The 55604-nt window shown below is 62.9% G+C and carries 36 protein-coding genes and 1 riboswitch (1 of these 37 only partly in view); of the genes, 19 read left to right on the forward strand and 17 right to left on the reverse strand.

Annotation, left to right across the window (positions count from 1 at the left end; all coding sequences use genetic code 11):
* From GVV86_RS12865 to GVV86_RS12885, 5 genes are all read right to left on the reverse strand, one after another.
* Positions 1-19, reverse strand: partial view of a GNAT family N-acetyltransferase gene (locus tag GVV86_RS12865; protein ID WP_159803024.1) — the beginning only. The gene continues 356 nt to the left of window position 1, outside the view; 19 of the gene's 375 nt are visible here — the first part of the coding sequence; the start codon lies at positions 17-19; its stop codon lies off the left edge, out of view.
* Positions 20-106: 87 nt separating this feature from the next.
* On the reverse strand, positions 107-883 hold the full coding sequence (locus GVV86_RS12870) for an SDR family NAD(P)-dependent oxidoreductase (protein ID WP_159803025.1): 777 nt from the start codon (positions 881-883) through the stop codon (positions 107-109).
* Positions 884-888: 5 nt separating this feature from the next.
* A complete protein-coding gene (locus GVV86_RS12875) occupies positions 889-1605 on the reverse strand; it encodes a FadR/GntR family transcriptional regulator (RefSeq protein ID WP_159803026.1) in 717 nt (238 codons plus the stop codon).
* The gene (locus GVV86_RS12880; protein ID WP_159803027.1) at positions 1583-2548 is read right to left on the reverse strand and encodes an NAD(P)-dependent oxidoreductase; all 966 of its coding nucleotides are present in this window, start codon (positions 2546-2548) and stop codon (positions 1583-1585) included. Before GVV86_RS12880 ends, GVV86_RS12875 begins: the two co-directional genes overlap by 23 nt.
* Positions 2545-4086, reverse strand: a complete 1542-nt coding sequence (locus tag GVV86_RS12885; RefSeq protein ID WP_159803028.1) for a four-carbon acid sugar kinase family protein — start codon at positions 4084-4086, stop codon at positions 2545-2547. The genes GVV86_RS12880 and GVV86_RS12885 overlap by 4 nt, the downstream gene beginning before the upstream one ends.
* A 160-nt stretch (positions 4087-4246) precedes the next feature.
* Between GVV86_RS12885 and GVV86_RS12890 the strand changes: the two genes are divergently transcribed.
* Positions 4247-5836 (forward strand): GntP family permease, encoded by a 1590-nt coding sequence (locus GVV86_RS12890; RefSeq protein ID WP_159803029.1) that lies wholly within the window; start codon positions 4247-4249, stop codon positions 5834-5836.
* 134 nt (positions 5837-5970) lie between these two features.
* Here GVV86_RS12890 and GVV86_RS12895 read toward each other — a convergent pair whose 3' ends face one another.
* The 3 genes from GVV86_RS12895 to GVV86_RS18495 are packed head-to-tail and all read right to left on the reverse strand — an operon-like array spanning position 5971 to position 8161.
* Positions 5971-6996 (reverse strand): matrixin family metalloprotease, encoded by a 1026-nt coding sequence (locus tag GVV86_RS12895; protein ID WP_159803030.1) that lies wholly within the window; start codon positions 6994-6996, stop codon positions 5971-5973.
* 14 nt (positions 6997-7010) lie between these two features.
* A complete protein-coding gene (locus GVV86_RS12900) occupies positions 7011-7673 on the reverse strand; it encodes a class F sortase (RefSeq protein ID WP_159803031.1) in 663 nt (220 codons plus the stop codon).
* A gap of 38 nt (positions 7674-7711) precedes the next feature.
* Complete coding sequence (locus GVV86_RS18495) at positions 7712-8161, reverse strand: excalibur calcium-binding domain-containing protein (RefSeq protein WP_201291450.1); 450 nt, start codon at positions 8159-8161, stop codon at positions 7712-7714.
* 201 nt (positions 8162-8362) lie between these two features.
* Positions 8363-8482, forward strand: a riboswitch (SAM riboswitch).
* A gap of 38 nt (positions 8483-8520) precedes the next feature.
* Here GVV86_RS18495 and GVV86_RS12910 point away from each other — a divergent pair.
* The 13 genes from GVV86_RS12910 to GVV86_RS12970 all read left to right on the forward strand — a co-directional run bounded on the left by GVV86_RS12910 (position 8521) and on the right by GVV86_RS12970 (position 34395).
* Complete coding sequence (locus tag GVV86_RS12910; RefSeq protein ID WP_159803032.1) at positions 8521-9927, forward strand: LLM class flavin-dependent oxidoreductase; 1407 nt, start codon at positions 8521-8523, stop codon at positions 9925-9927.
* Positions 9928-9945: 18 nt separating this feature from the next.
* Positions 9946-10908 carry a methionine ABC transporter ATP-binding protein gene (locus GVV86_RS12915; RefSeq protein WP_246669983.1) on the forward strand — a complete coding sequence of 321 codons (963 nt, stop codon included), beginning with the start codon at positions 9946-9948 and terminating at the stop codon, positions 10906-10908.
* Positions 10909-11002: 94 nt separating this feature from the next.
* Positions 11003-11737 (forward strand): methionine ABC transporter permease, encoded by a 735-nt coding sequence (locus GVV86_RS12920; protein ID WP_246669984.1) that lies wholly within the window; start codon positions 11003-11005, stop codon positions 11735-11737.
* Positions 11738-11807: 70 nt separating this feature from the next.
* Positions 11808-12734, forward strand: a complete 927-nt coding sequence (locus GVV86_RS12925; protein WP_159803033.1) for a MetQ/NlpA family ABC transporter substrate-binding protein — start codon at positions 11808-11810, stop codon at positions 12732-12734.
* A gap of 419 nt (positions 12735-13153) precedes the next feature.
* Positions 13154-13474 carry a nucleotide pyrophosphohydrolase gene (locus GVV86_RS12930; protein ID WP_159803034.1) on the forward strand — a complete coding sequence of 107 codons (321 nt, stop codon included), beginning with the start codon at positions 13154-13156 and terminating at the stop codon, positions 13472-13474.
* Positions 13461-15257: a DUF2075 domain-containing protein gene (locus GVV86_RS12935; RefSeq protein ID WP_159803035.1), complete on the forward strand. Its 1797-nt coding sequence runs from the start codon at positions 13461-13463 to the stop codon at positions 15255-15257. The genes GVV86_RS12930 and GVV86_RS12935 overlap by 14 nt, the downstream gene beginning before the upstream one ends.
* Before the next feature lie 212 nt (positions 15258-15469).
* Entirely contained in the window at positions 15470-15901 is a 432-nt protein-coding gene (locus GVV86_RS12940; RefSeq protein WP_159803036.1) for a hypothetical protein, read from the forward strand.
* Between the two features lie 659 nt (positions 15902-16560).
* Positions 16561-20772, forward strand: a complete 4212-nt coding sequence (pglW, locus tag GVV86_RS12945) for a BREX system serine/threonine kinase PglW (protein ID WP_159803037.1) — start codon at positions 16561-16563, stop codon at positions 20770-20772.
* Positions 20769-24368: a BREX-2 system adenine-specific DNA-methyltransferase PglX gene (gene pglX, locus GVV86_RS12950; protein WP_159803038.1), complete on the forward strand. Its 3600-nt coding sequence runs from the start codon at positions 20769-20771 to the stop codon at positions 24366-24368. Before pglW ends, pglX begins: the two co-directional genes overlap by 4 nt.
* 60 nt (positions 24369-24428) lie before the next feature.
* Positions 24429-28259: a DUF6079 family protein gene (locus GVV86_RS12955; RefSeq protein ID WP_159803039.1), complete on the forward strand. Its 3831-nt coding sequence runs from the start codon at positions 24429-24431 to the stop codon at positions 28257-28259.
* Positions 28250-30937: a BREX-2 system phosphatase PglZ gene (gene pglZ / locus GVV86_RS12960; protein WP_281406959.1), complete on the forward strand. Its 2688-nt coding sequence runs from the start codon at positions 28250-28252 to the stop codon at positions 30935-30937. The genes GVV86_RS12955 and pglZ overlap by 10 nt, the downstream gene beginning before the upstream one ends.
* Entirely contained in the window at positions 30937-32274 is a 1338-nt protein-coding gene (gene brxD / locus GVV86_RS12965; RefSeq protein ID WP_159803041.1) for a BREX system ATP-binding protein BrxD, read from the forward strand. The genes pglZ and brxD overlap by 1 nt, the downstream gene beginning before the upstream one ends.
* Positions 32275-32277: 3 nt before the next feature.
* Positions 32278-34395 (forward strand): DEAD/DEAH box helicase, encoded by a 2118-nt coding sequence (locus GVV86_RS12970; protein WP_159803042.1) that lies wholly within the window; start codon positions 32278-32280, stop codon positions 34393-34395.
* A 5-nt stretch (positions 34396-34400) separates the two neighbouring features.
* Here GVV86_RS12970 and GVV86_RS12975 read toward each other — a convergent pair whose 3' ends face one another.
* The gene (locus tag GVV86_RS12975; protein WP_159803043.1) at positions 34401-35030 is read right to left on the reverse strand and encodes a DUF4230 domain-containing protein; all 630 of its coding nucleotides are present in this window, start codon (positions 35028-35030) and stop codon (positions 34401-34403) included.
* A gap of 301 nt (positions 35031-35331) precedes the next feature.
* On the reverse strand, positions 35332-35652 hold the full coding sequence (locus tag GVV86_RS12980; RefSeq protein ID WP_159803044.1) for a hypothetical protein: 321 nt from the start codon (positions 35650-35652) through the stop codon (positions 35332-35334).
* A 188-nt stretch (positions 35653-35840) separates the two neighbouring features.
* Between GVV86_RS12980 and GVV86_RS12985 the strand changes: the two genes are divergently transcribed.
* From GVV86_RS12985 to GVV86_RS12995, 3 genes are all read left to right on the forward strand, one after another.
* Entirely contained in the window at positions 35841-37562 is a 1722-nt protein-coding gene (locus tag GVV86_RS12985) for a DUF262 domain-containing protein (protein WP_159803045.1), read from the forward strand.
* 134 nt (positions 37563-37696) lie between these two features.
* Positions 37697-38848: a TRAFAC clade GTPase domain-containing protein gene (locus tag GVV86_RS12990; protein WP_159803046.1), complete on the forward strand. Its 1152-nt coding sequence runs from the start codon at positions 37697-37699 to the stop codon at positions 38846-38848.
* A gap of 760 nt (positions 38849-39608) precedes the next feature.
* Positions 39609-40442 carry a hypothetical protein gene (locus tag GVV86_RS12995; protein ID WP_159803047.1) on the forward strand — a complete coding sequence of 278 codons (834 nt, stop codon included), beginning with the start codon at positions 39609-39611 and terminating at the stop codon, positions 40440-40442.
* 67 nt (positions 40443-40509) lie between these two features.
* Here GVV86_RS12995 and GVV86_RS13000 read toward each other — a convergent pair whose 3' ends face one another.
* The 6 genes from GVV86_RS13000 to GVV86_RS13025 all read right to left on the reverse strand — a co-directional run bounded on the left by GVV86_RS13000 (position 40510) and on the right by GVV86_RS13025 (position 52045).
* On the reverse strand, positions 40510-43656 hold the full coding sequence (locus tag GVV86_RS13000; protein ID WP_159803048.1) for a UvrD-helicase domain-containing protein: 3147 nt from the start codon (positions 43654-43656) through the stop codon (positions 40510-40512).
* On the reverse strand, positions 43653-46307 hold the full coding sequence (locus GVV86_RS13005) for a PD-(D/E)XK nuclease family protein (RefSeq protein WP_159803049.1): 2655 nt from the start codon (positions 46305-46307) through the stop codon (positions 43653-43655). Before GVV86_RS13005 ends, GVV86_RS13000 begins: the two co-directional genes overlap by 4 nt.
* 553 nt (positions 46308-46860) lie before the next feature.
* Positions 46861-48270 carry a TY-Chap domain-containing protein gene (locus GVV86_RS13010; protein WP_159803050.1) on the reverse strand — a complete coding sequence of 470 codons (1410 nt, stop codon included), beginning with the start codon at positions 48268-48270 and terminating at the stop codon, positions 46861-46863.
* Positions 48271-48446: 176 nt separating this feature from the next.
* The gene (locus GVV86_RS13015) at positions 48447-49460 is read right to left on the reverse strand and encodes a sigma factor-like helix-turn-helix DNA-binding protein (protein ID WP_159803051.1); all 1014 of its coding nucleotides are present in this window, start codon (positions 49458-49460) and stop codon (positions 48447-48449) included.
* A 196-nt stretch (positions 49461-49656) separates the two neighbouring features.
* Positions 49657-51144: an ADP-ribosylglycohydrolase family protein gene (locus GVV86_RS13020; RefSeq protein ID WP_159803052.1), complete on the reverse strand. Its 1488-nt coding sequence runs from the start codon at positions 51142-51144 to the stop codon at positions 49657-49659.
* 46 nt (positions 51145-51190) lie between these two features.
* On the reverse strand, positions 51191-52045 hold the full coding sequence (locus tag GVV86_RS13025) for an ARPP-1 family domain-containing protein (protein WP_159803053.1): 855 nt from the start codon (positions 52043-52045) through the stop codon (positions 51191-51193).
* Between the two features lie 110 nt (positions 52046-52155).
* Between GVV86_RS13025 and GVV86_RS13030 the strand changes: the two genes are divergently transcribed.
* The gene (locus GVV86_RS13030) at positions 52156-52809 is read left to right on the forward strand and encodes an NUDIX hydrolase (protein WP_159803054.1); all 654 of its coding nucleotides are present in this window, start codon (positions 52156-52158) and stop codon (positions 52807-52809) included.
* Between the two features lie 6 nt (positions 52810-52815).
* Here GVV86_RS13030 and GVV86_RS13035 read toward each other — a convergent pair whose 3' ends face one another.
* Positions 52816-53958, reverse strand: coding sequence for an SIR2 family protein (locus tag GVV86_RS13035; protein WP_159803055.1), 1143 nt, complete (start codon positions 53956-53958; stop codon positions 52816-52818).
* A gap of 770 nt (positions 53959-54728) precedes the next feature.
* Here GVV86_RS13035 and GVV86_RS13040 point away from each other — a divergent pair.
* Positions 54729-55421, forward strand: a complete 693-nt coding sequence (locus GVV86_RS13040; RefSeq protein WP_159803056.1) for a DUF6308 family protein — start codon at positions 54729-54731, stop codon at positions 55419-55421.
* The last annotated feature ends 183 nt before the right edge of the window (positions 55422-55604 follow it).

A 55604-nucleotide genomic window follows, 5' to 3' on the forward strand; every position in this document is an offset into this window, starting at 1 on the left:
GCTCTGTGCCGCTGGTCATATCGTCCCCTTCTCGAGATACCGCAAGTTTTTCACTGCGCCGGAGGCTGGTCAACGCGGCACTGGGACACGGCACTGGGAGATCCCGTCAGGAGACCTGCAGGCCGCCGTTGATGTCGTAGGTCGCGGCGGTGATGTAACCGGCGTCCTCGCCGACGAGGAAGGCCATCAGCGCGGCGATCTCCTTCACCGTGCCGACCCTGCCCACGAGGATGTCCCGCGACATCTCCTGCTTGCGTTCCTCGCTGAGGGTGCCGCCCATGATGTCGGTGTCGACGGGGCCTGGGGAGACGCAGTTGACGGTGATGTTGTGTTCGCCCATCTCCCGGGCCAGTGCCCGGGTGAACCCGATGATGGCTCCCTTGGAGGCGCTGTAGGCGACCTTGGAGTAGGTGCCGCCACCGCGCTGGGCGGAGATCGAGGAGACGCTGACGACCCGCCCGAGCTTCCGGTCGATCATCCCGCCGAGCACCCTCTGGGTGACGAGGAACGTCCCGGCCATATTCACGGCGAAGACGCGGTCCCACGCCTCCTTGGTCTCTTTCATGAACTCCGTGGGCGAGCTGATGCCGGCGAGGTTGCCCAACGCCACCACGGGTGGAAGCTCCGCTTCGACGCGGCTGATGGCGGCGTCGACCGAGCCGCTGTCGGAGACGTCGGCACCCACGCCGAGGGCCTGGACGCCGTGCCGCCCGGCGATGTCGGCGGCGGCCTCCTCGGCGGCGCCGGCGTCGATGTCGAGGATGGCGATGGACCAGCCCTGGCCCGCCAGGGTGTCCGCGAGGGCGCGGCCGATGCCGCGCGGCGAGGCGGCTCCGGTGAGGACTGCCGTCTTCTCGGCGGGGAAGGCTTGGATGTCTGCCATGGTCATCAGCTCCTGAATCTGTCGGGATGGTGGATGAAGTGCTCGTAGTCGTCGTAGGTCTGGTTGATGTGCGCTTCCATGGCACGTCGCGCCGCCTCCGGTTCCCCGGAGCGGATGGCGTCCAGCACCAGGGTGTGGTGGCGGATCGCGTGCTTCTGAACTTCCCGAAACGCGGAGGTCTCGCGGCGCATCGCGTAGAGCAGTTGTCCCAGCGGCCCGACGATGACGGGCACGAACGGGTTCGCCGAGGCGCGCAGGACGGCGTCATGGAAGTCGAGGTCCGCGGTGACGACCGCGTCGAGGTCCTCCGCGTTGTGGGCGGTCGTGAGGGCGTCCACAGCGGCGGCCATGCGCTCGAGGTCCTCGCCGGTGGCGTGCCGGGCGGCGAGCTCGGCCGCGCCGGTCTCAACCATGCGGCGGACTTCGAGCAGGCGCAGCGCCACATCGCTCGAGCCGGCCTCATGGGAGGCTGCGCGGACGATTGCCTCCAGGTTCGTCCACAGTGCCGGCGGGTTCACGAAGGTCCCGAGGCCCCGCCGGACCTGGACGACGTTCTGTGCCTGCAGCGTCTTCAGCGCCTCGCGGACGGTGAGCCGGCTGACGTCCGCCGTCCGGGCCAGCTCCGCCTCGGCGGGCAGGGAGCTGTGCGGGGGATACACGCCCTCGATCACTTGCTGCAGCAGGTCCTGGAAGACGATTTCAGCCAGCGGTTTCCTGCCCATCGGCCGCGTCCCCCTTCCCTGGAGGGGATAGATCCAGCTGCCCTGCCCGGCGTTTGGCCGGAGCGAGCACCCGGATCACCGAAGAGTCGTCCACCGCACCCAGGTCCTGCGCCTGGCCGAGGAGGAACAGCTGCTCCGCGGCCGCGGCCACGGGGGCGGCTAGGCCGGCGGACCGGGCGGCGGTGCCGACGATACCGAGGTCCTTCACAAAGATGTCGAGCCGGCTCAGGACGTCGACGCGGCCGTCGTACCCCTCGATCATGCGCGGGCCGCGGTTGGAGAGCATGAAGGACGCACCCGCTCCGGACTCCAAGGCAGCCAGGGCGAGGTTCTGGTCGAGTCCGAGGGCATCGGCCAGGGCCAGCGCCTCGGCCGCCGCAGCGATATGCACCCCGCACAGCAGCTGGTTCACCGTCTTCATCGCCTGCCCATCCCCGGGCCGGGCGCCCACAACCGTCAGGGTCGAAGCGAGCCGCTCCAGGACCGGACCCGCCTTCTCGAGGGCCGCGGGTTCGGCACCCACGACGATGAGCAGGTCGCCCTCCCCGGCGCGGACGGGCCCGCCGGACAGGGGAGCGTCGATGAGGTCAACCTGCAGGGCGGCCAGACGCTCGGTCCAGGCGGGGACCGCATCGACGCCCACCGTGCTGGTCATCACGACGGCAGCACCCGGCTCAAGGGCTCCTGCGACGCCGGTTGTGCCGAAGAGCACCTCCTCGACCTGCGCGGCATTGCGGACGGCGAGCAGCACGATCCCGGCCCCGCCGACCGCCTCTGCGGCGGAGTCCGCGCAGAGGATGCCCGCCGCTTCGGCCGCGGCACGCAGCGCCTCCGCCGGGTCGAAGCCGCGCACGGGAAAGGCGCCCGCAAGCCGGCGGGCCATCGGCAGGCCCATCGCTCCGAGCCCAAGCACGGCGACGGGCGGGTGGAGCTGCTCGCTCATGGCTGGGTCCTTTCCTGCACGGCGCGGGGGGCCTCGGCGTGGAGCACTTCCGGGTGTGCGCTGAGGGTTTGAACGACGTCGGCCAGCGACTCGTCGTCGCCGACGTTGCCCGCGAAAACGACGAAGGGGATGCCGCGGGCGGGGCCGTCCACCGGCTCCCAGAGCGAGACGATCCCCGGGAGCATCGGGCCGCGCACCACCGCGTGGCGGATGCCCAGCCCGTGGGCGGCTACGTCGGAGGAGGTGATGCCTCCCTTGGCGATGACGAAGCGCACGGGCGCGGCGGCGAGGGTGGCGCGGACGACGTCGACGACGGCCTGGGAGACGAGACGTGCGATCTCCAGGCTGCGCTCCGGGTCATCGGAGCGGATCAGCTGCCGGCTGGTGGAGAGGATGACCTCGCCGCGGCCGAGCCCTGCGGTGACGGCGGCGGTGGTGGCGGCGACTGCGGTGTCGCGCTGCACGGGGTCGAGGAGGGTCTCGACGGCGAGCTCCACCTGGACCGCCGAGGGATGCCGGCGTGCCAGGGCCTCCAGCTGGCGGGTGGTGAGGCCGACATGCGAGCCGACGACGATCAGCCCGCCGGTGCCCGGCGCGTCGCTGCGGGGATCCGTGGCGCCGGCTTCGCCGCTGCCGGGTTCAACGGCGTTGTCGAAGATCTCGGCGGCGGTGAGTGGGGCGTGTTCCACCTGGCCGATCCGGGCGCGGACAAACGGCGGTCCCACCCGGTACAGCAGCCTGCGCCCGCGGCGTTCGGCCTCGTGGAGTCCGAGGGCGAGGGCGCGGAGGTCGTCCTCGGTGACGGCGTCGGCGACGATGGGCACAGCGTCCCGGGCGGCGTCGAGCATTGCGGCGATGCCGTCGGTCCCGCCGCGGATGGTGGCGAGATCCAGCAGGATCACCCCGCCTGCGGGGAGCCGGCCGCCGGACTTCTCCTCGACGTAGCCTGCGAGGTCGGAGCGGGTGAAGCCGAACGTTGCGTCGCGGGCGAATTCGGTCTCCGCCACGGCGGTGAGACCACCGTCGCCGTCGCGCAGGTAGTGGATGCCTCCGATGGTGACGCGGCCGGCGTCGGGAAAGGCGGGGACGATGACGACGCCGTCCGTATCGATGCCTCGGACCTCGCGGAGGGTGGCCGCGATGGTGTCGGGTTCGAGAGGGAAGTGGCCGCGCAGGGTGGAGTCACCGCGGCTGACGAACCCGACGCTCACACCGGAGGCGTCCGCCGCCGCCAGGGCGTTGGTGACGATGTCACGGTTGCGCTGCTCGGCCTCCGCGGGGTCCAGGCTGCGGGTGTTCGTCAGGACGTAGACGGCCGAGGCGGCCGCGCCGTGGATACGGTGGGAGAACGCCCATTCGAAGTCCCCGGGTTCCCATGCGGTGAGCACGGGGAGGTCGGCGACGGACTGGGTGCCGGTGGGGTCGTCGTCGAGCACCACAAGGATCCGGCCCACGGCCGCCACGGCCGCCGCGATCTCCCGCGGGTCGACGCGGACGGGGGCGGGAAAGCCTGCGAGCAACGCTGCTTCGCGTGTCAAGTGGGTGCACTCCCTCGAACGAGACCTTGTCAGATGTCATACGTGTGGTGTTAGTGTTTCAGCCAGCATCGTGGCCGTCAACGTTCCCGAGGGCCTTGCAAAAGAACACCACCTGGGCGGGCAACGGGGCCTTCCCAGGCTTCATGAGGAGTACATCACCGTGGATATACAACTTCTTTTGGCGTTGGTGCTGGGGATCGCCACCATCATTGTCCTCGTGCTCCGCACGCGCCTCGACGCGTTCGTTGCACTGCTCATTGCGGCCCTGGTGACCGGCCTCGTCGCCGGCCAGGCTCCGCTGGAAATCGTCACCGCCATCACCACCGGGTTCGGCAACACGCTTGCCTCGATCGGCATCGTCATTGGGCTCGGCGTCGGGATCGGCAAGATCCTTGAGGTCTCGGGGGCGGCGAACTCGCTGGCCCTGGCCTTCCTCAAACTGTTCGGCAAGGGCCGGGAACCCTGGGCGATGGGCAGCGTGGGGGCGCTGGTGTCCATCCCGGTGTTCTGCGACTCCGGCTACGTCATCATGAACCCCCTGGCGCGTTCCATTGCGCGGGTAAAGCGGAGCGGCTACATCGTCCTCGCTCTGGCGCTCGGGTGCGGCATGACGCTCACCCACCACCTCGTGCCGCCGACCCCCGGTCCGCTGGCCGTAGCCGGCATCCTCGGGGCCGACCTCGGTGCACTGATCCTGGCCGGGCTTGTCTTCACCATCGTCCTGCTGCCGATCGTCGTCTTTTACGCGAAGTGGATGGGGCCGAAGCTCGAGCCGGAGATGAACGCCAGCGTCCGCGAGGCCGTCTACGGTACAGCCGCCGCGGTTCCCGCGGGCGGTGCGCGCTCCACCGGTGCCGGCGGGGCCACCTCCACCGGAACGTCCCTCGCCGACCGCACCACGGCCGCGGACGCGGCGCCGGCCGGCACTCACGCCGACACCGGCACGGGTCACGATGACGCCGGCTTGGGTCACGATGACGATTTCGGCGGCGGCTCGGTGGGGCAGGACGCCGGTACCGACCTCGGCACGCCGCCCGAAGGGGCCAAGCCTCACCGGGTGGGCGCATTCGTCGCGTCGCTGCCCCTGCTCGTGCCGCTGTTGCTGATCATTCTCAACACGGTCAGCGGGGCCATCGACCAGAGCAACCAGGGGGTCGTCGGCACCGGAGAGTACGAGCCGTCGGCGTGGGCCGCGCCGCTGGCCTTCATCGGCAATCCCGTGGTGGCGCTCGTGATCGGCGTCCTGCTGGCCGTGTATGTGCTGCTGCCGCGCTGGGTTCCGCGCACCAGGGTGCAGGGCTGGTTCGCCGACGCCGCCGCGTCCGCCGGTCTCATTCTGCTGATCACCGGCGCGGGCGGTGCGCTGGGCCAGGTGCTGCGCAGCTCCGGCGTGGGCGATGCCCTCGCCGAGGCAATCGCCGCGACGCCGCTGCCGGCGTTCCTCGTTCCGTTCCTGATCGCCACCCTCGTGCGGATCGCCCAGGGTTCGGGCACCGTCGCCATGATCACCGCCGCGTCGGTGACTGCGCCGCTGGTCACGTCCCTCGGAGTCGACCCCATCGTCGCCGCCCTCGCCTGCACCGCCGGGTCAATGGTGTTCAGCTACTTCAATGATTCCTACTTTTGGGTGGTCACCCGCTTCGCCGGGCTGGACGGCACGGCGGCCCTGCGCGGGTGGTCCGGAATCACCACCGCCGTATGGGCGGGTTCGATTCCGCTGCTCTTCCTGGCGAACCTCGTGCTCGGATAGGAATGCTTCGCGGGAGGCCGTCGCCGTTTTATCGGCGGCGGCCTTTTGCGTGCTGATTCCTTGCGCTGACCTATTGTGCTGACCTATCGTGCGCTGGCCTCCTGCATGAGGCCCTTCGCGTGGACCTATAGCAGTCAGAGCCGCCGGACGCACTCCCCGGTGCCCAGCCGGGCGAGGCCGGCCCGGTCGCCGTCGGCGAATTCGGTCACGTTGCTGTTCCGCGCGTTCATCAGCTGGTTGGGATCCTCGACGTGGTCGAGGCCGACGACGTGCCCCAGCTCGTGCATGATCACCGCCCGAACGAGGTCCGGGCCGCCCGGATAGGTGAGGATGTCCGACAGGGCGGGGGCATCGAGCTGGACCTGACCGGTGACGTAGACGTAGGGGTTGCCCGGGGTGGTGACCGCGCTGCTGCCGCCGAGCCCGGCGGTGTCTCCCGCAAGCTCGGGGCTCTCCTGCGGCGTTGACCAGGCGATGAGGACGGGCGCCCAGCGCTTGCCGTAGGCCTCGGGCTGGAAGGACTCGCGGTCTACCGAGGGGGCCTCGGACGTGGCGCCGTCGTCAATGAACTGCAGGCCGGTCGCGGCGGAAACCTGCGCGACCGCCTCATCGACGAGCGTCTCGGAGCCGGGAGGGGCGTTATCGGGGCGGACGACGTAGTGGATCGGACGGCAGGGGTCATAGGCGACGAAGTCCTGCTCCTCGGTGGGGGAGGCATGGAAGCGGTAGGCGTCCGAGGCGGCCACCGCGGGAGGCTGCCCGAGCGGTGCGTCCGCCGCCTCGACACCCCAGGGCGGCACGCTGGCGTCCGGGAAGTAGGGCAGGGCCGCCGGAAGGATGTACCGCTCGAAGACACCGGGCCCGAAGTAGAGCCCCGCCACCAGTGCGAGGGCGAGGCCGGTGCGCAGGCCGCGGCCGAAACGCCGGCGGGGCCGGGGCCCGCGCACCTGCGGAGGGAGGGTGCGGGAGCGTGGTGGTGCAGGCGGCCACCCGTTTGCCCTGCGCTGCGAGGCATGAAACTCCCGCAGCTGCTGATTCAGGGATTCTTCGAGGGCCCACGCGGGCGTGCGGCCACTGGGCGCCTTCGGTTGAGGCGGGGCGCCGTCGCGCGGGGCGCTCTCCGGCGCCCCGCCGCCGTCGGGCTCACTCGGATACGGCATGCCGGCACCGGACCTCAGCCGACGAGCTTCGCGTAGACGACGTAGTTGTCGTCGAACTCACCGGTCTCCGGGTCGAACCCGTCGCAGGTGATCAGGCGCAGTTCGGCCCCCTCGGTGTTCCCGTAGACCTTCTCGGTGGGGAAGGCATCCTTGGCGTACTGCTCGCCGCGGTCGAAGGTGAAGACCGCCTTCGTGCCGTCCTCCCGCGTGACCTCGATGGTGTCTCCGGCCTTGAGCTTGCGCAGCTCGGCGAAGATGCCCGGTCCGCCGTCCGTGGCATTGACATGGCCTAGGAGGACCGCGGGTCCGCGCTCGCCTGGCGTGGGCGAGCCGTTGTACCAGCTGGCTGGCGCGCCGGGGCCGTCCGGGGGAACCTCGAGGGAGCCGTTATCGCGCAGGCCGAGGCTGAGCAGATCCGAGGTGGCCCCGGTTGACGGGATGCGGAAGGAGTCCGGCCTAGATTCGGGGAGGACAGGGAGCTCGGGAGCCGTCGTCGGCGTCTGGACCTGCGGTGCCGTCGTGGCCGGCGCGGGGGTTGCCGAGGGGGGAGCCGAGCGTGTCGGCGGGTTCTCGAGCATCTTGGCCGGGGCCTCGGCGGCGCAGCCGGAGAGGAGGAAGAACGCAGCCGCCGCAGCAGCCAGGCGGCTCCTGCGGCGGTTGCCGGAAGAACTGATCATGCGTAGGACGATATCCGATTCAGTTCGACAGTGGGCGGTCAGACGCTGTCGGTGCTTCGGCGGCGGACCAGGTAGGTGCCACCGGCTGCCACCGCAAGGACGAGGCCGCCACCGAGGACGAGCGTGCCCGTGCTGTCGTTTGCGGGTTCCTGCGCGACGCCGGTGCCCACGCCGCCGACGGGCATTGTCGGAACCTGAGGCTGGGTCACTGGAGCCGGCTGGTTGTTCTCCATGATGATGCGCTCAACGATGGCCGCGTCGTAGGCCGGGGTGCCGGCAGCATCGCAGCCGAAGCCGTCGTTGTCGGCGTCCAGTTTCGGCTGGTAGCCCGGAGTGCCGGCCGGAATGTTGTAGACACCCACGGCAGCCGCAGCATCGCAGTTCGCGAAGGGCAGTGTCACGGCAGCCGAGGCCGGTGATGCGGAAAGTGCGGTAAAGCCGGCCGCAGCGGCGACGGCAAGAATTGCTGAGCTCTTTTTCAATTTCATCCCCATAACTTTGTAGTGACCAGAGTTTTCCCTGTGACGGGACACAAGGGATTCTAAGCACCCTGCGCATTCCCGGGGAAGTATTTCCACCGTCCCGATATGTCTCGATGAACTAGTGATTCGGCCTGCTGAGCCTCCGTGACCTTCTGTGACGAACCGTTCTCGACTTCCCTGCCCGAACGCCCGTAGGGTCGAACCCAGAATCAAGAGTTCCAACGCAAAACCCTGGTTTGTTGGACGGCAACCCTCTCGCTGTAGCGGGGTGCCCCAGGTGAGGATTCGGCCCGGCCGGCGCAGATGACCGGAGGGCAAGTACGGCACTTCCTCCCGGTTGTGCCCTGAACGAGGGTTCTTTTGCCATGTCCTTATCCCCGCACGCCTCCGGCTCACCCCGCCGGATCCGTTTCAACGCCTTCGACATGAACTGCGTCGGCCACCAGTCCCCGGGGCTGTGGCGCCACCCGGAGGACCAGTCCTGGCGGTACAAGGACCTCCGCTACTGGGCGGACCTCGCGAAGACGCTCGAGAAGGGCCTGTTCGACGGCATCTTCATCGCCGACGTCCTCGGCACGTACGACGTCTACGGCGGCTCCAATGAAGCAACGCTGCGCCAGGGCACCCAGACCCCGGTCAACGACCCGTTCCTGCTGGTCTCCGCCATGGCGCTGGTGACCGAGCACCTCGGCTTCGGCGTCACCGCCGGCACCGCCTACGAGCACCCGTACCCCTTCGCCCGCCGCCTCTCCACGCTCGATCACCTCACCAACGGGCGGTTCGGCTGGAACGTCGTCACCGGGTACCTTCCCTCGGCGGCGCGGAACCTCGGGCAGACCGACCAGCTCGAGCACGATGAGCGCTACAACCACGCCGACGAGTACCTCGAGGTGCTCTACAAGCTGCTCGAAGGCTCCTGGGAGGACGACGCCGTCGTGCGCGATCCCGAAAGCGGGGTCTTCACCGACCCCGCGAAGGTGCGCGGGATCGGCCACGAGGGCAAGTACTTCACGACGCCGGGAATCCACCTCAGCGAACCGTCCCCGCAGCGCACCCCGGTGATCTACCAGGCCGGCGCCTCCCCGCGGGGCATCGCCTTCGCCGCGGGCAATGCGGAGGCCGTCTTCGTCGGATCGCCGACCAAAGCGATCCTCAAGGAGACCGTCACCAAGATCCGCGACGCCGTCGAGGCGGCCGGGCGCGACCGCTACTCCGTGCGCATCTACACGATGCTCACCGTCATCACGGACGAGACCGAGGAGAAGGCGCACGCCAAGCACGAGGAGTACAAGAAGTACGTCAGCTACGAGGGGGCGCTCGTGCTGCTCTCGGGCTGGCTCGGCATCGACCTGTCGGTGTACGACCCGGATGAGCCCCTGGGCAATGTGAAGTCGAACGCCATCCAGTCGGCCGTGGCCAACTTCTCCAAGGTGGAGGACGACGGCAAGCCATGGACGGTGCGGGACATCGCCGAGTGGGCCGGTATTGGCGGGCTCGGCCCGCGCGTCGTCGGTTCCGGCGCTCAGGTCGCCGAGGAGCTCCAGGCGTGGGTCGAGGAGACCGACGTCGACGGCTTCAACCTCGCCTACGCCATCACCCCGGGCTCGTTCGAGGACGTGGTGAAGTACGTGGTGCCCGAGCTGCAGAAGCGCGGCGCGTACCCCACCGAGTACGTCGAGGGCACGCTGCGCCACAAGCTCTTCGGCCGCGGTGACCGGCTGCCCACCGAGCACCACGGCAGCAGCTACCGCCTCCAGCCCGCCGCCCGCTGAGTTCCCAAGGACGAACCCATGATCTCCCTTCTTGAACTGACGAAAACCTACGGGCGCGGTGCGGATTCGGTCACCGTGCTCGACCGGCTCAACTTCGAGGTCGGCGCCGGCGAGATCTTCGCCGTCACCGGCCCAAGTGGCGCCGGCAAGAGCACGCTGGCCCAGTGCATCAACCTGCTGGAGCGGCCCACCTCAGGATCGGTGGTCGTGAACGGCGAGGACCTTTCGAGCCTTCCGGAGAAGCGGCTGCGGGCGGCGAGGCGGCGGATCGGCACGGTGTTCCAGTCGGCGAGCCTGTTGAGCCGGCGCACGGCGTCGGAAAACATCGCCCTGCCGCTTGAATACCTTGGCGTGACGCCGGGGGAGATCCGGGCGCGGGTCGGGGAGCTGATCGACCGGGTCGGCCTGGGACCCAAGGCCCACTCGTATCCGTTCCAGCTCTCCGGCGGTCAGGCGCAGCGCGTCGGCATTGCCCGGGCGCTGGCCCTGCGTCCCGCCATCCTGTTAGCGGATGAGGCGACGTCGGGCCTGGACCCGGACACCACGAGCTCCGTGGTGGAACTGCTGAAGCAGCTGCGGACCGACCTCGATCTCACGGTCGTCTTCATCACCCACGAGATGGACACGGTGCGGCAGATCGCCGATTCGGTGGCCCGGCTGGAGCGCGGGCGGATTGTTGAGACCGGTGCGCTGGTCGACCTGCTGACCGACCACGGCTCCCCGCTGGGCCGGCGCTGCAGCCACGACGCGGTTATGCAGCGGCCGACGACGGCGCCGCCACCTGGTACGTCACCTACGACTCGGCCGATGTGCCGGGGGACTGGATCCAGCGGGTCTCCGCCGACCTTGCCGTGCCGGTACACCTTCTCGGCGCGTCGGTCGAAACGGTGCACGGCATCAATACCGGCAGTGCAACCCTGGGGATCGCCTTGGCGTCCGACGACGACGCCGTCCGGGCGGTCCTGGCCCGGTACGGGTTGAGCGGAACACCCGATGCCCGCCGGGAGGCCGGCGCCGGGGGAGCGCCGGTCTCACCGGTCCTGTCCGCGGCGGTTCCGGCGCTGGAGGGCGCAGCGTGAGCGCCGTCCTTGCTTTCTCAGTTCGTGTTCCTTCGATCTATGTCCCGCGGGCCGATGTGCCGGTCGCCGAGCTTCCCGCACTGCTGCTGCCCGCCTACGGCGAGACGGTGCTCATGGTCGGCATCGTGATGGCGGTCGTCCTGGCGGTCGGGACACCGCTGGGCGTCCTGCTCCACAATGCCGCGCCGGGCGGGCTCTTCGAGCGGCCGGCGCTGCATGCGGCGCTGGGGTGGATCATCAGTGTGGGGCGGTCACTGCCGTTCCTGATCCTGATGGCGTCGATCGTGCCGTTCACCCGCTTCATCACCGGGACGAACATCGGCATTGCCGCCGCCGTGGTGCCGATGTCCCTGGCCGGGATCGCCTTCTTCACCCGGATCGTTGAGAACGCGCTGCGGTCGGTGCCGCCGTCGATCGTGAGGGTGGCCCGCGCGTCGGGCGGGTCGAACCTGCAGATCATGAGGTCGGCGCAGTTCGGGGAGGCGGTGCCGGCCGTGCTCGGCGGGCTGACCATCCAGGTCATCGCCATGATCGAGTACTCGGCGATCGCCGGGACGATCGGGGCTGGCGGCATCGGCTACGTCGCGGTGACCTACGGTTACCAGCGGTTCGACAACACTGTGATGCTCGCGACCATCCTGATCCTTGTGGCGACGGTCGCCTTCGTGCAGGTCGCCGGCGATCGGCTGGTCCGCTGGGTGACGCCGCAGAAGCGGCTGCAGCGGTCCTGACCCGCTCCTCTCTTCTTTCCTCTCTTTCATTACCGCGCTGTGCTTCAGCGCGCCCCCGAAAGGCTTCGCCATGTCTGAAAATCCATCTCCTTCCCCGTCCACCACCCCCGCCGGTTCCTCGGAGCACGGGTTCACCCTGCGGAAGCGGCGTAAGGCGCCGTGGATCGCCGGGGGTGCCGCCGTCGTCGTCGCGGCCGGCGCCTTCATCGCGGTGCCGCTGTTGAACCCTGAGCGGTCCGCCGCCGAGAGCGAGGGCGCCACCCTGCTGGTGGCCACCGCCGAAGGCAACCATGCCGAACAGGCCCTGGTCGAATTCATCGTTGAGGAGGTCGCCCCGAAGTACGGGATCGACATTGAGTTCAAGGGCCTCAGCGACAGCAACACCATCAACCGGGCGGTGAGCGAGGGCGAGGTCGCGGCCACGATCTACCAACACAAGCTGTGGCTGGGGCAGGTCCTCGAGGCGAATCCGGATTTCCGGGAGACGGCGGTGGCCCCGGTCTTCCGGTGGGGGTTCGGCATCTGGTCGGATAAGTACAAGACGGTGGAGGAGATCCCCGACGGCGGGACGGTGTCGTTGTATTCGGATCCGGCGAACGAGGCCCAGGGGCTGTGGCTGCTGGAGCGGGCCGGGTTGATCACCCTGAAGGAGGGCGTGAACAAGTGGGAGGCGACGCAGAAGGACATCGCCGAGAACCCGAAGAACCTTCAGTTCCGGCTGCTGGACTTCGCGGCGCAGTCCCGGGCGCTGCCGGACCTCGATGCCGCCGTGGGGTACACGGAGTACTACACGGCGGCGAAGATTCCGCTGGAGCAGCAAATCTTCGCGCCACCGGCGCCGGACGAGTTCGCGTCGCAGCTGACCGTGGGAACGGAGTATCTGGAGACCAAGAACATCCGGAAACTCACGCAGGCGTTCCAGGACCCGGCCGTGCAGGCGTTCCTGGCGACCGATCCGGAGGTGAAGGGACTGCTGCTGCCGATCGAAGGGGAGTAAGTGCAGGCTCCGCTCGCCGGACCCGACACTGGGTGGTTTAGAACTGGAGTCGGCACTCCGGCGAGCGAAGCGTCGGGTACATCAGCGGCAGGGCTAAGTTTCCTCAGGACCAGTGCTGTCAAAAACTGAAGGCGAAGGGAAGCCTGGCCCGAATGCCGCGATAATCCTGATGCGACCGATCACCAGCCGTCGGAACTTTAGAAAAGTCAATCAGTGCACGTTGAGCGCACATGCTTCCTAGTTGTTAGCAACGCTGGTGGCAAGTCGTATTTCACCTACCCGAGAAGACGTCGGCAACCCAGGGCAACGGCACAGGCTAACGAAAGCCGTTGAATAGAACGCCGCGCACACGCGGACCGGGGATGTCCGAGCTAAGCCAGATTTGTAGTGCTCGCCCGTCAACCTGTTAGGTTGGCGGAATGGTTGATCCCTCTGTACGCGATGAGATTGCAGCCTTCGTCGCCGAGCGCGACTGGGCCCAGTTCCATACGCCGGAGAATCTCGCAAAGAGCATCGTCATTGAGGCCAGCGAACTACTCGAGTGCTTCCAGTGGAATGCGGATGCCGACGACGCGCGGGTCCGTGAAGAATTGGCTGATGTGCTCACGTACTGCCTTCTGCTGGCCGATCGAATAGGTGTCGATCCTAACCGGATAGTGCTCGACAAGCTCGCAAAGACGCGGGAGAAGTACCCCATTGAGAAAGCACGCGGGCGAAGCGCCAAGTATGACGCCCTTTGAGATTCAGCGGCTTGACTTCACTCCCGCCGCCGTCGCCGACTGGGCGCCGCTGAACCACCGCAACACGAATTGGCCGATCGTCTACGTATTGGACAACGCCATGGGTGCTATGCACGGCGCCCATAGAGCAGGTTTGAGCGATGTCTACGTGGGGGAGTCACGCAACGCGGCGGCGCGAATGCATCAGCATTTCGCCTCCCCGGAAAAGCAACATCTCAGTACGGTGCGCGTCGTTGTCGACGCCACCTTCAACAAGTCCGTATGCCTCGACCTCGAGTCCTATCTCATTCGAATGCTTGCAGGAGACGGTGCATACCGGGTGCTGAACCGGAACGACGGCATCGTCGAGGCCGCCTACTACAATCGACATCTGTATAGGAAGACCTTCCACGAAGTCTTCGAGCGTCTCAGGGATGATGGCGTTTTCAGCCGGAGCATTCCTGAGATAGAGAACAGCGACCTCTTCAAGCTATCGCCCTTCAAAGAGTTGACCCGGGATCAAGCCGTCGCCGTCGAGGGAATACTCGAAGGAATGTTCGAGGACCTACAAGCAGGCTCTCGCAGCGCAATCGTCATCCAAGGTGACCCGGGCACAGGTAAGACGGTTGTCGCGATCTACATGCTCAAGTTGATCGTTGATATCGCCAGCGCGGCGCCCGCAGTAGATCTCGACAGTGACTCGATGTTTTCCGAGTTCTTCGTCGAGGACTATGCCGCTCTTCTCGCTGGACTACGCATCGGACTCGTGGTGCCCCAACAGTCCCTGCGCGAGTCGATCAGGAAGGTTTTTCGAAAGACGCCAGGACTGCGTCCAGAGATGGTGATGACCGCCTTCGATGTCGGCGTCGCTGATGAGCCCTTCGATCTACTGATCGTCGACGAGTCACATCGTCTCAATCAGCGCGCCAATCAACCTTCCGGAGTGCAGAACAAGAAGTTCCGTGAGATCAACGAGAAGCTCTTCGGCCATGACGATAAGACGAAGACACAACTCGACTGGATTCACGCGAAGAGCAAGAACCAAATATTTCTCCTAGACGCGGCGCAAAGCGTTCGGCCGGCGGACCTATCTCCCGAGCTCCTGCACGAACTGGTTGTGGAAGCCAAGGGCGCAAGTAGACACTATCCGCTTGTGTCGCAGATGCGGGTGCGAGCGGGATCCGACTATGTGGGATATGTCAGGCGCATTCTTGGGGCCACAGATGGGCCAACGGGGCCGATGTCAGCGGAAAGCTTCGAGGGATACGACTTCCGCTTGTTCGAGAGCATTGCCGACATGCGTGCCGAGATACTGCGGCGAGATGCGGAAGCCGGCTTATCGAGGTTGGTGGCCGGGTATGCGTGGCCGTGGAAGACGAAGGTCGATAAGACCGCCTACGACATTGAGATCGAGGGGAACCAGTTCCGCTGGAACAGCATCCAGACGGACTGGATCGCCTCCTCAAAGTCGCGGGAGGAAGTCGGGTCGATACACACCGTGCAGGGGTACGACCTCAACTACGCGGGCGTGATCATCGGACCCGATCTCCGCTACGACGTCGCTGGAAAGAGGATTGTCGTCGACCGGGGCTCGTACTTCGACAAGAAGGGCAAGGAGAACAATCCGGTTTTGGGCAAGATCTACACAGACGACGATCTCTTGCGGTTCATCCAGAACATTTATGCCGTGCTGCTGACGCGAGGCATCAGAGGAACCTACGTGTATGTGTCCGACCCTGGCCTACGGGCGTACTTGCGCGCCTTCATTCCGAATAGCCCACCGAACCAAGTCGGATTGCAGTGAGCGATGGTTCGGCCTCGTTAGTTTGTTTGGAACGCGGAGATTCATTGATCTGCCCACCTGAATGTTCGAGGCGGTGCCGGCGGTGGTCGGCCCCTCCGGTAGGAAAGATGACGAACCGTGATGATCATCATCACGGGAGCGATTTGGTGCGCGGATCCCCGGCGGCACCGGTCGACTTCGTCCACTCCGCCGTCGAATGATATTCATAGACAGTGCCAGCAGTTAGAAAGCTCCCGTCCGCCCATATCCTTCGTCAGCTTCGCCTTCAGGGGAAGACGCTCAAGGAGATTGGTGATACTTACCAGGTAACGGAATCGTCGGTCTGGCGTGCGATGGAACGAGCCAACCTGATCGACGCCCGCCCCACAGTCAGCGACATGTTGCCTTGGAAGATCCAAAACCAGCACAAAACGACGGCAGTTATGGAGCGATTCCGCACAATCTCGAAACAGAAAAACGGACTGGATACGACGGCGGAGGAAGAACGTCTACTCGACAATTGGCTACGGGGACTCGCCGACAATGATGTCATTGTGAATTATCACCCCGACGCTCCGCCGAACGACGCCTCCAGCAAGGGAGGGTTCTACTACGTTCCGCGGGCACCCGAGGACACATGGATTGTTCGGCTACCGTCGGACTGAATCTCGACGTTCACCCCGAAAAACGAACCTTGCTAGGAGGTTGCCGAAGATTGCGGAGGAGTCCAGTCGAGTACGCGGAACCCAGGCTTTCGCGACATTCGCCGGGGAGGTTCCGGCGTGAAGACCTGTTTGTGCGGGGCCCGGCTGAGTCCAAGGTCGAGGATTTCGCGAAGAGGACGGGCGTGTTCTACGCAAAGATCGCTGGTGGTGATCGATCCTGACACACTCACAGTCCATGAAGCAGTTCCAAGTTTTCCGCATACAGCACATGCGCGGGCATAGCCTTCTTTCATTCCATCTAACCTAGCGGGTGCCAGCAACTCGAGCTGAATACCCCGAGTCCCGGACGTCATGTGCTGCAACGATCAAGCCTCGAAATCCGCTCGATAGTGGCGGGCTCATCCGGTCCAACGGACAGTTACGCCGCGGTGCCGCGGTCATTGGTACCTAGATCGCGCCCGGTGGCCTTGAGTACTGTCAGTGAATGGTGTGGCTATGGTCGGGGGGATCTGCAGGTGGATCGTCGCCAGCCGTCAGCAACGGGGTCATTCAACAACTCGATTGACCCTGCTCGGGTTGGGGCGACGCGTGAGCACCAATGTGTGTCGTGAACGGCGCACATCGTCCCCCGAACTATGCTGCTTATGAAGCATTCTTGCTTGAGCACCAACAAAGCCTCGAACCTGGAGCCCAAAAAATCTATGAAGGCAGATTCACCCCACTGGAGGGTAATGGGCCCGCCTGCGACGCCGGAAGAGGCCGCCGCACTCGAGGCCTTCCGCGAGGTGTTGCCCGACGACGGACGCACTACTGCCTGGGTCAACCTGACCTTCATCGACACCAACAATCGAACGGCCGAAGTCGACGTCCTGCTCCTTACACCCGTGGGGCTGTTCTGCGTGGAGCTCAAGGGCTGGCACGGAACCATTACCGGCGATTCTCAGCGCTGGTACCAACCGGGCAAAACTCACCCAAACCCGTTCCTCGTTACTGACCGGAAGGGAAAACGCCTCGCCTCCCTGCTCAAGTCCTACGCGTCAGGTCGGCACGAGGAGCAGGCAATCCCATGGGTAAATGCCCTAGTCGTGCTGCACGGCCAAGGATCGACCTTCGCGGTGGATGCCTCGGGCCGTGCGGGAGTCGTCAAGCTGGATAAGTACAACGTCAGTTCCAAGCCGCCGCTTCAGCGCCTGAGCGAGTTCCTTACGACGCCGCCGGCGGACCCGAGGGATCACATCGACCCGCAGCGTGCCCAGATCGTACGGCGCCTGTGTGAAAAGGCGGACTTCCGCCCAACCCCCAAGACGCGGATGGTTGGCGACTATGCGGTCGTTGATTCCGATCCGGTCGCGGAAGGGGTCGACTGGCAGGACGTCGTCGTCACCCACCCGAACCTTGCCAAGATCAAACAGCGACTGCGTTTGTACGATGTTCCGCCCAAGGCTGCAGCGTCAGAGCGCAAGCGGATTGAGCAGCTCGCTCAGCGCGAATTCCAGCTCACTTTCGGCATCCGTCATGAGGGCATTGCGGTGCCCCAGCAGTTCCTGGTCACGGACGACGGGCCCGCTCTTGTCTTCGAGTACAAAGAAGACGAGCGGCCGCTTGACGCTTTTCTCGCCGACGAAGGATCTGAGCTTACGCTTGACCAGCGCGTTGCCATGGTCGAGCAGCTGGGGGACATCCTCCGGTTCGCGCACAACCGCCATCTTTTCCACCGCGCTTTGTCCCCCCACCGAGTGTGGGTGCGGCCGTCCCCGGCGGGTCCACGCCTTGAAGTGCGCGACTGGTACTCCGCGCAGAAGGACCGCGAGACGGCCAATTCCACAAGCTGGACCGTCATCAGTCGCGGCGTAACGGACCTGATGGGCCTCACGGGCGCGGTAGATCTTGTGTGGCTCGCCCCCGAGGCGCGACAAACAGTCAGTGATGTGCCCGGTGCTCCCTTGGACGTTTTCGGGTTCGGATCCCTGGCTTTCTTGATTCTCACCGGGAAAACACCCGCGACGACCATTGCCGAGGTTCAAGAAGTCCAGCAGCGGGCAGGGCGGTTCGACCCACGAGCAGTTACTGCCGCGCTGCCGGATGCCCTCGCCGATGTCGTGGCGGAACTGACCTCAGTTGAGGAGGCGGCGCGTCCCGCTTCAATGGAGGATGCGCTGGAATTGGTCCGCAGCGCTTGGGATGAAGTCCGTCGACCTGGCATTCCGACGGCACCAGAGGCCATCAGTGATCCGCTCGATGCCCAAACCGGTGACATGATCGGCGACCGCTTCCTCGTGGCGGGTCGTCGAGGCGAGGGCTCATCCGGTGTCGCGTTTGCGGTGCTCGATGACTCCGCGAGAGATGACAGGGAATACATTCTCAAGGTCGCCCGTGACGATGCAGCCGGACGCAGGATCGACGTCGAGGCAGATGTACTTGCTGGGCTCGAGCACCCGCGTATTGTCCGGCTTATCGAAAGGCTTGAGCTGGGCGGGCGCGGCGTCCTGCTCATGTCGGATGCAGGCAGGGAGACCCTCGCCACGCGTTTGGTCAAGGAAGGCCAGTCAACCCTGGAGCAGCTGCAGCGCTGGGGCACCGACCTTTTGGAGTCGATGGCCTATCTCGTCGACGCAGAGGGTGTCTTCCACCGAGATATCAAGCCCGCGAACTTGGGGATCGCGCCGGATCCTGGCTCTCGTAAGCCTCACCTGACTCTGTTCGACTTCTCGTTGGCCCGGGAACCACTGGACAACACCGCTTCTGGCACACCCGGCTACCTTGACCCTTTTTTGGGGAAGGGACGGCGCACCCGCTATGACCGCGCGGCCGAATTGTGGTCGGTCTCGGCGACTCTATTTGAGATGGCCACTGGTGTGCTGCCCTGGTGGCCTAATGGTGCGAGCAAACCCGCCAGCGCCTCTGATCAGCCGGTAATCGAGCCGACCTCGTTCGATCCCGCAGTGAGCGCTCCTCTCACCGAGTTCTTCAAAAAGGCGTTGTCACCGGATGCGAAAGAGCGGTTCGGGAACGTCGAGGACCTGCTGCACGCCTGGTCGGATGTATTCGGTAGCCTTGCCCTGGATATCGATGCCAGGCAGAAGGACGACGAGCTCGCTTCCAAGGTGACGCTCGAGACGCCGCTTGAACAGTCCGGTCTGTCAGCGCACGCATTGTCCGCGCTGCGGCGACTCGACGGGATCGTGACGGTCGGTGACATTCTCGGCGTTCATCCGGTCAAGATCAACGGCATCCGCGGCCTGGGAGAGACCTACCGCAAGGAGATTCAGGCCCGAATCTCGCAGTGGCGTTCAGCCCTGCGCCCGGCAGAGCCATCTCAAGGCGCCGAGGTGACCCTCGGTGTGAACCGTGTGGTGGACAACCTCCTCGAGATGCTTCCCGCAGGGAACCAGCCCATTGCGCATGGACTCCTAGGCTTGGCCGGGGACGCGTCGTGGCCCACGGCGGCCGATATAGCAGCCACCTTTCAGACCACACGTGATCGCGTCACCAGCATGCTCGAGGACGCAGTCGGCAAATGGTCGAGGGACCAGGCGTTCCTCAGCGCGCTCGAGGAGCTTACCAAGATCATCGGGGACGCGGGGCGCGTCATGACAGTGCCGGAGGCGGCCGGTGCTCTCCTGACCCTCCGCGGTTCCACGCTCGACGGCGCTGAGCGTTCGGCGTATGGCACGGCCCTCATTCGGGCGATCGTCGAGTTCGACGCACGCAATATCCATCCTGTCTTCGTGCTGCGACGCCGTGCAGCCAAGGCCAATCTACTGGCGCTGAGCGAGCACACAGGAGATTCGGAAGACGTGATTCTTCCTCCCGCGGACCTGCTGCTGGACTTGGCCGGTGAACTAGGAAGCAAAGCAGATGATCTCATCGCAGGCGGCGTCATAGCCGCCAGTACAGCGATCAACGAACTACGCGCTCTCGTCGACGAACTCGGGGGTACCGGCCAGTGGCAGGTGAGCGACACCCGCCTGCTGCGCTTGGCTGCCGCCGCGAGCCAGAACGCTGCCGTTTCGGGGTTTAAGGAACTGTACCCGAGCTCGCTGCCGATCAAGGAGGCACTGGAGCACGCGATGCGCGGCAAGCCGGGACGCTCCATCAGCCAGCTGGCGGTGCGGCGCTCTCTTAGCGCGCGGTTCCCGCACCTGACCGCACAGCTGCCACGTTCCGACAAGCTCGATACTCTGATGCGGGAGCTGTACCCCGAGCTGGTCAACCGGGACGGCGTTTACTCACCCAAGAGCACTGCCCTATCCAGCACGGGCACGGTGTCAACTACCCAGTTCGCTCCCACTCCGGCGGCCGAGGTCAAGCGCAAACTTACTGAGTCAATCAATAGGCACGGGGCGTTTACGCTCACCGTCGCACCCAAGCGGTACGTCTCGGCTACACGCGCGTTGGCCTCAGAATTTGACGTCGAGATCCTTGACATCGCAGATCTCGTAATTAGCACATCCAAAGCGAGGATTGAGAAGGCTGGCGGCATTTGGAGGGGTTTGCTTGGCTATGATGCGCTGGACCGTGACAGCAAGGAGTGGAAATCACTGCTGAACGTTGTTCAGGGAGCCGTCGAACCGATCTGGAGCGATCGACTCGGCGCAGAAAGGCCGCTTCTGCTGACCAATGCTGGACCTCTTGTGCGTTACGGCATGACTTCTCTGCTTGCAACCCTTCTCGACACCGGCACCAAACGCCCCGCTGCACGATGGCTCCTGGTGGCCAAGCCTGGCGACGCCCGTGCTCCACTGCTGGAAGGCCGGTCCGTACCGCTGGGTCCGAGTGGCTGGATCGAGCTTCCACGTGACCTGACCCAGTTCGCCGATGGTGCTATACCTAACCTTCACCGCTCCACCTCGTCCGGAGATTTTGCATGATTGATTCTTCCGCCCTCCTCGTCGGGCTCAGGTCACAGCTCCGGGTTCTGCAGGCCGACCTCAAGCAGCGTGCCGATGACCCGGGCACGGTGTGGGGTGCTTCCCTGCAGCAGCAGTATGCCGAAGCGCTGGGGCGCGAGCGTACGGGCCTATCGTGGTCTGCGTGGCGGGATAATGAGGTTGATCAGGCGGCCGTCTCGTGGATTCTTGCGACGACGTTCGTGCGGTTTTGTGAGGACAATGATCTGCTGGCCGGTGCCACCCTCGGAGGAATGCCGGTGCCGGTTGGCTGGATCGCCGGTCCAGGCGACCGTATCCTGCGTGCGCGGGAGAACCAGACCGCGTATTTCCGCACCAACACCAGCCACCACGACCGTGACTGGCTTCAGCGGTCCTTCCGGGTGCTCGCGGCTCAGCCCGCCGGGGCGGCGCTCGTCGACCCCCGGCACAATCCTGTGTGGAGCGCTGAGATCAGTGCTGAGGCCGCCAAGGGCCTCCTCGATTTCTGGCGCCGGACCGACGCCGATGGCGCGCTGGTGCATGACTTCACCGACCCAGGCCTGGACACCCGTTTCCTGGGCGATCTGTATCAGGATCTGTCCGAGCATGCCAAGAAGACCTACGCGCTGCTGCAGACGCCGGTGTTCGTTGAGGAATTCATTCTCGAGCGCACCCTCACCCCGGCCATCGATGAGTTCGGGGTCGACGGACTCAGGCTGATCGATCCGACCTGCGGATCAGGGCACTTCCTGCTCGGTGCCTTTGAGCGTCTGAACCGTCAGTGGGCCGGTGAGGCGCCAGGCATGGACCCCAAGCAGCGGGTGCGCAGGGCGATGGACTCCATCCATGGGGTTGACCTCAATCCCTTCGCCGTGGCGATCGCCCGTTTCCGCCTCACGGTCGCCGGGATTGTGGCCGCGGGGGAGAAGTCCTTGGTGGGGGTGGAGGAGTGGGGCTTCCACCTGGCCATTGGTGATTCACTGCTCGGCGAGCAGGGCGTCACCGACACCCTTTTCGGCGGAAACACGTACACCTATGCAAGCGAGGACCTCGGTGAACACGCCGATATCCTCCAGCCCGGCCGGTACCACGTCGTCGTAGGCAACCCGCCCTACATCACGGTCAAGGACAAGGTCCTCAACCAGGCATACCGAGAGGCCTATAAAACGGCCGCCGGCAAGTATGCCCTGTCGGTGCCGTTCATGGAGCTGTTCTTCCGTCTCGCGATCAGAGGCGGGACCGGGCAGGGCTCCGGCCACGTCGGTCAGATCACCTCGAACTCGTTCATGAAACGGGAGTTCGGCAAGAAGCTCATCGAGGACCTCTTCGCCGGGCACCACCTGGACAACCCCGTGGATCTGACCTACGTCATCGACACCTCCGGTGCCTACATCCCCGGCCACGGCACCCCGACGGTCATCCTCATCGGACGACGCCGCAGACCCATCTCAGATCAGGTCCGGGCCGTCCTCGGAGTCCGAGGCGAACCCGGCACACCCGAGGACCCGTCAAAAGGCCTCGTCTGGTCCGAAATCACCGATCACCTCGACAGCCCAGGATTCGACGGGGTGTACGTCAGCGTCGCCGACCTTACCCGCCAGACGCTCTCGACCTTCCCCTGGTCCCTCTCCGGCGGCGGCGCGAGTGACGTATTCACGGCTTTGGAGCTCCGGGGGCAGGCGCGCCTCAAATCGGCCCTCTCTATGGACATTGGGTTCGCAAGTTTTCCTGGAAATGACGAACCGTTTTTCCTCGGTGCAGCATGGTTTCGACGGCACGGTGATGCAGCAGGTTTGGGCAAGGAGCTCGTTGCTGGCGATGTGGTCAGGGACTGGCAGGTCCGGTTTGACGAGATGGCCCTGTCACCGTATGACCAACTATTCCAACCTGTTGCGTTCAACCCTGATTCGAGTTGGGGAAAGCATCTTTGGTCCTATCGGCGGATCCTTGAATCGACGACCGGCTTCGGAGGCGAGTCCCGAGAACAAAGCGGTGAAACGTGGTGGACTTGGTATCGCTGGGTTCGAGCGCGTTACCTGACGCCACTTAGTATCACATTCGCTTTCGTGGCGACGCATAACCACTTCGTGCTCGACCGGGGCGGAAGGGTCTTCAAGCAGTCAGCACCCGTGATCAAGCTTCCAGGAAATGCAACGGAGGAACAACACCTCGAGCTGCTTGGCCTGCTGAACAGCTCCTTAGCCTGCTTCTGGCTCAAGCAGGTCAGCCACAACAAGGGCAACGGTGGAATCGGTGGGGGGATCGGCGACGAGGACTGGGAGCCCCGATACGAGTTCACTGGCACGAAGCTGCAGGAGTTTCCACTCCCTGGCAGACTTCCGGGAGTGCGCGCGGCGGTCCTGGACGGACTCTCCCAAGCACTTGATGTGATGGCGCCGCGTGCAGTGGTTTCCAGTTGGCGTGCGGACCGCGCGGAAGGCGAGCTCGCGGACGTGCTCACGACAGCGCACACCCAATGGTCGAGACTGCGGGAGCAGCTCGTCTTTGAGCAGGAGGAACTCGACTGGGAGACGTACGGGCTTTATGGCCTGGTGGAGGAGCCGTTGACCTATGGCGGTTCAGCTATCGAGGCGATTAGCCTCGGGCAGCGGGCATTCGAAATTATGCTGGCGCGCCGCATTGAACGTGCCGAGGAGGAGTCGGCCTGGTTCGAGAGGCATCGATCCGTGGCGACGGTTGATGTGCCGGCGGAGTGGCCTGAAGACTACCGCGCACTCGTTGAGAAGCGGCTCGACTTGATCCAGTCCGACCGGAGGATCCGGATACTCGAGCGTCCGGAGTACAAGCGCCGGTGGGTGACGGTTCCGTGGGAGAAGCAGCTCCGAGAAGCCCTGAGGACGGCGATCTTGGATCGACTTGAGGACGAGGCTCTGTGGCGAGATCACCAGGGGCCAACTACCCGTTCGGTGTCCCAGCTGGCAGACCTGCTGCGCCTCGACCAACGTCTGCTGGAACTGGCCCGGCAGCTGACTGGAACTGCAGAACCTGATCTGGTTGCGGTGATCGGTGCTCTGGCCCCGGCTGAAGCTGTTCCTTATCTCGCGGCGTACCGGTATAAGGCCCCGGGTGTGGAGAAGTTCCGTGAATGGCAGGCGGTGTGGGATCTGCAGCGGCGCGAGGATCTAGGGGAGAAGGTAACGATTCCTGTTCCGCCAAAGTACTCCACGTCCGACTTCCAGAAGGTTGAATACTGGAGAGTCCGCGGCAAGCTTGATGTGCCCAAGGAGCGGTTTGTGCTGTATCCAGGCGTGGGCCGCGAGGGAGACAACACCGTCGTGCTGGGCTGGGCCGGCTGGAATCACCGGGACCAAGCAGTCGCCCTGGTGCGAGAGATCATGAGCCAGCAGGCTCGTGGCGTATCGGACGAAGCTCTGCTGCCGATGGTAGCCGGACTGGTGGAGCTGGAACCATGGCTGCACCAGTGGCACACCGAGCTCGAACCCGAATTCGGATCCAGCGCGGCGCAGGCGGTCACCGGTCAGATCGACCAGCTCCTGACCCAGCTGCAAACCACCCGCCAGAACACCAGCGCGTGGCGACCACCTGCAGCAACGCGAAGCCGTAAACGTGCCTGACCAAACTAAGTGCCATGCCCTGAGCAGATCAATTGACGCGATGAACGGAATACTCCACCGATGAGCACCTCGACCACAGACGCCCTGGCCATGATGCTGCGCGACGCGATCCACGTTCCCGAGGCCGTCCACGACGATGACTTCGTAATGCGCATCCACGAGGGTGTCCCCGCAGCCGAGCAGACCCTTAAGGATTATGTTGTAACCGAGAAAATCGCCGAAGCGTTCGGCGAGGGCCTGACCTTAGCGAAGTCGGCGCTTGCTCGCGGTAACGCGAAGGGCGCGTTCATCCACGGTTCGTTCGGTGCAGGTAAGTCGCACTACATGGCCGTCATGCACCTGCTCCTCAGCGGAAACCCTCAAGCACGTGCGTTGGAAGGACTGCAGTCCGTCGTAGCACAGCACGCAGACGTACTGTCGAGGCGATTCCTGGCGGTCGACTACCACCTCATCGGCGCTGAGTCATTTGAATCCGCCTTGTTCTCGGGGTACATCAACACGGTCAAGGAAAAGCACCCGGAAGCTGCTCCGCCCGTCCTTCACCAGAGTGACCTGTTGTTCCAGAATGCTCAGGAGCTGCGGGCTCAGATGGGCGACGAGCTCTTCTTCTCGAAGTTCGAAACCAACTTTGACCCTGTGCTTGGAAGCCTTAGCGACGGGGGCCTGACTCCTGCTGACCTTGATGCCGCGGCCAACGGCACAGCAAGCGTCCGTAAGCGGCAGGATGTGGCCGCGAAGCTCGTGCAAACCTACTTCCCGGCCTACACCTCCACCTCCGCATGGCTGCCCATTGACCAAGGCATGCGCATCATGACGGCCCATGCAAAAGACTTGGAATACGACGGACTGGTGCTGTTCCTGGACGAACTAGTCCTCTGGTTGGCTAACCATCTGAGGGACTCAGCCTTCATACAGAACGAGACCTCAAAGGTGGCCAAGCTGGTAGAAACCGGGTCGGGACAAATGGCAATTCCGATGATCTCGTTCGTCGCCCGCCAGCGCGCGCTGAAGGACTTCCTCGGCGGAGGTAACGCCGGTGCTGAGCAGGTCGCCCTTGAGGACTCGTTCCAGTGGTGGGAGGACAGATTCGATAAGATAACGCTCGCTGCAGCGGACCTGCCGGAGATCGTGAACAAACGTCTGCTGACGCCTACCTCCACGGCAGGAAAGACCGCGCTGGCTGCTGCTGTTGCGCGAATTCGAGCCAATCCCACGGATTGGAAGCACTTGCTGACAGACGCGGCAGGATCCGGTGCAGTCGACTTTGAGAAGGTCTACCCGTTCTCCCCTGCACTCGTAGATGCGATGGTGGCGCTTTCGGCGATCATGCAACGTGAGCGCACAGCCCTGAAAATCATGAGCGAGCTGCTTTATAGGGGGCGCGATGAACTCACTGCCGGCGACCTTATCCCGGTTGGCGACCTGTTCGACGCCGTCGTGCTCGGTGACGCAAAGCCGCTAACCGAGGATATGGTCAAGATCTTCGAGGCAGCCGCGTCCTTCTACCGGGGCAAAATGCGCCCCTATCTCCTCGATAAACACCGCGTCAGCGAAACGGATTCTCGAGCTCTCGATCGACACCACGCATTCCGTCGGGAGGACCGCCTCGCCAAGACTCTCCTTGTAGCGGCCATCGCGCCCGGTGCCACGTCACTGAGGGATCTCACTGCGTCCAAGCTCGCTGCGCTCAACTACGGCAGTGTCGTGTCGATGTTCGGTGGGAACGTTTCAGGCCCTGTCGTGACCATGGCCACGGAGTGGCAGGCAAAGTTTTCTGAGATCACGGTTGGATCAACTGCGGACCCGGTGATCAGCCTGCAGCTCACGGGCGTGGACTTCGACGCCATCCTCGCGCACGTCACGCAGGAGGACTCCCACGCAAACCGCCGTCGACTGATCCGGGACACGCTCGTCACCGAAATTGGTGCCGCCGCTACCGGTTCATATGCCGGTGAATACTCGCTCGACCACGTCTGGCGCGGCCAGAAAAGAGCGGTCGATGTCGTGTTCGGGAACGTGCGGGACAAAGCGGCGCTCCCCGTTGAGGCTTTGAAGGCCTCAGACGGCAGATGGAAACTCGTGGTGGATTTCCCGTTCGACGACATGGACGACCGCGCTCCATCCGACGACATCGAGCGCATCTACACACTTCGGCAGGAAGGCGTCGTCAGTGACACGATCGCTTGGGTGCCGCATTTTCTCTCCGCTCAGCGCATGGAAGACGTCGGTAAGCTGGTTCAGCTCGAGTACCTGCTCACCGGCGACCGGTTCGACCAGTACGCCGCAAACCTGCCAGTCAACGACCGCGAGCCGGCACGGCGCCTGCTCGCCGGTCAGCGCGAATCGCTGCGAGGCCAGCTGGCCGCGCTCCTGCGTCAGGCTTACGGCGTCGACGCCAGGAACGAGGAAAACCTCGGCAGCTTCGTCACCGGGACCAACTTCGTCACCCTTGCCGACGGTTTCACGCCAGCGCAGCCCTCTGCGGCAACATTGCGCGGCGCCGTTGTGACAGTGCTTGGTTCTGCTCTGACAGCGCGGTACCCCAAGCACCCTGAGATTGAGCGCGGCACCGAGGAAGTCCGCCGAATCGAGTTGAATGCTGTCCTTGAGTTGGCACGTAACGCTGTGGACGCCGGCGGACGGCTATCGGATGTCGAACGGTCAATCGGAACCCGAGTTCGTCGCGTTGTAGCTGCCTACGACGTCGGAGCACTGCGTGAAACCACGTATGCGCTGGACCCTCAGCACTTCGGATTCTTCGATGAGTTCACCCGAGCCGCGGGTGCCGGAGATGTAACTGTCGGGACTCTGCGCAATGCGCTCACGGAGCGGGGGTTGACGAGCGACACCATGGACCTGCTCGTCCTGGCCTGGGCAAAGATTACTGACCGCGAGTGGTACCGTGCAGCTGCCCGCATGCCCGAACCGGGCATTGGTGCGCTTACCCCCGATATGCTGCTGCGCGAACCTCGACTGCCGTCCGAGGAGGAGTGGCAGATCGCGCTGACGCGCGCCAAGGGTTTGTTTGGAGTGGGGGCCGACGAGTATCACTTGTCGACGGCGGCAATGCAGCGTGTCAGTGATGCGCTCGTGTCCAAGGTGCGTCCTGTTAGGAGCACAACTGCGGATGCTGTGAAGGAGCTAGCCGCGCACCGTGACATCCTCGGCTTGGATGAGACGTCTCCGCGTTGGCAAAGCAATTGCCGAGGTCGGGACCTAGTCGCGGCGCTCGCCTCAGCCGATGGCCCCTTGGCAAGGATCGAACTACTTGCCCAGTTCGATCTGCCCGCTGAGCCGCAGTCGATTGCGAACTCAATAAGCGCTGCAGGAGACATCGTCGCGGCGCTACGAGGAGCAAATTGGGGCCTCATCCAGAAATTACCGGCACTAAAGGGTGAACGGGCAACCCGTGCACTGGTGCAGCTGCGTGATGTTGCGCGGCGGGCAGAGCTTCACGCTTCACTCAAGCCAGCGCTTGATGTTGCAGCAAGTGAAGCAACCGAGGCACTTCTTGAGGACCCAGATGAGGTCGGGCGGCGGCGTGAGGCGGACGAGCGCCGGAAGCAGGAGCATGCAACTCAAGAGGAGGAGTTGCGGATACGCGAGGCGGAGATCGCCCGCCAGCTTAAAGAGCTGGAGCGGAAACAGCGCGAGGACCAAGAGCGGAAATGGCTCGAAGAGGAAGAGCGGAATCGGCGCGAGGAAGAAGAGCGGAAACGGCGCGAGGAAGAAGAGCGGAAACGGCGCGAAGACGAGGAACGAAGGTCTACGGAGCACAGCCAAGTGGTCGCACGCGTGGTCGAGGTGCAGGACATCGGGAGGAAGATCAGTGAGGAGCTGACCCATCCGGTCCAAGGCAAGAATCTGCGGGTGAGTTGGAGATGGGAGTGAACCGAGTACCGGCTGAAGCCACCCGTGCGGTTGCCGTTTCTGAGGCGCTCCTGCGGTCCCGAGCCGCTGAGCTGATCTCTAAAGGCGGAGATTCACGCGTTCTCGTGATGCGTGCTCAGCCCCGTTGGCAGGGTGACCTATTGACAGTTGCGGGCGAGCGGGTCCGGATAGTCGAGGGCATCTCCCAGCTGGCGATCCTCGACGCCTATGCAGGCCTGTCTGACGATGAGTATCTGGTGGTGCTCACCGACCGGCCCCGCACTGATCTGGGTGACACAGTTCTTGCGCGGGCCTACCGTCAACAGATCGAGGACCCCGACGAGTGGGGCAGCGTCCCTGCACTGTTTCGTGGAGCGCGGGAAGTCAGCCGAGACCTGCGCCGGCTTGAGTGGGCCGCCACCGCCCTCCTTGACTACCAACCTGCCGGGGGCTGGGCACCGTCAAGCGATCTTGCGGTCAGTGCTGAACACGCCGTTGGCGGTTTGCTGGCGCACCTGTTGGGGGTCGACGCTGGGGCCCTCGACGGCGTTGTCATCCTCACCGCTCTGAGCAATGGAGCTCGGGCTTCTTGGTCATCGGTGGATGGGGAGTTGCAGTCTGATCTAATCGCGTGGGCCGAGCAGCAGTATGGAACGGCCGCCGGATTTGCGTTGCGGACCACTGCGACCCCAGGTGGGCTCGTCAAACCCCTCGCGCTCGGGCTGGCAATCGATGTGCTGTGGCCCGATCCCGCCGGTGATCTCACTGAAGAGCAGGTCGCCGCGCGTACCCGCTTGCTGGAGCGCTACGGGGCCGGCAGAGCAGTGACCCCGTTGCAGGCGCGGGACATCGCCAACGCCTCGGTGTCCGCCGTGCTGCGCTTGTCCCGCGAGGGCGACCCCGAGGGGCGCCTCGGCGTCGTACTCGACCAAGCTGAAGCGCTGCTGCGTGACAACCTGGGCTGGCCCACCGGCGCCGAGCGTTCGGCAATCCTGCGTCCAGGATTCACAGCACGCCTGCGCACCCTCGGCGCGGCACTCGACGAGAAATCAAATGCTGAGGAAGCGTTGGCGGCGGTGCTCGATCACCGGGAAGCTAACCTGGACGCGAATCACCTCGCACCTCGAATGGCCGTAAGGCTTACCCGCTGGCTGGCCACAGATGAGCAGGAAACGCACAACCTTCGAGGCGACCTTCAGCGGCAGCTTGACGACGGCGCTTGGGTCGACGCTGCGCTTGGGGTGCTCTGGAGCGGATCCACGGACCCTGAGGTAGGTGCTGCCTACGGCCGACTGATCGAGCGAGTGCGAGCCAAGCGGCGATCGAGGGACGAGACAGCCGCGACACATCTAAGTGACTCGCCTGCGGAGAGCGCAATAGCCGACTTGCTACACGAGGGACCGGCGCTCGGTGTTGAGCAGGTTCTGCGTCGCGTCGTTGACCCTTGGAAGGCATTCGGGGGCGTGCTCCTGGTGGTCTTGGACGGAATGAGCGCTGCAATCGCTGCGGACCTCGCTGCTGAGGTCGGGCGTTCGGGGCTTGTCGAGTGGGTTCCAGGCTCCACCAAGCGCCGGCTTGCTGCTGCGGCGGCTCTGCCGTCAATGACGGAACTTTCCAGGACAAGTTTGTTCTGCGGCGAGATTCGGGACGGCAACTCCGTGACTGAAAAGACCGGTCTGGCCAAAGCATTTCCCGGTGCGAGGATGTTCCACAAAGGCGAGCTGCGGGCTTCAGGGGGCGCCCAACTTGCCGATCCCGTGGCAACAGCAATCGCCGACCCTGCGGTGCCGGTCGTCGGCGTCGTCATCAATGCCATTGATGACGCGACGCACAAAAATGACACCGCAGGGCGGCCGTGGACCATGGGAGACCTGGATCCGCTGCGAGCACTGCTCAATGCCGCATCGATCGCTGGACGAGCCGTAGTGATCACCTCCGACCACGGACACGTCGTCGAGCGGCAAACTGAGATGCTTCCAGCCGTGGCCGGTAGTGATTCGAGATGGCGACCAGCCAGCTCCGGTCCGGTTCGACCCGGTGAGGTCCTGGTAAGGGGACCTCGGGTCGCACTCGACGCGGGTGAGGCAGTTTTGCTGTGGCGCGATGACGCGCGCTATGGATCTACCCGGGCCGGCTACCACGGCGGGGCTGCGCTGGCCGAGTTGACTGTGCCGGTGCTTGTGTACCAGCAGTCTCTGGCCCAGAAGGCACCGAAGGGTTGGGAGCAGGCACCACCGCAGGCTCCGGCCTGGTGGAATGACCCTGTCGCCGAGAGGCCACCGGTAACCGTCGCTCCGGTGAGAAAGGTGCAGAAGAAGCATGCAGACGAGACGGGGCCTGCTCTATTTGACCTCGATAAGGTGCCCGCTCCCGTGCAGGCGAGCACGGACGACCTCGTCACCCGTGTGCTTGCATCGGAGGTGTACGCCGACCAGATTAGGCTTGCAGGCCGGGCCGCGAGCACGGCTGGCTCGCTTCTTGAAACCGTTCTGCGGACCCTTGTAGACCGCAGTGGGCGTGCTCACCAAGACACGGTCGCGTCGGCTGCCGGGCTACCGCACGCGGGCATCGGGCAAGGCGTGGCTGTCGTCAGACGCGTCCTGAATGTTGAGGGTTACGACATCCTGTCCTATGACAGCGACGGCGAAACTTTGAGGCTGGACATCGATTTGCTCAAGCAGCAATTCGAGGTGGTGTGATGGTCGAGAATGGGATCAGTCCTCGCCGGCGTAGGGAGATTATCGATGCACTGCGCCGGGGCACGGTGCCACAGCAGGGGCTCGACATCATGGCCGTCGGACTCGGCAGCTTCGAAACAGCCATTGACAATGAGCTGGACGCAACCAGGAACGGAGCAGCGCAATTCAAGGCCGTCCGGGGTGAGTACGGTTCCGGTAAAACGTTCTTCTCGCGCTGGCTGACAGAACGAGCCAAAAGGAAGAACTTCGCCACCGCCGAAATCCAGATTTCTGAAACTGAGACCCCTCTGTACAAGTTGGAGAAGGTCTACCGGCGCATCGTTGAGAACCTCTCGACGCCCACCGTCCCCAGCGGAGCCTTCAGTGAAGTCATTGACGGATGGTTGTACGTACTTGGGCAGGACGTTCAAGCCGCCGGTCCGGTAAACAGCGACGACCTGGAACACCGGACCGAGGAGTTGCTTGAGAAGCGTCTCGCATCGGTGTCAAAGGAGGCGCCGGCATTTGCCATGGCCTTGCGTGCCTATCGCCAGATGAGTGCAAATGGGAAGAACGCCGAGGCGGATGCCCTTCTGGCCTGGCTTGGTGGTCAACCGCACGTTTCGGCAAGCGCACGCCGGACCGCTGGTGTGCGCGGCGAACTCGATCACTTCGGAGCGCTGGGGTTTCTTCAAGGGCTCCTGACAGTCCTGCGCGACTCTGACTACGCGGGGCTCGTCCTCGTGCTGGATGAAGTGGAGACCCTTCAGCGGATGCGATCCGATGTGCGCGAAAAGTCACTGAACGCGCTGCGCCAGCTGATGGATGAGGTCGATAGCGGGCGCTATCCTGGCCTTTACCTGCTGATGACGGGCACGCCCGCCTTCTATGACGGACAGCAGGGGGTCCAGCGGCTTGCACCGCTCGCCCAGCGCCTGCACACTGATTTCGGTTCGGAAGCACGCTTTGACAATCCACGAGCCACGCAAATCCGCCTGCACGGATTCACCCCCGAGTCGTTGGTCGAGCTCGGCAGCCGCGTGCGCGACATCTATGCGACCGGGGCACATTCCGCTGAGCGCATTCACTCGGTCGTTGATGACACTTATATCGCAGGCTTGGCCGCCGCGGTCGCTGGGGAATTGGGCAGCCGAACCGGGGTAGCGCCCCGTGTTTTCCTCAAGAAGCTGGTGGCCGACGTGCTTGACCGCGTGGATCAGTTCCCGGAATTCGACCCGCGTAAACACTACAAGCTCACGCTGAGCGCCTCTGAGCTGACCGACGTCGAGCGGGAAGCCCAGACGCGCGGGGATCTGCGTGCCGCTTCGTCGGTTGACGACGTCGATCTGGAGTTCTAAAGCATGACGGGCAACACCGGTTTGGACGAAGCTATCGAGTATCACATCGTCAACTCGCTGGGATGGCCCAGCCTGCGCCCCCTGCAGGCCGCCTCAGTGGAACCGGTGCGTTCGGGCGATGACTGCGTATTGATTGCACCGACGGCCGGCGGGAAGACCGAGGCCGCGGTGTTCCCGCTGCTCTCCACTATGGTTCAGGAGCAATGGCAAGGTCTGTCTGTCCTCTACGTAACGCCGTTACGGGCACTGCTGAACAATCTGCACCCACGCATCACGAAGTATGCCGATTGGCTGGGTCGCCGGGCAGGACTCTGGCACGGCGACGTCGGGGACCCCGCGCGAAAGCGCATTTTGTCCGAACCCCCGAACATTCTGCTGACCACACCCGAGTCACTCGAAGCGATGCTCGTGTCCCAACGCGTTGACCACAACCGGGTGTTCTCCGGGATTCAGGCCATCGTCGTCGATGAGCTGCATGCCTTCGCGGCGTCGGATCGCGGATGGCACCTACTCGGCGTTTTGGCTCGTTTAGAGCGGATAACGGGGCGGCCTATTCAACGGATCGGATTGTCAGCGACGGTCGGAAATCCCCATGAGATCGGGCGTTGGCTGCAAGGCGGAGGGGTCCATGGGACAGGGAAGCGCGAACTTCGTGTGGTTTCCGAAGAATCAGCGGCTTCGGCACCCGTGCCTGAGGTTCTCCTCGACTTCGTCGGCTCGGTCACCAACGCAGCGAAGGTGATTGCAAGCCTGCACCGAGGTGAGAAACGGCTCGTGTTTTGCGAGTCGCGCCGCGTGAGTGAGCAGCTTGCCTTCGAGTTGCGGGCGCTCGATGTCGAAACGTTTGTGTCTCACTCGTCACTTTCGGCGGAGGAGAGGCGCAGGTCCGAGCAGGCGTTCGCGGAAACTCATAACACCGTTATTGTGGCCACCTCCACACTCGAGCTGGGTATCGACATCGGGGACCTCGATCGCGTAATCCAGATAGATGCGCCTCGAACTGTGGCCTCGTTCCTGCAAAGGCTCGGCCGAACTGGGCGCCGGCCCGGGACAAGGCGCAATACCCTTTTCCTAAGCACCAACTCGGATTCCTTTCTAGAGGCTGTGGGCCTTCTCCTGTTATGGAAGCGGGGCTTTGTCGAGCCCATCACACCCCCGCCCCACCCTCGGCACCTCACCGCACAGCAGCTTCTTGCGCTCGCACTGCAGGAAGGTGCATTCGGAGCCACGACCTGGCGGGAGTGGTGGGGGACGCTGGGTCTTATGGACGACGGCGACGAAGTGCTCACGTACCTGCGGGAGGAAGGCTTTCTCATCGAGGACAGTGGGCTGCTGGTGATTGGGCCAGCTGCCGAGAAGGCGTTCGGCCGCCGCCATTTCATGGACCTTCTTAGTTCGTTCAACGCCGAGAAGGAATTGCGCGTCACAAGCGGCAACAAGGAACTCGGCTTTATTTCACCACTCGCATTGCCGCGAGCAGGTTCCGAGAAGTTAGACCCTAAACCCATCCTCATGAACGGCCGCGCTTGGCACATCGAGCATGTGAACTGGGAACGGTTCGAAGTGGCTGTCAGCCCCGCTGCGCACAAGGGCGATGTCCGATGGCACAGCGACGCTATCGCTCTGTCCTTTGAGATGATGCGGGCGCAACGCGACGTGCTTCTCGGCGAGACTCCGGATGTTCCGCTATCGAGGCGAGCGACTGAGCGGTTGAAGCTCGTCAGGGAGACCCGGGTCGGGCAGGTCTCAAGGGACGGACTCGTTCTTGAGAAATCGGGGGAGGACATCCACCTTTGGACCTGGGCAGGATTGAAGGCGAACGAGACTCTCCGGGCCGGCCTTGCAGCAGGGGAGGGGCGGTCGTACAACGATCTCATGGTCCTGCGTAATGGCGCTGACCCTCAGCAGTTCGCCGAGATCCCATTCGACAACTTGGTGCCAAGGATTCCCGTAGAGATGGTCAAGAACCTGAAGTTCTCCGCAGCGTTGCCAGAAGCCACCGCTTTGATGACCCTTTCGGAACGGTTCGCTGATCGGGCGGGTGCGGCAGCGGTTGCATCTGAGCGCACGACACGGCCGATGGTCCCTACGGCGGTTCCGGATCACAACCGACCCGGTTAACGCGGTCAGTCGGACGGGGCGCCGAGGAAGGTGACGTCGATTCCTAGCGAGCCGAACATACCCGTCAGCATGGCTTCGGTGTTCTTAGCAGCCTGCTTCCGAAGCTCCGACTCCTCCGCGGCAGCGGTCATCTTCGTTTCGGCGAGTTGGTAGAACTCCGTCTGCTCGGGGGTCTCGAATGCATCGACGATCCGGTCGGCAATGCCCCGGTCCTGATCGTAGATATAGGACCGGTCGAAGTCGAGGTTGGGCTTGTCGAGTTTCGGCTCGGGCAGCCGGATTGTCACCGACTTGCCGTCCGCAGACAGCTTCAGGTCCTTATCGGCAAGGCCTGACAGATCCACATGCGAGTTAACGGTGCCCGCCGCGACAAAAAGCGTCCGCCGTCCAGCGACGAACCCAGGCAACAAGGCGACATCATCCTCGCTGTCGAGCAACACCTCAAAGTTGCCCACCGCAGCGTGATATTGGCTGATGTCCTGCACCGACTTCAGCAGCACGGGCTGACTCCGGTCGACCTGGCTCATCTGGAATGGATTCAACCCGAACACATTCGCGACACCGAGGCCGGCCAGTCCCAGGACGAGCGTACCAACCACCACGAACGTGATGCTCTTGAAAACCTTGACGACCATCGGTGTCCCTCCAGCCCATGAAAGGCCCTTGAGTAATTCTCATTGGTCAACCTGTCCGGCGGGCGCCAGATGGGCTGATTTTGCCTCAGTGTAGTTCGTGCGTCCCACTCTGCTGGTGCTCGAATGCGGGAATCGGGGTGACGTTGCGGTAATTCTGTCAAAAGGGACCAACGCAATGACCGCTGGTAAGCTCAAAATCAGAAATGCCGCCGACGGAACTGGTAATCCATACATCCTCCGGGCATATCACCCGGCTCATGTGTGTCGGCGACAATTGCCCGACCGGATTACTCGATGCGGATCAGAGACGGTCGATCCAAGTGTCTTCTTCGCGAAGGTCCCAGTCAGAAGCACCGGCTGGCCGTGACTTCGTCGCAGTGGCTTCTTGAATACGCTGCAGGACCCGTCGAGCTTCGTGAGCGTGAAGCTCACGCAAGGAAGTCACACCACGTAAGGCAGCACTTTCGACGATTTCCTTCCGGCGGTCCTGGTCGTCGATGGCGGCATCGGCGAACGCCTCTCGAATTGCCTTGACCTGATCGTCACGAATCGGGGTGGCAAGCTCGGCCGGCTCCGAGTGGTCAGCGTCTGCAGGGCCGAACTCGAAGAGGGAATCGTTCATCCTTAGATGATACGACCTAAGCGGGATAGCGCGGCTTAGGGGTCCTGCAGACAGCTTCCCTGAGTTTCCACAGCCGGAGACTCGACCGAAACCAATTCCGGGGCAGGGGATTGAGGGGTAGGTCGGAGGATAGACTCAAAAGGACCTTAGACAGGGCATGAATCAGGCGGAGTAGAACCGGGGAACCCATGGAAGCGTTGAATAGGCCTCTCAAAGATTGGTTCACCTCGGTGGCCGAACGACGCCTCCGACTACCCCGATTTCAACGATTTGAAGCCTGGAGCCATAACGAAGTAGGAAGCTTACTGGAGACCGTCCTGCGCAAGCTGCCCGCCGGCGCGGTACTCGTCCTCAAGGTTGGGGCGGAAGAACCATTCGCCAGTCGAGAGCTCGAATCAGCGCCCGCATTCGGTCCTGGGGACCGCGTTACCGAACATCTTCTCGATGGTCAACAGCGGCTCACCGCGTTGTGGCGAGCGATGCACGACAACTATTCGAATCGGACGTATTTCATTCGTTTCGAAAATGGCGAAGAAGAAGGAACGCAACCCGCCCCGCGGGTCTTGGGGCAGTACCGGTGGACACGGGGCGGGAAGCTTTATCCTCTGTGGTGTGAAGATCCTGTCGAAGTGTACCGCCGCGGATACATACCACTCCGGCTCCTGAACCCGTTAGGCGATGATCGGCGCAATGATTGGGCATTGACAGCCACAGACGGTGATTTCAAAGAAGCATGGAATTTGAACGTCAGGGTCCAGGAACTGGCCGCCAGTGTCTCTCAGTACAACATTCCCTATTTAAGTCTTCCCGAAGAAACGCCCAAGGACGTAGCTTTGGATGTCTTCATCAAGATGAATACATCGTCTGTTCGGTTGTCGGCCTTCGACATCGTTGTCGCACAACTCGAAGAGGCGACAGGGTCATCCCTGCATGAACTTGTGGAGGATCTGCACGCCGCTGTGCCTACCCTTCATCGTTACATCGACGGCGGGACATTAGCGCTCGATTGTGCAGCTTTACGATCTGATCGAGCACCAAATCAGCGCAGTTATCAGCGGATGAATATTAGTGACGTAGCCGGCGATTGGGACGAGATCATCGCCGGTATCAAATGGGCCGTTGAAATGCTCGACGCAGAGCGGATCTACGATGCCCAACGGCTTCCCTCAGTGGCATCGCTTCCAATCATTGCCGCACTTCACCGATTCTTCCCCTCATCCTTGGACGAAGCAGGCAATGCCCGAAGGCTAATGCGTGCCTACTTGTGGAGATCTTTCCTGACGCGACGCTACGACCAGTCAGCGGCCACGAGAGCGTTGCAGGACTATCGGGGGTTACGGCGTCTGCTCATAGGTGAAGAAAGTGATTGGAAGATAATTCCAATTTTCGATCCGGAGGTGACCCCATTGCCAACGGAGGACGACCTCATTGGGGCCGCGTGGCCGCGGGGTAGGGAGGTCCTCGCTCGAGGCCTGCTGGCCGTCGCGCTAAGGGAGGGCGCGCGTGATGTAGCCGATGATCAAACCGTTACCGCCAGCAACCTGTCCAAACGGGAGTACCACCACCTTTTCCCCGATTCGTTGCTTTTGAAGATCGGGAAGGTGGAGCAGCAAAAATCAATGCGGGCTCTCAATTGCGCGCTCATCTCCTGGAGCACGAACCGGAATATTTCGAACAAGTCCCCGTTGCAGTATCTCCAGGATCGGATTGACCGTTCGGATATAGGAGAGAATGTGGTGCGGGCTCGATTGACATCGCATCTCATTCCGTACGCAGAGCTTGCCGAGGCTGGCCCATATCTTGAGTCCGACAGCGAGAGGCTCGTTCGTGATTACGACAACTTCCTTGCTGCCCGTGCACGAATGGTGCTTCCTGTCGTCCGGTCTTTATGCGAGGGTACATCCGACTAATGGGACGAACGGAGGGTCACTAAATCATTGGAAGTGGCAGCTACTCCGCCGGCTCACCTCGGTGGTCTGGCCGCCGTTTCTAGGTGTGAAGCTTTCGTTCTTCATCGTGCCACCGACTGGCGTAGGTTTCTCTTATGCAACTGAACAGAGCGCTAGAGCAAAGCATTGCGGTATTTGGCGAGAGTGGCAGTGGAAAAACTGTCCTGCTCTCCTCCTTCTTCGGAGCCACACAGGAGCCTCACTACTTGCAAAGGAGTTTGTTCCATGTTGTGCCCGACGATATCGGCCAAGGCAATCGGCTGCACCGGAACTACCTTGGCATGAGAAACTCGGCCCGGGTACCCGCGGCCAACCGTTTCTCCGCCACGTCCTACTCTTTCTCGGTCAAGCTGAAGGATAGGGCTGATGCCAGGGCGTCGAAAACCAAGCCCTTCGACGCCTTGCGCCTCGTCTGGCACGACTACCCGGGGGAGTGGTTCGAGTCGAACGTGACCGGGCAGGAGGAGGCTCGGCGCAGGGTTGACACATTCAGGTCCTTGCTCAGTTCCGACGTTGCTCTTCTGCTGGTGGATGGTCAGCGGTTGCTCGACAACTCCGGAGAGGAGGAACGATACCTAAAATCGTTGCTGGCCAGCTTCCGCAACGGACTACTATCGCTCAAGGACGATCTTTTGGAGGACGGCAAGCCTCTTGTCGAGTTCCCGCGTATATGGGTCATGGCGCTGTCCAAGTCCGATCTGTTGCCCGATCTGGATGTGTTCAAGTTCAGGGATCTTCTAATTGAGAAGGCAGGCGATGACATCGTCGAACTGCGCCAGGCGCTCGCCGGTCTGGTGGAAGCAAGCGACGCGCTGTCGGTAGGCGAGGACTTCGTATTGCTCTCGTCAGCGAGCTTCAACGCAGACAAGATCGAGGTGACCAAGCGTGTAGGGCTGGAGCTGATCCTGCCACTGGCTGCAATGCTCCCGTTCGAGCGACATGTTCGGTGGGCGCAAGCAAAGCAGATCCCTGGGAAAGTCGCCGAAAATCTATTGGGCGGCGCTGGAGCTCTTGCTGCCGTACTGATTGGAAGCAAGGGCAAGTTGCCCGCCCCAATCGGCCATCTGTTGAAGTTTGTCGGTCCCCGTATCGTGAATCAGGCGGCCGAGTTGGCGGGAGACAGACTTAGGTTAATCAACGCGGAAGCGCTGGCCAAGCACGACTACCTAACGGCCACGTTGACCGGCTTCCGGCTGGACTTAGACAAGGGCGAAAAGGAGCAGATCCTTCTGAGGAGCCGCAGATGAGCTTCCTCTGGGCCACGCGTGGGCGGACCTGGGGTTTCCGGTTTCTTCGTTACGGGGGACTAGAGGACCCGCTTCTGGCATACGACCGCGTCTTCTCGGGCGTCGAGGATGAGCCGGAAGCCTGCCTGCGTGTCGGTGAGACGGTTGCGCTGCGCTTTCCCGATCCAATGGGTCGCAAAGATATAGCCGGGAGGGTCATCCCACATGAATTCGTAGTTTTCGGGCCCTTGGCTGATGACATCGACTCCGTCGAAGAGGGTCGACGGCAGGTTTGGCCCTGGGTTGAGGACGAATTTGCCCAGGTCTGGGATCTGTCAGAGCCGTATCCTGCTAGCTGAGGTCGACTTTTAGGGCATTCCCACTCGCCCAATGCGCTCAGCGCTGCGGGTCACTCCATCAACGAGGCGAATATGTGCCGCTCTAGGGAACTGGAATGGCCGTCAGTTCTGGCTGAATGCAGGGTCTTATACGGGAACCTGGCTTCCCCAGCTCCTGCCTCCGCCAGTGTCCACCCGTGCAGTGAGCCGCCATGGAGTGGCCGGCATCATTTCCGCCGTCTTGGGCATATCTGGGAAGAAATCTGCTCAGAGTGATTTCGGACATTGTCGGTCTTTACTTAATGGGTCGCACGGTTCACCGAATAGCTGACTCTTTCCAACTGTTTCGGCATGCAGCATCGAGGATCGTGGTGAATTGGGAATCGGCCGATCCGCTGATAGAAATAGCTTGCACCGAGGCGGTGCAACGAAAAGATCCATAAGTGGGGGAAAAGTTGGAGTATGAATTTTTGATTGACACCACCACGGCCATTGCAGCGGTGGCCGGTGTTGTGATTGCGACAGTTCTCGGTATCAAGGCGGTGCGAATAGCACGGTCGACTGTGGATCGGTCAGCGTTGGATTACGCTGCAACACGAACTGACCTGGCCACTGAGTGGCGGCTGAGGATGTTCGAGCATATGGCCGAATTCAAGGCTGCTCTGCACGTGTTCTGGAAGGAGGACCCGCAAGAGTTGCTGCGAGCCGATCCTCAATCTGAGCGCGCAAAGCAACTGATTGCTGCCAGGGGGGAAGCGGAGATCGAAGGTCACAAGAGCATCTACCTCCTGCAGTCAGCCTCCCGAGGACTGAGGGAAACGCTGCCCAGTGTGCGCGTGGTGATCCGGCGTGGCAGTGCCGATCAAGAAGTCGGACCCGAGCACCTCGCGCGGGCGCTAGCAATGGCCGAATTGTATGAGCAGTCGGTTATGCCCATGTACTTCTCGCTGGTGGCAGACAAGGGCTTCTCGGATCCGAAGATTGATCCGGTCTCCTTCAAAGAGGAATTTTTGCACCACCTGGGGAGGGCGGACGCCGGAACGAACTACCCACTCGTACTGGGCGAGGCATCTGACTGGCTCGATCGTCAACTTGAAGGTCCGGCTGATTCACAGCGGACTCCTGAGATCATCGCCATCAACTTCATCGAGAGCTTCATCGAGGTGGAACTTGCGCGTGTTGTACGGCAGTTGTCCGACCCTGTCCTCGAGCTCTGCAGGCCCGTGATCGAAGGTACTAAACCGTCGTCCGAGCAGCCTGAGATGCAGGTCGCTTAGTTGATCCACCGCCCTGATCCCGAAGGTATCCGAGGTTCAGGGCGGTGGCATCCGCGTAACGGTCCGTTCAGTGCACTTTGTACATCTTCCCTAGCGCAGGCAGATGTATCAGGGTCTCGATAACCGGCTTTCCGGTGGCCGCCAGAATCGCCTGACGATAGGCGTCCATCTGCCCGAGGTAGTGGTCCCTGATGTGACCAGCCGGATCCTGCCCCGGGTAGCTCTTGTGATCGATCAGCACATAACCAGCGGGGGTCTCCAGCAGGAGGTCGATCCACCCCTCCATCACCTGGTTCTGGTCATTCCGCCACGCGATGGGTGCTTCCCGGTATTGGAAGGCGGCAGGGTAGGAAGCCGAAAGGAACTTGGTCAACCGTTCGCCGGCTACCAGGAGAACATCGGCACTAACTAGGTCGCCCACCTGCCACCGGTCGATGATCTGCTTCGCGAGTCCGAGCTGGTCGCTCTGCGCCAGGGCGCCGTACTCGGTACCGAGGTACGCGTGAATCGCTGAGCCCACCGCATCCCAGCCTTGATCACCATGGGGAATCAGCCGGTCACCAAGATCGGTGTGCTCGCTCACGGTTTCCGGCCGGGAGCCTGCTTCTTGCTTGCTCGCCTGAATCCGAGCCGGCGGATACTCCTCCAAGGTCCGGGGGACGACGACGTCAGTGTACTGAGCACCCACGGTTCCCAGTTTGAGGGCGGGCTCCTGATCAGCGGTATAGGTGTACACGTCAGCGGGCATCGGCTCGGGAGTGCCCGCAACGGAGATCAATCCTTCACTGCCCTCGCCGGACCAGGAAACCAGTTGGTCGACGCCGAGATCATTCAGGCCCGCAGGTGCCGATCCTTTGGCGGTGAGAATCGTCGTCGAAACCGACCGGGTCATCCCGACGTACAGCAGCCGTGCCGCGTTGCGCCGCTCACGCGCTTCATTCCTAGCCAGGACCTCCGAACTCTTCGCCGCAGTGTCCAAGGGGGAACCCCTGTGGGGGAACGGCGACGGCCAGAACCGGATCCACCGGCCGGCGAGTGGGTTGCTGAGGTCGAAGGAGTCGTCGCTCTCCACTGCTGTACCGAAGGCCCGGGCTCCGACCTCCCGGTCGAGGCTTTCCATCACCACGACCGGCCACTCCAGACCTTTCGCCTTGTGATAGGTCAGCACGTTGACGACGTCGTCCCCGGAGTTCTCCGCTCCCATGGCGTCTGAGTCAGCAAGGAAGCGAAGGCTGCCGCGCAGCGTCCCGGGCGTCCGCAACGCCTTGGACGCCTCGTAATAGTTGTTGAGCTCCGCGCGCACGGCGTCGAGGTTGCGCAGACGCGTCTCCGGCGCGGACCAGGCCTTAATCAGCTCCGGAAGGCTGAGTGAGCTCACCACTCCCTCGAAAACCTCCGTGGGTGTCGCGCGGCTGGCCCGGCTTCTCAGCGAGGTGAGCGCCGCGCAGACCGGATCCGCGGCCCAGCCGGTCAGCGTCTCGGACGGTTCGGCCGACCCGAGCAATTCCTGCTGCCAGCTCTGGTGGCTTCGATGGTCGGGGTGCAAGGCGACGATCTCTGTCAGTGCCACGGTGTCCCATGCATCGGCGACGAAGGCCATCGCCGCACGGGCGAGCTGCACCTCCCGTGCACTCATCAGCGGTTGACTATTGAGGCTCGCCCGGACCCCGAGTGCCGCGAGGGAGGCAGCGATCGTCTCAGCCTCCTTGTTTGTTCGGGTCAGCACGGCGACGTCGGACGGTTTCAATTCCCGCCGTGTCAACAGGTCGGCTACACCGGCGGCCGTCGCCGCCAGGCGGTCTCCGTCCTTGCCTGCCGGTCGATTCCAGGCCTCCAGAGAGCCCGCTGGCCAGCCGGCGTGGTCAGGGGTGATCGTCAGCGCTACTGTCGCTGGATCCATTCCCGCAGTCTCGAACACCGGAACGAAGACGGCGCTGGAGAGGTCGATGACGGACTGCTGCGACCGCCACGAATATTTCAGCTGGCGTTTGTCCGTCACATTGGCAACGACGGCGTTCATCAGCTCGGGGTCGGTCCCCCGGAACGCGTAGATTGCCTGTTTCGGGTCCCCGACCCACACTGCCTGTTCAACGAGCCCGCTGAGCTGCAGGAACAGCTCGAGCTGCAGGGGGCTGGTGTCCTGAAATTCGTCGACGACGAGGAACCGCACCCGTTGGGCGAAGGAGCTGCGGAAGGCCTCGTTGTCGCGCACCAGTTTCAGGGCGAGCGTTTCCTGGTCAACGAAGTCGATCACTCCGTGCAGTCGCTTGAACTCGGCGAAGGCGTCCATGCATTCGGCCGCGCAGGCGTAGACGAGCCGGATGAACTGTTCGACGTCGTCGTGAAATGCCGGATTGGAGAGCAGCCCCTCCTTGAACGCCGTCACCGGGCCCTCAAAGATCCGCTTGATCGGTGCTGAGGCCCCCGATGGAACAACACCGCGCCACTGCTCCCACGAAATGTCCTCCACCGAGGTCAGGGCGGTGATGCGGTCGACAATAGTGGGGAAGTTGTTGGTGAAGCTCGCGGCCGTCGTATTGACCGACTTCCCGTTGGAGTCGACGCCACTGCGGGCCACCGCTTGGAGGTCGGGAAGGCACTGGCGGAACTGGTCCAGCCAGCTGGGCCGGTCGTCGGTGTCAGCCCGACGCTCCAGCAGGGATTGATAGCCCAGCCAGGACCGCTCGGCACACCCGGCGAGGTCCCGCGGCGCGAGGAGGTTGTTGCGGGCGGCGTCGCAGATGCTGCGCACCAGGGACGCCCATTCGTTGTCCTCCGCCATGCTCATCCGGCGCGCGATCGGGAGGATACGGTCGGAATATTCGGCCAGGACGCTGTCGGTGGCGAGGTGGAAAATGCCGTCCTGTTCACCCTCGGCAATGGGTTCGAGGGCAGGGGACAGGCCCGCATCGATAGCATATTCGGTCAGCAGGCGACTGCAGACGCTGTTGACAGTTCCAATGAGGCTAACCGACAACTGCTGTGCGGCGTCCTTCAGCCGCTGCGGATCTTGGCCCGTCTGGTGTGCATCGAGCAGCCTGGCAGCGATCCGCTCCTTCAGTTCACCGGCGGCCTTCTTGGTGAACGTCGTCGCCATGATGCCCGACGCCGGGACACCCGCCGCGATCTGGTCGGCAATGACGTTGGTCAAGTAGTGCGTCTTGCCGGTGCCGGCACTCGCCGAGACCATCCGGACGTTTCCTAGCTCATTCATGAGAAGTCCCCCTTCAATCCACAGAGCCTGGTGAAGTTGCAGAAAGTACACGGCGGTTTGGCATAGAACCGGCCGGCCGCCGCTGCCAGCTCCTCACCGGACGGCCCACCTTCAGCCACCCGCCCCGCCTCGACTAGCGGATCGGCTGTAGCACGCCCGTTGAGGACCTCCTCGATCGAAAACTCGGCTGCCTTCAGGGCCTTGTTCCACAGCGCCTCCGGGTCCTGCTCACTGGTGAGCTGATTGCCGAAGGCCGGATTGGTCGATGCGAACGTTCCCTGTTTGAGAAGGTAGTAGGCCGCCGGGGCGGCCTGAGCGCCCTCCTTTTGGAGCGACCACTGATAGAGCGCGAGCTGGAGTGCCTTGCCCTCCCGAACCTCGGACACCCGATATTTGTCCTTGTTGCTCCACTTGAGATCGATCACCACTGGCCGCCCGGCGTCGTCAATTCCGACGACATCGACCGAGCCCTTCACCGGCACGGTGACAGGTTCCCCGCCAACCGTGAGGTCGAGGTCTTTCTCGAAGGGATGCTCCACCGACTCAATGGTGATTCCGGCGGCGCTAAGGGTCGAGAAGAACTTCATGACCGAGTCGAGCACAATCGTCCGGACGTTCTTGAGCCGTGCGCTGTTGCCTGGCAGCAGGAACTCCGAGGCGAGGTGAGGCAGCAGTGCCTCCAACTTCGCTTCGATCTCCTCGGGCGTCGGCACTGCCCGGTGCGCGGAGGAGAGATCATGCTGGAGTTCCTCAACCAGCTTGTGGACGAAGGTGCCGATCATCTTGTTGCCGCTGGGAGTGCTTTCTGCATCTGCCGGCCGAATTTTCGCCTTCTTGTCGAGCACCCATGCCAGGGAGCAGCCCAAGAGGTTGCCCAGCTGGGTGAAGGACAGGGAAGCAGGCAGAAAGTCCGGGCGGGGGCCGACGTCGAACGCAGCCGGTGGCGCGGTGATGGGCCGCCGAGGAACAGGAACCAAAGCTGCTGCACGGCCGGCAAGGTGCCAGCGGCTGTCTTGGACCGTCTCGTCAGGAGAGACGGTCACTGCGGCAACCCGTGCTCGCAACGATTCCGACGTACCCGACGGTTCGGCTTCGATAGGCTGTGCCGCCACGAGGGCTTCAAGCAGGGGATTCCCCTCCGACCGTTCACCGTCGAGCTGGGTTGTTGTGACGATGAGCAGGTTCCTGCAGCGCTGACTCGCTGCAAGCGTCTGTGACACCTGCAGTGCTGCCATGCTTTCGGGGGTGGGAAGATGGACGCCAACGGTGGCAAGGGCGGCCATGTCCTGAGCGTCCCAACGGCGGGCCCGTGGACTGGAGGCTGACTGGAAACCCCACCAGAGCACGTCGCCGACGTCGTCCATCAGCTCGGAAAGGTGATTGAGCCGGAGCCAGGGTGCAGCCTCGGCGGGGGCAAGTGGGTTCGAACTTTCGGCCACCACCGATGAGATGATGCGGCGCAGGTCGGTGCGTGAGACGGCAGGGAGTCCCGAGACGAGGGAGAGGAGGGTTTGCAGCTGAGCCGCCGTCGACTTCAATTCCTCATCGTGTACCAAGAGAGCGCTCAGGCGCTTTGCAAGCCATGCTGCCTTGGCGGCAAGCTGCGCACCGGTCACTCCGATCTCCTCAAGCAGGAGCTCGCTGGAGAAGAGACTGTCGAGTTCCGCTGCAATAGCGGGTCCCCGTTCCAGTTCCGCCGCAATGTTCTCGAGGGCTTGCTTCCAGGCAGGCCCTCCGGTCCCGGGCTCCGCCTTGAGTGCGCCGAGGAGCTCCCGGGCGGCGCGCCCGCGCACGGGACCGGCCGGCAGCGAGAGGAACTCACCCAGCAGCTGGACGTTGGCGGGGCCCCAAATCACTTCCATGAAGAGCGGGATGATTTGATCCTGCGCCCTCCACCGGGACCTGGCGCCGACGCCCAGCCGGGGGAGACCGTGGGTTCCGAGATAGTGGTCAAGAACGGACGTCGGGTGGGACGCCACCACGGCAGTACCGGGAAACAGCCCGGCCCGATTGGGTGGGTTGGAGGCGAGCCACCTAGCACTATGCTCTGCAGCTTCCCATTCCGTCTCTGCCTGCAGGACGGTGATCCGCGGCCATGCATCCGTGGGGACAGCAGGCTCCAGAACGTTGGTTCCACGGGCTTCCAACTTATCCAGAATGCGCTGCCAGATCACGGGGAAGGACCCGCGCGGGTGTTGCAGGGAGATTGCTGAGATACCAAGTGCCAAGGGAGCGTCGAGGGCGCTGAGGAGATCAGCGATATCGTCGGCAAGTGCAGGGGAGAGAGGTAGCTGAATTTGCTCCAGCGCGGACAGGCTGCGGAGGAGATCCGAGGTGGCCCCTGCGGGAAGCTGGCCATCCCACCCGTTGGCAACGAGATTGTCGCGTGCGTCGAGGAGTTCGTATGCGGTTGACCAAGGGTCGACCGTAAAGGAATGGTGGAACCAAGCGTCGGCCTGGTCAAGCTCCCGCAACCGGGCAGCGTATTGATTCACGCGGGCGATGTGCGAGACTTCCGGGCGGGTGATGCCGAGGCGGGTCTGGAGGAGTCCAGTGAATCCGAGGGGACCCACGCGGACGGCGTTCAGCCCTGGGTCGTTGAAGGCCCACGGTGCGCGGTCCAGGAACCAGCCGAACTCTACTTGCATCATTTCCCCTTGTGATGATCCGGTGTTCCGCATCGTTGCGGAATCGAAGGTAGTGCTGGTGGAACACGCAGGGTGATTCCCTTGCGTTGACAACGCTATTCGGCGTTCAGGATGGCGAGAGCCTTCAGGTACTCGGCCGCGAGCCGCGTCCGTTCTTTGGGCTCGAGCTGTGCGGTTCGGATAAGCGCTCGGCCACTCGCTGCGGATGCTCGATGTAATCGATGCCGATCTTATCGACTTGGCCGCGGTGGGCGATGGTAGCGACTGCGCGTGCAGCGGCGACTACGGCGTGCATTTCTTCCCCCCGGCGTGAACTCGGTGCGACGACGTCTGCACTGATATTCGCAGGCTACCAAGGAGCCCTGACAATCTGCTGTGTGCTTGGGAAATAGTCGTTACAGGATTCGGGGCTTCTAAGAAAATGGCGTCTAGGAGGTGAACCTCTAACCGGTCTCAACCAGTGGGGAACCCCTGCACTCTTGGCCTATATGATCGAAACTCCATGTTTCTGCTCCTCCATTTAGAATTGCAGCTCATTCAGCAGATTCGGGGCGTGTTAGCCCGCATTCCTCAGTGTCTGTACTGCCCCGGCGAGGACGTCTGCAGCTGTAACGCCGCCGTCAGGGCGTGGGCCCGGTGGGAACTCACCCGTACTCCACTGCAACTTTCCCGCATCGTGGCATCCGCGACCGAAACGCAGTCCGGCCAGTAAGACATGCCCCGCTTCGCTCAGAGGCACCTGTGTTCTACGCCAATTCGGCACCTCATCATCGGGCGGCTGCCATGCAGATTCGCTGAGGTAATTCCGATTGATGGGCCAGTCAGCAGCTGGTAGGAAGTGCTCCGACACAACCTCGCACCACACGCCGTCCGCGCTCGGGGTCGCTTGGGCGTATGGCTGTGTTCGGTCATCCAGCGTCTCTCCGTACTGGATCTGGATAAACGAGTTCCAAGGAGTGATCGCTAGCAATTCACCGATCAGCTCGCCCGCCCGCTGCCAGCCCTCTGCCTCCTGCCGGTCAGCCTCCTCGATCACCTCCAGATGCACAATGTCCTCGCCAGAGAGGAATTGACCATCGAACAACGCGTCGCCGTCCGCTGTGGTGTCCTCGTCGGAGTTGCCAAGTGGAGGCATGATGGCCTCAACCGCTGCCCTCCAGCTGCCATAAGCGCGGATTACCTCCGATGCGGAGGGTCGTTCCTGACGGAAAGAAGCATCTGCGTAAACCCATCGATCATACGTCTCGATATCCAGGAGGCGTTCAAAGTTTATGCATTCCTCTGCGAAGGCATCGAGCGCAAGATATACCGCATCCTCCTCCAAACGGTCCCCTGGTTCGTGCAACCGCATTCCGGCGTCACGCAGCACGTTCTCCCAGGCTCCGTGCCCAAAGCGGTGGCGCAGAATGAGTGCGGGGACGGGCCAGCGGACATCTGGTTGCAGGTTATTCGTCCCGAGCCTTAGTGCTTCTGCAGAGGCAAACCGCTCATAGTCACGCAAGGAGATCGTTGTTATTTCACGGGCCGCTACGGCGAGTTTGGTGGTTTCAATGACGGCAAGCAGCTCAGCAATACGGCGCGGCGGAACTCCTGGGGCGAGGTTCGATCGCAGTTCTAAGATCTGTTCCAGCATCGTTACCCCAAGCGCCCACTGATAGTCGGGTTCGATTCCGTGCAACTTTCCGCCGACATAGAGCACACTGAGGCGATCCATTGAGGTGCGGGCAGGAAGCTCCTCCTCTAACTTGTCGGAAGGCACGCCGGGGTTATTTACCAGCTCGGCTGCAACATCGACGTCGATGTCAATGCCGAGCGCAGTAAGGACCTTCGGGGTGTCGGACCTAGGGATCCCAGCATCTTCAAGGTTCAGCAGCAGCTCGTGGTTCTGCCAAATGACTTCCTCGGTCCTCAGGCTGCGCAGGCGAACCGATCGAGCACGTTCCATCTCGTCGGCGGGAATGCCCACAGATATAATTGCGTCACAGACCTCTCCGGCACTGCAATTGTGCCTTGAGGCGAGCAGGCGTATCGGGTCGCCTCGCCTATACCCGCTGACGATGAGGTCCGCCTGGTCAAACCATGGGGGCAAGGTAACCGCATCGAGAGACTGATGATCTTCTGCTCTCCCGGGGAACTCCATGTTCAAGCATCCACTGATCGGAGTGCGTCGGCCCAGGTACCATAAACGTTTCGAACCGATGCTCCCGATGGTCGGGTCATGCCCTTCCCCAGCTCCAGCTTCACCCATTCGTCGTACGCAGCAAAAGTCGCCTTGATCCCATTTGTTTTGGAGAAGGCGCTGAAGTCGCTGACGGCGTCATCATATTCTTCCTGCGTGAATTTGAGGAGTCCCTTCGGCCGGCCACGGGTTGTCGTTCCGATCCCCATGGCGCCGAGAGCCTCATTCCACCCGCCGAATCGCTTCATGACCGTCTGGCGGGTGGGTGGCCAAGGTGCTGCACCCTGCTTCGAGACCAGTCCGAGGGCATCGACGAGCTCATCTCGGAGTTGGTCATAACGCGCCCCTGTAATGCTTGCAGTCGGGTTGTCACGTAGATGCTTCTGTGCAGCACCAATCACTCCCAGGATCGTGCTGAGATCACTTGCAGTCGCAGACGTCACCTCGAGAATCGATTGAAGATCGTTGATGAGGGATAGGTCGAGGTTCACTGCAGACCATGGCAGGTCCGGGCCGAGCCTTAGTTCAGAACCCGTCAGAAACCACACGCCGGCGGTCAGTACTTCATTGGAGAAAATGTCCTCAGGATGGCTCTTGTCGAACACGATAGAAGATGATTTGAGTGCATCTTCGGCGATATCGATGTCTACAGAGGGATATAGATATTTCAGCCTCACGACCGCATCGGCACGTGTCACGCCTTGCCTAGCCATGTCGCGGCACAAGACCCCGAACGTTTTCATGAACGACTCACGAGTCGCTTCAATGGCTGCATCCCGCGTTTCCATCCGCTTCCGGCGGGATTCCTCCGCGTTCGTACCACCGACTTTGGCGATGATCTGACGGACGCGCTCGCGGGATATGCCGAATGTTTGCCCGATCGCGTCAAGCGTCTCGCCGTCGGAGTAACGCGCCACCATTAGGGCGTCTCGCTGTTCTCGGGTCAAAGGCTGGGGAATAGTCACGGAGATATTCATATCAGTACCTACCGACATATTGGCGCGCTGCTCGAAATTCTCAGAAAACGTTCAGTCAACCGCTTCAATAGTTCTGAAAGTGGTGAGCGCGACGAGTGGCGCTAAGGACCGGACACCCCAAGCGTCGCTATGAAGGGTTCGCCGTCTGGGCCAAGAGGAAAACCAACGCGTCCCCTCGATCGCCAACCGGTGTGCACTATCGCTCGTCTCGGCTTTGGAGCACCCGCATGAAAGCCTCATTGGGGTGAGCGTTCGGCAGTACTTCCCGGACCTTTTCAAGCGACTGGAGTGGTGACAGTCCGGACACCAGTGCGCCATACAGGGCAGCAACGGTCGGTGTGCGGCTCTCCATGCGGACGCAGTGAAGCAGTACCCGCTTGCCTTCCGCGCGGAAGGTCTGGACGGCGCTGGCTGCGTCGTCGAGCACGAATTTTAGGTGGGCGTTCTTGCCGGGGGAAGCTTCGTCGAGCAGCCAGAAGCTCGCCCGATCCTCCTCGGGCACCTTCATCGCGTCTGCGGTCCCAATCCTCGATAGTGATACGACGGCGTCATAGTCATTGCGGTTCAGCGCCGGCGCACCGCCTAACAGGACGCCGTCATCCACCGGATGTGCAACGACGTCGGTCTGATCGGCGGCGATGAACGCCGAGTTGTCGAAATATTCAACGTCGGGCCAGACTCCGGGGGTCCGGCCATTGCCGCGGGCGAGCTGAAGGCCGAGCGTCATCAGATCGGAGGTCCTGTGGCCGGGCCAACCGTGCAGACGGCGGCGCCATTCGAACGGGACAGCAGAGAATCCGTAAGCCGCTCCCAGCAGTCCGCCCGCAATGGCGGCCACCGTGTCGGTGTCACGACCGCCGCGCACGCATGCTTCGAGTGCCGCTCGAAGATGTGCGGGGCCGACGCCGATGACTTTCGTCGAAGAGATAGCACTCCATGCACCCTGGAAGGCCTGCACGACCCAGCCGTTCCGGTCAAAGTCACGAGGGAGAGCAGACTCGGCTGTTTCGATGCGGCTAAGCCAGAGTTCCGCCCGTTTTTCATCTAGGGTGCGAAGTCCCACGCGGACATCAAGTTCTCCGGTGAGTACAGCGTGCCGGATAGCCAGGCACCACAGCGCGCAGGCCTCTCCGGCATCAGGGTCAAAATGCGTAAGTTGGCTGACCTTGGCTGCAGCATCCCGCAAAACCTCCGGTTCTGCCCCCAGATAGGCGAGAGCGATCGGAGCATTGCGCATGAGGGAGCCGTTCCCGCCGGAACGTCCGCTGCGGCGGTGCAGCTCCGCAGCGGCCGTGAAGGCGGACTCAGCGAGGGATCGGTGTTCATCCTGCTCCTGCAGGCGCGTAACGGAGGTGAGGACAGCGCGGGTTTGTGCTCCCACGTCCTTGCTCGTGCGAGCCCAAGTAATCCACCGACTGACTATTGCAGACAGCGTTGCCGTATCCATGGGAGTCCAGAGGGCGTCCGCGCCATCGACTACCGATTCCGCAATCGCGATTGCCATGGCGGTGTCATCCGTCCACTCCGCAGGGGCAAAGCCAAAGGGGCCGCCGCCTTTCATCGCAACCTCGGCCTCATCTGCCAGAGGTTCGCCAAACTCGTAGCCCGCACCGAGCGCGTCTCCGGCCGCCAGTGCAACCAGGACGCCGGCGGCGCGGTCGTTCTGTAGTGAGTTCAGTTGCATGTGGACCTCCAAGTGATTCGGATACGGAGTCGATAGCGGAGTGACGTTAGCCAGCCATCAGAGGGTGCCGGGTGTCCCACCCCGTGAGGTGCACCAAGGCTGGTTGAGAGCCAGGCTGGGTGTACGTCACGCCGTTGATGGCCACCGGACCCCCTTGGGCTGCAAGCCCCAGCTTCATGACATGCACTGCTAGGTCCCGTGCGGACTGGGCAGGAGTCAGCACAGCAGCTACACCGCCTGCGAGCTGAATATCGAGCATCGCCGCTTCGACGATCGCCGCATAATGCTGGACGAAGAGACGGTGGCTGCCGAACAGCTCGAGCATCAGCGCTCTGCCGCCGAGTCCGACAATGACGCCGCGCTGCCCGTCAATTGGATCGGGAACCGAGAGCTGAGCCGACCGTTGTCGGGCATTTATGTGATCGACCAGTGATCGGGTGGCGGATACGGCGTTCATCCCCTGGAACCGATCCACCCTCCTCCAGATCCGGTCCTGCTGCCGGGCGTCTGCAGCTCCGCGGTTGAGCTCAACGCGGACGTTGAGCGGGGCTCGCCGTCCGGAATGGGAGTGACGGGCCGAACCGCCCCAACGGCCCTGTTCGACACAAACGGTTTCCACCTCACACGACTCGCCAGGTGCAATGACGACGTCGCGGGCGCTGACCCTGTGCTGATGTCCGCCTTCGAGCAGTTCGCCCTCGAGAAGCATCGCGGGCTTGGTGCCATTATTGGTGACCGCGAGCCGATTGACCTGAGGACCGGCAGAGAGTTCAGCGACGGCGAGATCTGCCGAGATCCCGGTGGCGAGACTGACCGAGGACGTACCCTCGGCCCAGACCGGAAAAAGGGTGAAAGGCCCTACTTGGTGGCCGCTTCCGATATGCAACTGCTCGACTTTCATGTCTGCCCCCGACTGAGCCGCAGTACGGCCACTTAGATATTGAGCAAAGTTGCTCTAAATCAAGGCTACGGCTGTTTGTTTTTTTGCGCAAGAGTGCGCAAAATAAATTCATGGTTCCCACCGACGAAGTCACTGCCCAACTGCAGCAGTACCCCCGCCCGTCGGTAGCTGTGGACACTGCGGTGCTCACCAGCTCTGCGGGGAGGCTGCAGGTTTTGCTTGTCAAGAGCCCGTTGTCGAGATCGGGGTGGGCGTTGCCCGGAACCTTCGTCCACCAAGGGGAAACTCTTGCGCAAGCGGTCCTACGATCACTGCGCGATAAGGCAGGCGTCAGCGGCCGCACCCCGCGACAGCTCCATGTCTTCGACGATCCGGGACGTGACCCCCGCGGCTGGGTCCTATCCGTCGCCCATGTCGACCTGGTGGCCGAACGGGACCTTCCGCCTTTTCAGGATGAATCGGCTTCCCAACTCGTAGACGTCGAGGAGATCCTTGCCGGTGGGCTTGAGCTTTCGTTCGATCACCCGGTCATCCTTGCAAAGGCGCTGGAGTACGTGCGCTCTGCCTACGCAGAGCACCCCGACCCGTACAGCCTCATGAAGGAACCTTTCACTCTGCGCGACTTACGAGCTCTTCACGAGGTTGTAGCGGGTGAAAGCCTGCAGCGCGACACCTTCCGTCGCATGATGGAACCTCAGCTCAAGGAAACCGGACGAATGACCGACGGCGGAAGGGGCCGGCCCTCCCGGCTCTTCCGCAGGTAGCGCGCCTTACTCGATTATCCCTGGGGCGCCCGGGCTCTTGCTGGCTCCCAGCGCATCTAGCAACGCAACGACGCGCACACCCTCGCTGCTGGCGCGCTCTTCAGGAGTCAAATCGCCACTGAGCGCCAACAGCTTTTGGCGAATCGACGCCTCCGTATCGGTGAGTGCCTCACGGTAGTTGTCAGCTAGGAGGTAGGAGTGACTATCAGTTGCATATGCCAACACCATGTCCAGAAAGATCTCGAGCAATCGGGCAGCTTGTGCGACATCTCGCCCTTGGGTCAGGGGTAAGAGCGCAAGTTTGTCCTTCCATGCATACTCGTCCAACGGGTCCTCGAACAGTGTGATGGCAGTGGCAACGTCGTGGCTCTTCGATGACAGCTCTGGAAGTGCGCGGCGGACGTCGTGCACGATTTCGTGGAAGTGGTCGTCCGTGAGGCCGAAACCAACAAACAGCAGATGATGGGTGATGAGGTTCGCCTTTACGAGTGCGGAAAGTGCCGACCGGGTCGAGCTGTAACCGAGGTAATCCTCGCGAGTCAAAACGATCGACTCTGGTTCAGACACGGTGCCGTGCAGCTTAAGGAGCCAACGATCCGTCCCAGCAGAGAAATCACCTGGAATGACTGCAAGCGATATCCCGGCGTCTTCGGAGGCCTGTTCGAACAGCTCGTCGTAATTGAGGGTTATCGCTTGTTTGCTCGGCAGGCTGGCGAGTATGGCCGGGGCCAATCCGTACCGCTCGAGCCGTACCTCTTTTGCGATTGTCTCGTTGAGGCTCCGTCCGGACTGTGAGAAAACTGCGCGAAGGATGCTCGCCTGATCCAGCACGTGGCGCTTCGTCAGCTCGGCCAGTTCGTTCTGGTTCAAGCCCGCTGCTGACGCCAAGCGGTCGATCAGTCCCGCCCAGGTCGGGGCACCGGCACTGATACTCACACCCGCGCCCATGAACGGGACGAGTTGGCCCTTTAGTGCGAGTCCTGCCAAGCGCTGAGCATGTTCCTGCAGATTCGGGTTCAACTCGTTCCATAGAGAGCGTCCCGAGCGGATTCTGATCTGTTGGGCGAGTGCGAAATCCCTCTGGTCTTGGAGCACCAGGGCGATGTCGACTTCCTCGGCGTCCGCCAGCCGCTCGCATTCATCGAGCACACATTGCATCACCTCGCCCCTAATTCTCCCGGCACCGCCGCCCCCAGTCCCGAAGAGAGGAAGTGCGAGCAATGGGATCGGGCGCCGTGGGGCACCGGTTTTGGGATCCCTCTCACGCATCGTTTGCCGCCGCACCCGAGCGGCCTCCGCGGCGGTTTGAGTGAAATGCCGCAGGGCCGGGAGAACCTCCTCTGCTTGGCGGATGCCGCGCATCGGCACCGCAGTGAGCACAGGTAAGGGCCGGTCAAGCGTCCAGTCCGCAACAGCGAAGGACAGCCTCTTATCGGCATGGAAGGGCGCAGTCCGAGAGGGAGAGACTGCATTCGCAAGCCCCGGGATCCCGTTCGTCCATCTGCGATTCACCGACGGGGTGTGGTCCGTTGGTAGCAACCAGGCGTCGCAGGCAAGGTTCTTGATATCGCCCATCGTTACGAACACATGCGAAGTTCCCATGACTTTTCATATCACGGACGCATCTCGAACGTCCCATGTGGATTGCTGACACCGAACTAATTTGAGTCTCACCGCGCTGTGGCGGTTCATCGATGACGACTTGAGTCGCGGAACACCCTCGAAGATGGATCGCTAGACATGCTCAAAAATGTCGCCCCACCCGCCTATAGTCGGGCATGACAGCAAAGCCGCTAGGCAGTGCAGCGTTCAAAGAGTATTCACTTTGTGAAACTGACAAGTAACCTCATCCTCTTCGCTTTCTCAGATTTGCTGAAGCCAATGTTCGCCGCACGTCCTGACTACGGAAAGAGCGCCCTGTGACCTACCCCGAAATTCTCGACGCCGATCATGTTGCCGAGGCAGCAGCGCTGGTCCGCCGTTACTACCTGCCTATCGGGGAGAATACCAATCCTCGCACCGGAACGCGCTTCGATGATTGGGCAGACGGTGGAGACCATCCGCATGTCGCTGATCGCATCACTGCCGACGATTTGGTGGCCGTCTCGTTCCTTTCCGTCGACATCAAGGGACGTGCCGCGATCGGTCTGCTCGAGACATACGCGGACGAGATCAACAAACTGCTTCAGCAGATCCCCGTTGACGTGGACCTGTGGGACGCAGACATCGAGGCACTCAATTCTCCGGATAGCCCAGCATCCCAGCTGTGGCATGTACTCCGAGGCGGGAAGTACGGCAGGTGGGGAATCGGTCCGACGAGGACGAGCAAGATTATGGCCCGCAAGCGGCCCCGGCTTATTCCCATCTACGACTCAGTTGTGCGGCCGCTGATGGGCCTGGACCATTCCGGCGGGCAGTGGACGACCTGGCACGCAGCGCTCAATGACGGCACCGATCTGCCTGCACGTCTTGAGGCTATCCGGCGTGCAGCGGAGGTACCGGCGAACATCTCAGCGTTGAGGGTCATGGACATCGTCCTGTGGATGCACGGGATCGAACTCGGACTGGAACCGGTCAACGATGACGACGACGTCGTTGGAGCCGGGAACTAACCATGGCCGGAATCCTCACCCGACCACACGGCGGCAGCTGGCATGAGCCGAAGGAGGGGACTGCTGAAGGTTTGGTTGATTCCTGACCTGTGAGGATGAGACTCGCGGGTGGAAGGATGTTCATCATGCCGAAGGCTTTTCCCGAAGAGTTCCGCCGTGACGTGGTCGCGGTCGCCCGTAAGG

Source organism: Arthrobacter zhaoguopingii, assembly GCF_009828595.1.
Taxonomy (GTDB): domain Bacteria; phylum Actinomycetota; class Actinomycetes; order Actinomycetales; family Micrococcaceae; genus Arthrobacter_D; species Arthrobacter_D zhaoguopingii.

Bases quoted from the DNA above. Each gene is read 5' to 3' on its own strand.
- GVV86_RS12870 (WP_159803025.1), bottom strand. From the start codon at position 883: ATGGCAGACATCCAAGCCTTCCCCGCCGAGAAGACGGCAGTCCTCACC.
- GVV86_RS12875 (WP_159803026.1), bottom strand. From the start codon at position 1,605: ATGGGCAGGAAACCGCTGGCTGAAATCGTCTTCCAGGACCTGCTGCAG.
- GVV86_RS12880 (WP_159803027.1), bottom strand. From the start codon at position 2,548: ATGAGCGAGCAGCTCCACCCGCCCGTCGCCGTGCTTGGGCTCGGAGCG.
- GVV86_RS12895 (WP_159803030.1), bottom strand. From the start codon at position 6,996: ATGCCGTATCCGAGTGAGCCCGACGGCGGCGGGGCGCCGGAGAGCGCC.
- GVV86_RS12900 (WP_159803031.1), bottom strand. From the start codon at position 7,673: ATGATCAGTTCTTCCGGCAACCGCCGCAGGAGCCGCCTGGCTGCTGCG.
- GVV86_RS18495 (WP_201291450.1), bottom strand. From the start codon at position 8,161: ATGAAATTGAAAAAGAGCTCAGCAATTCTTGCCGTCGCCGCTGCGGCC.
- GVV86_RS12910 (WP_159803032.1), top strand. From the start codon at position 8,521: ATGTCCTTATCCCCGCACGCCTCCGGCTCACCCCGCCGGATCCGTTTC.
- GVV86_RS12915 (WP_246669983.1), top strand. From the start codon at position 9,946: ATGATCTCCCTTCTTGAACTGACGAAAACCTACGGGCGCGGTGCGGAT.
- GVV86_RS12925 (WP_159803033.1), top strand. From the start codon at position 11,808: ATGTCTGAAAATCCATCTCCTTCCCCGTCCACCACCCCCGCCGGTTCC.
- GVV86_RS12930 (WP_159803034.1), top strand. From the start codon at position 13,154: ATGGTTGATCCCTCTGTACGCGATGAGATTGCAGCCTTCGTCGCCGAG.
- GVV86_RS12935 (WP_159803035.1), top strand. From the start codon at position 13,461: ATGACGCCCTTTGAGATTCAGCGGCTTGACTTCACTCCCGCCGCCGTC.
- pglX (WP_159803038.1), top strand. From the start codon at position 20,769: ATGATTGATTCTTCCGCCCTCCTCGTCGGGCTCAGGTCACAGCTCCGG.
- GVV86_RS12955 (WP_159803039.1), top strand. From the start codon at position 24,429: ATGAGCACCTCGACCACAGACGCCCTGGCCATGATGCTGCGCGACGCG.
- pglZ (WP_281406959.1), top strand. From the start codon at position 28,250: ATGGGAGTGAACCGAGTACCGGCTGAAGCCACCCGTGCGGTTGCCGTT.
- brxD (WP_159803041.1), top strand. From the start codon at position 30,937: ATGGTCGAGAATGGGATCAGTCCTCGCCGGCGTAGGGAGATTATCGAT.
- GVV86_RS12970 (WP_159803042.1), top strand. From the start codon at position 32,278: ATGACGGGCAACACCGGTTTGGACGAAGCTATCGAGTATCACATCGTC.
- GVV86_RS12975 (WP_159803043.1), bottom strand. From the start codon at position 35,030: ATGGTCGTCAAGGTTTTCAAGAGCATCACGTTCGTGGTGGTTGGTACG.
- GVV86_RS12980 (WP_159803044.1), bottom strand. From the start codon at position 35,652: ATGAACGATTCCCTCTTCGAGTTCGGCCCTGCAGACGCTGACCACTCG.
- GVV86_RS12985 (WP_159803045.1), top strand. From the start codon at position 35,841: ATGGAAGCGTTGAATAGGCCTCTCAAAGATTGGTTCACCTCGGTGGCC.
- GVV86_RS12990 (WP_159803046.1), top strand. From the start codon at position 37,697: ATGCAACTGAACAGAGCGCTAGAGCAAAGCATTGCGGTATTTGGCGAG.
- GVV86_RS13000 (WP_159803048.1), bottom strand. From the start codon at position 43,656: ATGAATGAGCTAGGAAACGTCCGGATGGTCTCGGCGAGTGCCGGCACC.
- GVV86_RS13005 (WP_159803049.1), bottom strand. From the start codon at position 46,307: ATGATGCAAGTAGAGTTCGGCTGGTTCCTGGACCGCGCACCGTGGGCC.
- GVV86_RS13015 (WP_159803051.1), bottom strand. From the start codon at position 49,460: ATGAATATCTCCGTGACTATTCCCCAGCCTTTGACCCGAGAACAGCGA.
- GVV86_RS13020 (WP_159803052.1), bottom strand. From the start codon at position 51,144: ATGCAACTGAACTCACTACAGAACGACCGCGCCGCCGGCGTCCTGGTT.
- GVV86_RS13025 (WP_159803053.1), bottom strand. From the start codon at position 52,045: ATGAAAGTCGAGCAGTTGCATATCGGAAGCGGCCACCAAGTAGGGCCT.
- GVV86_RS13030 (WP_159803054.1), top strand. From the start codon at position 52,156: ATGGTTCCCACCGACGAAGTCACTGCCCAACTGCAGCAGTACCCCCGC.